At 62.3% G+C, this 54,364-nt stretch carries 59 protein-coding genes, 1 tRNA gene and 2 pseudogenes (1 of these 62 cut by a window edge); 29 read left to right on the top strand and 33 right to left on the bottom strand.

Features of this window, described 5'->3' with window-relative positions:
- The 4 genes in view from CO671_RS29740 to ugpC are tightly spaced (at most 19 nt apart) and all read left to right on the top strand, a layout consistent with a single transcriptional unit that may run on beyond the window.
- Positions 1-159 carry the 3' portion of a sugar ABC transporter permease gene (locus CO671_RS29740; RefSeq protein ID WP_097608911.1) on the top strand. It extends 756 nt beyond the left edge of the window, so only the last 159 of its 915 coding nucleotides appear in the window; its start codon lies beyond the left edge, outside the window; it ends in the stop codon at positions 157-159.
- Entirely contained in the window at positions 159-1,022 is an 864-nt protein-coding gene (locus CO671_RS29735) for a carbohydrate ABC transporter permease (RefSeq protein WP_097608910.1), read from the top strand. The genes CO671_RS29740 and CO671_RS29735 overlap by 1 nt, the downstream gene beginning before the upstream one ends.
- 19 nt (positions 1,023-1,041) lie before the next feature.
- The gene (locus CO671_RS29730; RefSeq protein ID WP_097608909.1) at positions 1,042-2,964 is read left to right on the top strand and encodes a glycoside hydrolase family 127 protein; all 1,923 of its coding nucleotides are present in this window, start codon (positions 1,042-1,044) and stop codon (positions 2,962-2,964) included.
- Positions 2,965-2,975: 11 nt separating this feature from the next.
- Complete coding sequence (ugpC, locus tag CO671_RS29725; protein WP_097608908.1) at positions 2,976-4,061, top strand: sn-glycerol-3-phosphate ABC transporter ATP-binding protein UgpC; 1,086 nt, start codon at positions 2,976-2,978, stop codon at positions 4,059-4,061.
- 40 nt (positions 4,062-4,101) lie between these two features.
- On the opposite strand, the gene dxr is transcribed toward ugpC, so the two are convergent.
- Positions 4,102-5,292 (bottom strand): 1-deoxy-D-xylulose-5-phosphate reductoisomerase, encoded by a 1,191-nt coding sequence (dxr, locus tag CO671_RS29720; protein WP_097608907.1) that lies wholly within the window; start codon positions 5,290-5,292, stop codon positions 4,102-4,104.
- 372 nt (positions 5,293-5,664) lie between these two features.
- Here dxr and CO671_RS29715 point away from each other — a divergent pair, with 372 nt between their 5' ends.
- Both CO671_RS29715 and CO671_RS29710 read left to right on the top strand, forming a co-directional pair.
- The gene (locus CO671_RS29715) at positions 5,665-6,318 is read left to right on the top strand and encodes a hypothetical protein (RefSeq protein ID WP_097608915.1); all 654 of its coding nucleotides are present in this window, start codon (positions 5,665-5,667) and stop codon (positions 6,316-6,318) included.
- 62 nt (positions 6,319-6,380) lie between these two features.
- On the top strand, positions 6,381-6,671 hold the full coding sequence (locus CO671_RS29710) for a BON domain-containing protein (protein ID WP_010034950.1): 291 nt from the start codon (positions 6,381-6,383) through the stop codon (positions 6,669-6,671).
- 119 nt (positions 6,672-6,790) lie between these two features.
- On the opposite strand, the gene CO671_RS33910 is transcribed toward CO671_RS29710, so the two are convergent.
- Together CO671_RS33910 and CO671_RS29705 are read right to left on the bottom strand one after the other, a co-directional pair.
- Positions 6,791-6,943 (bottom strand): hypothetical protein, encoded by a 153-nt coding sequence (locus CO671_RS33910; RefSeq protein WP_010034942.1) that lies wholly within the window; start codon positions 6,941-6,943, stop codon positions 6,791-6,793.
- Positions 6,944-7,047: 104 nt separating this feature from the next.
- The gene (locus CO671_RS29705) at positions 7,048-7,314 is read right to left on the bottom strand and encodes a hypothetical protein (RefSeq protein ID WP_010034937.1); all 267 of its coding nucleotides are present in this window, start codon (positions 7,312-7,314) and stop codon (positions 7,048-7,050) included.
- Positions 7,315-7,480: 166 nt separating this feature from the next.
- On the opposite strand from CO671_RS29705, the gene CO671_RS29700 reads away from it, so the two are divergent.
- The gene (locus tag CO671_RS29700; RefSeq protein WP_097608906.1) at positions 7,481-7,999 is read left to right on the top strand and encodes a DUF2937 family protein; all 519 of its coding nucleotides are present in this window, start codon (positions 7,481-7,483) and stop codon (positions 7,997-7,999) included.
- Positions 8,000-8,092: 93 nt separating this feature from the next.
- Positions 8,093-8,338, top strand: a complete 246-nt coding sequence (locus CO671_RS29695) for a DUF982 domain-containing protein (protein ID WP_097608905.1) — start codon at positions 8,093-8,095, stop codon at positions 8,336-8,338.
- A gap of 122 nt (positions 8,339-8,460) precedes the next feature.
- Here the strand turns inward: CO671_RS29695 and CO671_RS29690 are convergent, their stop codons facing one another.
- The 4 genes from CO671_RS29690 to CO671_RS29675 all read right to left on the bottom strand — a co-directional run bounded on the left by CO671_RS29690 (position 8,461) and on the right by CO671_RS29675 (position 10,683).
- Entirely contained in the window at positions 8,461-8,703 is a 243-nt protein-coding gene (locus CO671_RS29690; RefSeq protein ID WP_097608904.1) for a hypothetical protein, read from the bottom strand.
- A gap of 46 nt (positions 8,704-8,749) precedes the next feature.
- The gene (locus CO671_RS29685) at positions 8,750-9,214 is read right to left on the bottom strand and encodes a hypothetical protein (RefSeq protein ID WP_097608903.1); all 465 of its coding nucleotides are present in this window, start codon (positions 9,212-9,214) and stop codon (positions 8,750-8,752) included.
- Positions 9,215-9,387: 173 nt separating this feature from the next.
- Positions 9,388-9,464 (bottom strand) — tRNA-Arg (locus tag CO671_RS29680).
- Between the two features lie 55 nt (positions 9,465-9,519).
- A complete protein-coding gene (locus CO671_RS29675; protein ID WP_097608902.1) occupies positions 9,520-10,683 on the bottom strand; it encodes a M20 aminoacylase family protein in 1,164 nt (387 codons plus the stop codon).
- A gap of 158 nt (positions 10,684-10,841) precedes the next feature.
- On the opposite strand from CO671_RS29675, the gene CO671_RS29670 reads away from it, so the two are divergent.
- Complete coding sequence (locus tag CO671_RS29670) at positions 10,842-11,975, top strand: D-alanyl-D-alanine carboxypeptidase family protein (protein WP_097608901.1); 1,134 nt, start codon at positions 10,842-10,844, stop codon at positions 11,973-11,975.
- Between the two features lie 24 nt (positions 11,976-11,999).
- Complete coding sequence (locus CO671_RS29665; RefSeq protein ID WP_097608900.1) at positions 12,000-13,214, top strand: GTP-binding protein; 1,215 nt, start codon at positions 12,000-12,002, stop codon at positions 13,212-13,214.
- A 34-nt stretch (positions 13,215-13,248) separates the two neighbouring features.
- Here CO671_RS29665 and CO671_RS29660 read toward each other — a convergent pair whose 3' ends face one another.
- From CO671_RS29660 to CO671_RS33905, 9 genes are all read right to left on the bottom strand, one after another.
- A complete protein-coding gene (locus tag CO671_RS29660; protein ID WP_097608899.1) occupies positions 13,249-14,022 on the bottom strand; it encodes a FadR/GntR family transcriptional regulator in 774 nt (257 codons plus the stop codon).
- 9 nt (positions 14,023-14,031) lie between these two features.
- Positions 14,032-15,312 carry a TRAP transporter large permease gene (locus CO671_RS29655; RefSeq protein ID WP_097608898.1) on the bottom strand — a complete coding sequence of 427 codons (1,281 nt, stop codon included), beginning with the start codon at positions 15,310-15,312 and terminating at the stop codon, positions 14,032-14,034.
- A gap of 4 nt (positions 15,313-15,316) precedes the next feature.
- Positions 15,317-15,895: a TRAP transporter small permease gene (locus CO671_RS29650; RefSeq protein WP_097608897.1), complete on the bottom strand. Its 579-nt coding sequence runs from the start codon at positions 15,893-15,895 to the stop codon at positions 15,317-15,319.
- A gap of 141 nt (positions 15,896-16,036) precedes the next feature.
- Entirely contained in the window at positions 16,037-17,014 is a 978-nt protein-coding gene (locus CO671_RS29645) for a TRAP transporter substrate-binding protein (RefSeq protein ID WP_097608896.1), read from the bottom strand.
- Between the two features lie 464 nt (positions 17,015-17,478).
- Positions 17,479-17,703: a sulfurtransferase TusA family protein gene (locus CO671_RS29640; RefSeq protein WP_097608895.1), complete on the bottom strand. Its 225-nt coding sequence runs from the start codon at positions 17,701-17,703 to the stop codon at positions 17,479-17,481.
- Between the two features lie 5 nt (positions 17,704-17,708).
- A complete protein-coding gene (locus CO671_RS29635; RefSeq protein WP_097608894.1) occupies positions 17,709-18,941 on the bottom strand; it encodes a murein L,D-transpeptidase family protein in 1,233 nt (410 codons plus the stop codon).
- A gap of 195 nt (positions 18,942-19,136) precedes the next feature.
- Positions 19,137-20,090: an acetyl-CoA carboxylase carboxyltransferase subunit alpha gene (locus CO671_RS29630; RefSeq protein ID WP_097608893.1), complete on the bottom strand. Its 954-nt coding sequence runs from the start codon at positions 20,088-20,090 to the stop codon at positions 19,137-19,139.
- 62 nt (positions 20,091-20,152) lie between these two features.
- Positions 20,153-21,106: a site-specific tyrosine recombinase XerD gene (gene xerD, locus CO671_RS29625; protein ID WP_097608892.1), complete on the bottom strand. Its 954-nt coding sequence runs from the start codon at positions 21,104-21,106 to the stop codon at positions 20,153-20,155.
- 5 nt (positions 21,107-21,111) lie between these two features.
- Positions 21,112-21,288, bottom strand: coding sequence for a hypothetical protein (locus CO671_RS33905; RefSeq protein ID WP_097608891.1), 177 nt, complete (start codon positions 21,286-21,288; stop codon positions 21,112-21,114).
- Between the two features lie 148 nt (positions 21,289-21,436).
- Between CO671_RS33905 and CO671_RS29615 the strand changes: the two genes are divergently transcribed.
- Genes CO671_RS29615 through CO671_RS29605 form a run of 3 tightly spaced genes read left to right on the top strand, consistent with a single transcriptional unit; the run spans position 21,437 to position 24,464 of the window.
- Positions 21,437-22,027 carry a shikimate kinase gene (locus tag CO671_RS29615; RefSeq protein ID WP_097608890.1) on the top strand — a complete coding sequence of 197 codons (591 nt, stop codon included), beginning with the start codon at positions 21,437-21,439 and terminating at the stop codon, positions 22,025-22,027.
- Positions 22,024-23,154 carry a 3-dehydroquinate synthase gene (aroB, locus tag CO671_RS29610; protein ID WP_097608889.1) on the top strand — a complete coding sequence of 377 codons (1,131 nt, stop codon included), beginning with the start codon at positions 22,024-22,026 and terminating at the stop codon, positions 23,152-23,154. Before CO671_RS29615 ends, aroB begins: the two co-directional genes overlap by 4 nt.
- Positions 23,154-24,464: an HlyC/CorC family transporter gene (locus CO671_RS29605; RefSeq protein WP_097608888.1), complete on the top strand. Its 1,311-nt coding sequence runs from the start codon at positions 23,154-23,156 to the stop codon at positions 24,462-24,464. The genes aroB and CO671_RS29605 overlap by 1 nt, the downstream gene beginning before the upstream one ends.
- Positions 24,465-24,508: 44 nt before the next feature.
- Here the strand turns inward: CO671_RS29605 and CO671_RS29600 are convergent, their stop codons facing one another.
- A complete protein-coding gene (locus CO671_RS29600) occupies positions 24,509-24,793 on the bottom strand; it encodes a BolA family transcriptional regulator (protein ID WP_020922420.1) in 285 nt (94 codons plus the stop codon).
- Between the two features lie 102 nt (positions 24,794-24,895).
- Here CO671_RS29600 and CO671_RS29595 point away from each other — a divergent pair, with 102 nt between their 5' ends.
- The 5 genes from CO671_RS29595 to CO671_RS29575 all read left to right on the top strand — a co-directional run bounded on the left by CO671_RS29595 (position 24,896) and on the right by CO671_RS29575 (position 30,405).
- Positions 24,896-25,513 carry a J domain-containing protein gene (locus CO671_RS29595; RefSeq protein WP_064686344.1) on the top strand — a complete coding sequence of 206 codons (618 nt, stop codon included), beginning with the start codon at positions 24,896-24,898 and terminating at the stop codon, positions 25,511-25,513.
- Positions 25,514-25,818: 305 nt separating this feature from the next.
- Positions 25,819-26,811, top strand: coding sequence for a cobaltochelatase subunit CobS (gene cobS / locus CO671_RS29590; RefSeq protein ID WP_097608887.1), 993 nt, complete (start codon positions 25,819-25,821; stop codon positions 26,809-26,811).
- Positions 26,812-26,823: 12 nt separating this feature from the next.
- A complete protein-coding gene (gene cobT / locus CO671_RS29585) occupies positions 26,824-28,725 on the top strand; it encodes a cobaltochelatase subunit CobT (protein WP_097608886.1) in 1,902 nt (633 codons plus the stop codon).
- Positions 28,726-28,749: 24 nt separating this feature from the next.
- Positions 28,750-29,775: an esterase-like activity of phytase family protein gene (locus CO671_RS29580; protein WP_097608885.1), complete on the top strand. Its 1,026-nt coding sequence runs from the start codon at positions 28,750-28,752 to the stop codon at positions 29,773-29,775.
- A 63-nt stretch (positions 29,776-29,838) separates the two neighbouring features.
- Positions 29,839-30,405 (top strand): AAA family ATPase, encoded by a 567-nt coding sequence (locus CO671_RS29575; RefSeq protein WP_097608884.1) that lies wholly within the window; start codon positions 29,839-29,841, stop codon positions 30,403-30,405.
- Between the two features lie 14 nt (positions 30,406-30,419).
- Here CO671_RS29575 and CO671_RS29570 read toward each other — a convergent pair whose 3' ends face one another.
- Together CO671_RS29570 and rpmB are read right to left on the bottom strand one after the other, a co-directional pair.
- A complete protein-coding gene (locus tag CO671_RS29570; RefSeq protein ID WP_097608883.1) occupies positions 30,420-31,055 on the bottom strand; it encodes a VUT family protein in 636 nt (211 codons plus the stop codon).
- A gap of 111 nt (positions 31,056-31,166) precedes the next feature.
- On the bottom strand, positions 31,167-31,466 hold the full coding sequence (gene rpmB / locus CO671_RS29565; RefSeq protein ID WP_004679586.1) for a 50S ribosomal protein L28: 300 nt from the start codon (positions 31,464-31,466) through the stop codon (positions 31,167-31,169).
- Between the two features lie 241 nt (positions 31,467-31,707).
- On the opposite strand from rpmB, the gene CO671_RS29560 reads away from it, so the two are divergent.
- Together CO671_RS29560 and CO671_RS29555 are read left to right on the top strand one after the other, a co-directional pair.
- On the top strand, positions 31,708-32,487 hold the full coding sequence (locus CO671_RS29560; protein WP_097608882.1) for a DUF3108 domain-containing protein: 780 nt from the start codon (positions 31,708-31,710) through the stop codon (positions 32,485-32,487).
- A 30-nt stretch (positions 32,488-32,517) separates the two neighbouring features.
- Entirely contained in the window at positions 32,518-33,408 is an 891-nt protein-coding gene (locus tag CO671_RS29555; RefSeq protein ID WP_097608881.1) for an EamA family transporter, read from the top strand.
- A gap of 19 nt (positions 33,409-33,427) precedes the next feature.
- Here the strand turns inward: CO671_RS29555 and CO671_RS29550 are convergent, their stop codons facing one another.
- Complete coding sequence (locus tag CO671_RS29550; protein WP_097608880.1) at positions 33,428-33,850, bottom strand: cupin domain-containing protein; 423 nt, start codon at positions 33,848-33,850, stop codon at positions 33,428-33,430.
- Positions 33,850-34,620, bottom strand: a complete 771-nt coding sequence (gene gloB / locus CO671_RS29545) for a hydroxyacylglutathione hydrolase (RefSeq protein ID WP_097608879.1) — start codon at positions 34,618-34,620, stop codon at positions 33,850-33,852. Before gloB ends, CO671_RS29550 begins: the two co-directional genes overlap by 1 nt.
- Positions 34,621-34,673: 53 nt before the next feature.
- On the opposite strand from gloB, the gene CO671_RS29540 reads away from it, so the two are divergent.
- From CO671_RS29540 to CO671_RS29525, 4 genes and pseudogenes are all read left to right on the top strand, one after another.
- Positions 34,674-35,450, top strand: coding sequence for a class I SAM-dependent methyltransferase (locus CO671_RS29540; protein ID WP_097608878.1), 777 nt, complete (start codon positions 34,674-34,676; stop codon positions 35,448-35,450).
- An 80-nt stretch (positions 35,451-35,530) separates the two neighbouring features.
- Positions 35,531-36,640 (top strand): histidinol-phosphate transaminase, encoded by a 1,110-nt coding sequence (hisC, locus tag CO671_RS29535; RefSeq protein ID WP_097608877.1) that lies wholly within the window; start codon positions 35,531-35,533, stop codon positions 36,638-36,640.
- Complete coding sequence (locus CO671_RS29530) at positions 36,637-37,563, top strand: prephenate/arogenate dehydrogenase family protein (RefSeq protein WP_097608876.1); 927 nt, start codon at positions 36,637-36,639, stop codon at positions 37,561-37,563. Before hisC ends, CO671_RS29530 begins: the two co-directional genes overlap by 4 nt.
- 8 nt (positions 37,564-37,571) lie before the next feature.
- Positions 37,572-37,969, top strand: a pseudogene (locus CO671_RS29525) (GNAT family N-acetyltransferase).
- Between the two features lie 15 nt (positions 37,970-37,984).
- Here CO671_RS29525 and CO671_RS29520 read toward each other — a convergent pair.
- Positions 37,985-39,001 (bottom strand): DUF2125 domain-containing protein, encoded by a 1,017-nt coding sequence (locus CO671_RS29520; protein WP_097608875.1) that lies wholly within the window; start codon positions 38,999-39,001, stop codon positions 37,985-37,987.
- 49 nt (positions 39,002-39,050) lie between these two features.
- Here CO671_RS29520 and CO671_RS29515 point away from each other — a divergent pair, with 49 nt between their 5' ends.
- Positions 39,051-39,593, top strand: a complete 543-nt coding sequence (locus CO671_RS29515) for a gamma-glutamylcyclotransferase (protein ID WP_097608874.1) — start codon at positions 39,051-39,053, stop codon at positions 39,591-39,593.
- 74 nt (positions 39,594-39,667) lie between these two features.
- Here CO671_RS29515 and CO671_RS29510 read toward each other — a convergent pair whose 3' ends face one another.
- The 4 genes from CO671_RS29510 to ftsE form a co-directional block, all read right to left on the bottom strand.
- Complete coding sequence (locus CO671_RS29510) at positions 39,668-40,465, bottom strand: 1-acyl-sn-glycerol-3-phosphate acyltransferase (protein WP_097608873.1); 798 nt, start codon at positions 40,463-40,465, stop codon at positions 39,668-39,670.
- A 198-nt stretch (positions 40,466-40,663) separates the two neighbouring features.
- A complete protein-coding gene (locus CO671_RS29505) occupies positions 40,664-41,380 on the bottom strand; it encodes a YdcF family protein (protein WP_170965074.1) in 717 nt (238 codons plus the stop codon).
- Positions 41,381-41,447: 67 nt separating this feature from the next.
- Positions 41,448-42,461 carry an ABC transporter permease gene (locus CO671_RS29500; protein WP_097608871.1) on the bottom strand — a complete coding sequence of 338 codons (1,014 nt, stop codon included), beginning with the start codon at positions 42,459-42,461 and terminating at the stop codon, positions 41,448-41,450.
- Positions 42,454-43,113 carry a cell division ATP-binding protein FtsE gene (ftsE, locus tag CO671_RS29495; protein WP_004671394.1) on the bottom strand — a complete coding sequence of 220 codons (660 nt, stop codon included), beginning with the start codon at positions 43,111-43,113 and terminating at the stop codon, positions 42,454-42,456. Before ftsE ends, CO671_RS29500 begins: the two co-directional genes overlap by 8 nt.
- A gap of 206 nt (positions 43,114-43,319) precedes the next feature.
- On the opposite strand from ftsE, the gene CO671_RS29490 reads away from it, so the two are divergent.
- From CO671_RS29490 to CO671_RS29480, 3 genes are all read left to right on the top strand, one after another.
- Positions 43,320-43,964, top strand: coding sequence for a hypothetical protein (locus CO671_RS29490; protein ID WP_097608914.1), 645 nt, complete (start codon positions 43,320-43,322; stop codon positions 43,962-43,964).
- Positions 43,965-44,095: 131 nt separating this feature from the next.
- Entirely contained in the window at positions 44,096-44,638 is a 543-nt protein-coding gene (gene hpt, locus CO671_RS29485; protein WP_004671390.1) for a hypoxanthine phosphoribosyltransferase, read from the top strand.
- 176 nt (positions 44,639-44,814) lie between these two features.
- Entirely contained in the window at positions 44,815-45,174 is a 360-nt protein-coding gene (locus CO671_RS29480) for a response regulator (RefSeq protein ID WP_010028815.1), read from the top strand.
- Between the two features lie 69 nt (positions 45,175-45,243).
- Here CO671_RS29480 and CO671_RS29475 read toward each other — a convergent pair whose 3' ends face one another.
- The 4 genes from CO671_RS29475 to argH all read right to left on the bottom strand — a co-directional run bounded on the left by CO671_RS29475 (position 45,244) and on the right by argH (position 51,081).
- On the bottom strand, positions 45,244-47,886 hold the full coding sequence (locus CO671_RS29475) for a TIGR02302 family protein (RefSeq protein ID WP_097608870.1): 2,643 nt from the start codon (positions 47,884-47,886) through the stop codon (positions 45,244-45,246).
- A gap of 163 nt (positions 47,887-48,049) precedes the next feature.
- Positions 48,050-49,318: a diaminopimelate decarboxylase gene (gene lysA / locus CO671_RS29470; protein WP_097580686.1), complete on the bottom strand. Its 1,269-nt coding sequence runs from the start codon at positions 49,316-49,318 to the stop codon at positions 48,050-48,052.
- Positions 49,319-49,329: 11 nt separating this feature from the next.
- Positions 49,330-49,524 carry a lipoprotein gene (locus tag CO671_RS29465; RefSeq protein ID WP_004671378.1) on the bottom strand — a complete coding sequence of 65 codons (195 nt, stop codon included), beginning with the start codon at positions 49,522-49,524 and terminating at the stop codon, positions 49,330-49,332.
- A gap of 153 nt (positions 49,525-49,677) precedes the next feature.
- Positions 49,678-51,081, bottom strand: a complete 1,404-nt coding sequence (gene argH / locus CO671_RS29460; protein WP_097608869.1) for an argininosuccinate lyase — start codon at positions 51,079-51,081, stop codon at positions 49,678-49,680.
- 23 nt (positions 51,082-51,104) lie between these two features.
- Here argH and CO671_RS29455 point away from each other — a divergent pair, with 23 nt between their 5' ends.
- Positions 51,105-51,767, top strand: coding sequence for a TlpA disulfide reductase family protein (locus CO671_RS29455; protein ID WP_097608913.1), 663 nt, complete (start codon positions 51,105-51,107; stop codon positions 51,765-51,767).
- A gap of 179 nt (positions 51,768-51,946) precedes the next feature.
- Here the strand turns inward: CO671_RS29455 and CO671_RS29450 are convergent, their stop codons facing one another.
- The 3 genes and pseudogenes from CO671_RS29450 to CO671_RS29440 form a co-directional block, all read right to left on the bottom strand.
- A complete protein-coding gene (locus CO671_RS29450) occupies positions 51,947-52,828 on the bottom strand; it encodes a 3-hydroxybutyryl-CoA dehydrogenase (protein ID WP_010031432.1) in 882 nt (293 codons plus the stop codon).
- 241 nt (positions 52,829-53,069) lie between these two features.
- A complete protein-coding gene (locus CO671_RS29445) occupies positions 53,070-53,999 on the bottom strand; it encodes an electron transfer flavoprotein subunit alpha/FixB family protein (protein WP_097608868.1) in 930 nt (309 codons plus the stop codon).
- 25 nt (positions 54,000-54,024) lie between these two features.
- Positions 54,025-54,364 (bottom strand): annotated as a pseudogene (locus tag CO671_RS29440) (electron transfer flavoprotein subunit beta/FixA family protein); the annotation flags it as partial.

Below are 54,364 nucleotides of genomic sequence, written 5' to 3'. Positions count from 1 at the left end.
CAGAACAAGATGATCTCGGTGGTCTATTACATCTTCAACCAGTCCTTCGTGTCGTTCAATCTCGGTTATGGCGCTGCGCTGTCGATCGTGCTTCTCGCCATCCTGGTGGCGATCAGCATCGTGCAGCTCTGGCTGCTGCGTGTCGGGGAGGAGCGCTGATGACCACGTCAAGGGAACGCCGGACGCGCAAGGCGATCCGCGTGAAGTCCGTCTATCATCTCACCGGCATCGCCATTTCGATCTTCTTCCTGGCGCCCTTCGCGATCACGCTGCTCGCCTCCTTCCGGCAGGGCACGGAGGCCAGTCTGCCGCCCCTGCCGCCATGGCCGACATCCGGCGTCAGCTTCGATGCCTATGCGCTGCTCGATACGTTCGGCGCCGGCATCTGGCGGCACATGATCAATTCGCTGTTCGTCTCGGTCGCCACCGTCGTGCTCACTGTTCTCGTCAGCCTGCTCGCCGGCTACGGCTTCTCGCGTTATCGCTTCCCGATGAAGAACGCGCTCTTCGTGCTGATCATCGCCACGCTGATGATCCCGTTCCAGTCGATCCTGACGCCGCTCTTCATTATCCTGGCAAAGCTCGGCCTCAACAATTCGCTCATCGGGCTGACCCTCGTCTATGTGACGCTGCAGCTGCCCTTCTCGGTCTTCATGATGCGCAACGCCTTTGACGCCGTGCCGAAGGAGATCGAGGAGGCCGCCCGCATCGACGGGGCGCGCGACCTCCGGCTTCTTGCCCGCGTTCTCTTGCCGTTGGTGCTGCCCGGTGTCGCGACGGTGGCGATCTTTGCCTTCCTCAATGCCTGGAACGAGTTTCTTGCCGCTCTCGTGCTGCTCTCCAGCAACGAGAAATACACCCTGCCGGTGCTGATGACGGCGGTCCGCGCCGGTCGCCTCGGCGCCATCAACTGGGGAGCGGTCCAGGCCGGCGTCATCGTCATGACGATCCCCTGCCTGATCGTCTTCCTGCTCCTGCAACGCTACTACATGCGCGGGCTGATGGCCGGCGCGGTGAAATGAACGAGAGAAAGTCGAGCCCATGACCAAATCAAGCAATGACCGCCAGTTTCGTCCCGTCGCCGTTCCCGATGTCGATCTCGGCGGCTTCTGGGGCAAATGGCAGGATGCCGTCTGCAATTCCACCGCCGAGACGCTGCTCGACCGCTGCGTCGAGGCCGGCATGCTCAAGGCGATCGACGTCGATCAGCCCAGCCCCGGCGTCGTCATTCCCATTCAGCCCTGGGGCGGGACGACGCAGATGTTCTGGGATTCCGATCTCGGCAAGTCGATCGAGACCATCGCCTATTCGCTCTACCGCCGGCCGAACCCGAAGCTCGAGGCGCGCGCCGACGAGATCATCGACATGTATGAGCGGATGCAGGACAAGGACGGCTACCTGAACGCCTGGTTCCAGCGCGTCGAACCATCGCGCCGGTGGACCAACCTGCGCGATCATCATGAACTCTATTGCGCCGGACACCTGATGGAGGCGGCGGTCGCGTATTATCAGGCGACCGGCAAGCGCAAGCTGCTCGACATCATGTGCCGTTATGCCGATTACATGATCAAGGTTTTCGGCCATGGCGAAGGCCAGATCCCAGGCTATTGCGGCCATGAGGAGATCGAGCTCGCGCTGGTCAAGCTCGCCCGCGTCACGGGCGAGAAGAAATATCTCGACCTGTCGAAATTCTTCATCGACGAACGCGGCACCGAGCCGCATTTCTTCACGGCGGAGGCCGTTCGCGACGGCCGCAGCCTGTCCGATTACCATCAGAAGACCTATGAATATGGGCAGGCGCACCAGCCGGTGCGCGAGCAGAAGAAGGTCGTCGGCCATGCCGTGCGCGCCATGTATCTCTATTCCGGGATGGCCGACATCGCCACCGAATACAGGGACGACAGCCTGACGGCGGCGCTGGAAACGCTGTGGGACGATCTGACGACCAAGCAGATGTACATCACCGGCGGCATCGGGCCGGCCGCGTCGAATGAAGGTTTTACCGATTACTACGATCTGCCCAATGCCACGGCCTATGCGGAGACCTGCGCCTCCGTCGGCCTGGTGTTCTGGGCGAGCCGCATGCTCGGACGCGGTCCGGACCGCCGCTATGCCGACATCATGGAACAGGCGCTCTACAATGGCGCGCTGCCCGGGCTTTCGACCGACGGCAAGACCTTCTTCTATGACAACCCGCTCGAAAGTGCGGGCAAGCACCACCGGTGGAAGTGGCACCATTGCCCCTGCTGCCCACCCAACATCGCCCGGCTGGTGACCTCGATCGGCTCCTATATGTATGCTGTCGCCGACGACGAGATCGCCGTGCATCTCTATGGCGAGAGCACCGCGCGGCTGAAGCTTGCCAACGGCACGCAAGTGGAACTGGAGCAGAGCACCAACTATCCGTGGGACGGTGCGGTGGCCTTTTCCACCAAGATGAAAAAGCCGGCGGCATTCGCGCTGTCGCTGCGCATTCCCGATTGGGCGGAGGGCGCAACCCTCAGCGTCAACGGGACGATGCTCGACCTCAGCACCCATATCCGTGACGGATATGCCAGGATCGATCGGCAATGGGCCGACGGCGATCGCGTCGCCCTTCACCTGCCGCTTTCGCTGCGCCCGCAATATGCCAATCCGAAGGTGCGCCAGGATGCCGGCCGCGTCGCGTTGATGCGCGGCCCGCTCGTCTACTGCGTGGAAACGACGGATAATGGCGAGGATCTCAATGCCATCGTCCTGCCACGCGCGCTGCCGACCGCCGAAACCGTCGTGCTGAAGGACCTCAACGATGCCGTCGCCCTCGATCTCAAGGTCGAACGCGAGGAGACATCGAACTGGGGAGCGCCGCTCTACCGCAAGGCGCCGGCCGAACGGCGGGTCGCCACGGCGCGTTTCGTGCCCTATCATCTCTGGGACAACCGCGCGCCCGGAGAGATGCTCGTCTGGGTCCAGGCGGACAAGTAGGTCGTTTGGGGATGACGAACGGTATGGGCAATAACAGCGTCGTGCTCCAGGACGTGCGAAAAAGCTATGGCAGTCTGCAGGTGGTCCATGGGATCGATCTGACGATCGATGAGGGCGAATTCGTCGTTTTCGTCGGACCGTCCGGCTGCGGAAAATCGACGCTGCTTCGCATGATCGCCGGCCTCGAGGACGTCACCGACGGCGAGATCGAGATCAAGGGACGGCTCGTCACCGATCTCGATCCATCCGAACGCGGCATTGCGATGGTCTTTCAGTCCTACGCGCTCTACCCGCATATGAGCGTGCGGGACAATCTCGCTTTCGGCTTGAAGATGGCGCGCACTGAAGCCGCCGAGATCGAGACGCGCGTCAAGGCCGCCTCCGCGATCCTGAAGATCGACCACCTTCTCGACCGGCGGCCCGGACAGCTTTCCGGCGGCCAGCGCCAGCGCGTGGCGATCGGCAGGGCGATCGTGCGCAAGCCCGATGTCTTCCTGTTCGACGAGCCGCTGTCCAATCTCGATGCGGAGCTGCGCGTTTCCATGCGCATCGAAATCGCCCGCCTGCACCGCGAACTCGGCAATACGATGATTTATGTCACCCACGATCAGACCGAGGCGATGACGCTTGCCGACAAGATCGTCGTGCTGCGCGACGGCCGGGTCGAGCAGGCCGGAACGCCGCGGCAGATCTACGAAGATCCCGCCAATACCTTCGTGGCGGGCTTCATCGGTTCGCCACGGATGAACCTGCTGAATGCCCGCTTTGCCGAGCAAGGCCTGGTCGAAGTCGCCGGCGTCCGCATCGAAACCGCCTTGTCCTGCACCGGCCGGCCGGCCGGAGGCGCCGTGACGCTCGGTCTGCGGCCGGAACATCTGAAGGTGGCGCCCGATCGGTCAGGCAGGCTGGTCGCCACGGTCGATTTCTCGGAATATCTCGGGGGAACGCAATATCTCTACTGTCAGCTCGGCGACCGCCAATCGCTGACCGTCGAGCATCGTTCGCCGGTCAGCATCGCGGCCGGCGATGAGGTCAGCCTGCTGTTTGAGCCGGCCGATTGCCGGTTGTTCGACGAAGGCGGCAACCGGCTGCGGTAATTGCAGCCGTTACAGCGCTCAAGGAATTATGTCGTAGGCCTCAGCCGACGAGATCCAGCTTCATCAATTGCGAAGCCCGCTGCCGGGCCTGGCTGTCGGCGCTGAAAACATCGTCCATTTCGGCAGCCGGCGGCAGGTGGGCCAGATCGTCCATGACCCTCTCGGTGATGTCGGCCATGGCGAGGAAGGACAGGCGTCCTTCGATGAAGGCTTCCAGCGCCACTTCCTTGGCGCCGTTCAGCACAGCGCCCTGGACACCGCCGCGGGTCATCGCAAGACGCGCCAGCCGCAGCGCCGGGAACCGCACCTCATCAGGCGCTTCGAAATCCAGCCTCGCGAGCCTGGCGAAATCCAGCCGCTCGATCGGCAGGTTCGGCCGGCGCGGAAAGGACAGCGCATAACCGATGGCGGTGCGCATATCGGGCGCGCCGAGCTGGGCGAGGACCGAGCCATCGGTATAGCCGACCATCGAATGAATGATCGATTGCGGGTGGAGAATGACCTCGATCTGTTCGGGCGTCAGGCCGAACAGATGCCGGGCTTCGATCATTTCCAGCGCCTTGTTGAACATCGAGGCACTGTCGATCGAAATCTTCAAGCCCATCGACCAGTTCGGATGGGCGCGCGCGGTTTCCACCGTCACATCGGCCATTTCCTTGAGCGAGGCGGTGCGGAAGGGGCCGCCCGATGCCGTCAGGATGACGCGTTCGACGGCGTGGCGCTGGTTTTCTTCCAGCACCTGGAAAATCGCATTGTGCTCGCTGTCGACGGGAAGCAGCCTGCCGCCGCCTTCCCGAATCGACTTGAGGAAGAGGTCGCCGGCCGAGACCAGGCATTCCTTGTTGGCAAGGGCGATATCGGCGCCGCGGCGTGCGGCGGCGAGGGTCGGCGCGAGGCCCGCCGTGCCGACGATTGCCGCCATCACCCAGTCGGCTTCGCGATCGGCGGCTTCCATGAGGCCTGATTTTCCCGAGGCGACCGCGATGCCGCTGCCGGAAAGCGCGCTCTTTAGCGATTCGTAATGCCGGTCGCTGGCTGTCACCGCCAATCGCGCGCCCCATGATTTTGCCTGCCGGGCCAGCAATTCGACATTACCGTTGCCGGTCAGCACGGAAATTTCGAAGTTGTCCCGTCCGCCCAGGTGTTCGACGACATTGAGCGTGTTGCGGCCGATCGAGCCGGTCGAACCGAAGATGCTGAGGCGCCGCGGCGCCGTTTTGCCGGTCGTCATGTGGAATTTCGCGAAAATTTGTCTCGTAGGCTCAGGCTCTACTAGGGTTTGGAAGGTGCGGCAAGTGTGCAGTGCAGCAGATTTCCGCCCTCAAGGGGTTTACAGAGCGGCGGCGAGATGTGATCCTGGCAACATTCCTGAGGGAATCGTCAATCTCAGGCGGCCGCTGATGGTCGCATGGGTATCCAGGGCGCCGCGGCGTCCATTGAACAGGCACCTGGCTGCCGCCGGCCGTTTCGGCCACACATTAAATCGAGGAATGACATTGGGATGGACGGCTTGGCCGCGCTGCTCCCTTGCGGGTTTTCTGTGCGCACTTTTGCTGCGGCATCGCGCCGTTCGGCGAGCAAGCTTGTCAAACGATCGGGTCACATGACGATATTCAAGATAGCTTGCATTCTTTTCACCGTGCTGCCTTTTTCGCTCTCCGCGGCGGCAAAGGCAGATGACCTGCTGATCTGGTCACCCGCCAAGCTTGCGGACCGGTCGTACAAGGCGACGATGGGTTTTCGCCTGCCGGCGGAATGGGAAACAAGCGCCGGCGCCGACATTGCGCTGGCAGCGACGAAAGGCGGCGCGCCGCTGCCCGATTCCGAACAGGCGATGCTCTGGGGCAGAATCGTGAGAACGAACGTCACACCGGCCGGCCAATCCCAGCAGGGTGTGAAGGTCAGCGTCGATACGCTGCGCGGCAGCGGCGCGCTGACGCTCAGCCGTTCGCGCAGCTGGATCCTGTCGGATTCGCTCGACATGCAATCGAGCCGCTCCGTCAGCGTCGGTTACGACCCGGTCGATGCCCGACAGACCTCGGTGACGGCGTCGCAGGCGCTGAAACTCATCCATCCCTGGACAGGAACCTCGCTTTCGGCCGGCGCCGGCCTCAGCAATGTCAGCGGCGACTTCTCCAGTTCGGTGGCCGTCAGCCAGACGATCTTGCCGAACCTCAATCTCGATGCGTCGATGAGCAACCCGTTTTCGGAGGACGAGGCCGGCAGCGTCAATCTGCGCTACCGCCTCAACTGGTAACACGCTGAAACCAAAACCAACCGGCGGGCGTTTCCTTTCAAGGTTTCACAGAGGAACGGGTCATGGTTTTCAAGGAGCAGACATTTCACGGGCTGGAGCCTGAAATGGAAGCGGAAATCGCCAATCGTGCGTCGGTCGAGGCGGCCGTCGCCAATGCGCTGGCGATTGCCGGCGGCATCGATGCGTCCGATGTCGAGGTGACGATGGAAAAAGACCAGATCGTGCTCAGCGGCACGGTCGGCACAGTCGGGGAGATCGAACGGGCGACCGCGGTCGCCATGGCCGTCGAAGGAGTGCATAATGTTCAGAACCGGATCCTCCTTGGCGGGTTCTCCCTGGACGGCACGCATTGATGGTGAGGGGCGCTCCACCGCATTGAAAGGAGCGCAGGTCGATAGGCCATGCTGCCGTGGCTCGATGGCGAGCCGCGCTGGCTTCTCGGTCGGCCATTCTCGGGCCGGCGTTCAGCTGATCAACCGGCGAAGCGCTCGATCAGAAAAGACGAGCCGGCCGGCCGATCGGTCTTCGCCGTGGCCACCGGTCCCTGCAACTGATAGGCGATGGTGAGAAGCAGAGCGCAGACCGCAACATAGGCGATTGCCAGAACAGTCATCTTGATAAGCATGGCGAATACTCCCATTCCGCCCTAAACGCGGCGGAGTTTGCGAAGTTCCTTGCCGGAGGATACCAGATGAAAAGCCCGGCCGAAAGGATCGGCCGGGGTTTGCCTTAGCGGCAGATTCGGGTTTCCTTGATGACCGTATGGCCGTGGCGGCGGATCTTTTCCGTCTTGGTGAAGCAATCGCGGGAAACGTAGCGCCGCCGCATGTCGTGGCGATAATAGGGGCTGTGGTGGCGGTAATAGGGGCGTTCCGAATCACGGTAATAATAGGGGCGGGCGTCATCCGTGGTGATGGTCACACTTGCCGCCTGGGACGGCACGACGGATAAAACGGACGCTGCGGCGAGCGTGCAGGCGAGGATGAGCTGTTTCATGACGAGCCTCTCTTTCTCAGTTGCTCACGGGAGCAACTCGTTTGTCATGGTGTCAACTCACCGGAAGTGTCGCCGGTTCAATCACATAGCGTTACCGATTGTGTCGAAGGCAGAAACCTTTACGACCGCCGATCGTTAGCGCAGGGAACAGCCGGAGGCATCGATCATGGGACCGATTGGAAGGATCATCGCCATCGTCGCCGGGCTTGCCGGCGGCACGGTGTTTTCGCAGGCGCCTGAATTTGCCCAGCAATATCGCCAGCGAATCGGCGGAGCGATCGACGAATTGCGCGTCATCGTCGAGGATTTCAACAGGCAGGCGGCCGAGCACCACCTCGATCGCCAGCAGGCGCTGAACACCTACGCGCAATCTTCCGACGATTTCCTGCGCGACCGCGGCGCCTCCATGCAAAGCACGATTGTCCGCTATGAAACGCTGCAGTCGCAGCAGCTGAAACTCGGCGCCGCCGCCCCCGTCGCCAAGCCGTTCGTGCTCATGGGGGAACCGGATGATGTCGTTTTCGCCAATACCTTGCGGGATTTCGTGCCCGGCGTGCCTATCAGCTTCGCAGGCCTCGTCTGGGGTGCGATTGGTTTTATCAGCGCTTGGGTCGTTGCGGCGCTGCTGGGATTTGGCGCGCGGCGGGTTGTGCGCGGGCGGCGAGCCTCTCCCCAGGCGCGTTGAATCGATGTGGGAAGCAATGCGGTCGGCGCCGATTTGCAAGACGAGATCGATCAGTCTAACTACTCCCACAGCACCCAAGGAAGGCCAAAGAGAATGCAGACCATTTGGACGAAGCCTGTGACGATCGCCCTTGAAGGACCGGATCAATGGGTAGTGATCCAGACCACGCAGGCTGCGACATGGGCGTTGATTGAAGACTGGCCGACAGACGAGGGCCCCGCCCTGGATCGGGCGTGCGCCGTGTGCGCCGATGTCATCTCCGGAAAGCGAAGCCGGGAGGAGGCGCGACAGGCTTTCATCGAGGCTGCGATTGAGGCCGGAATTCCCATCAAGGAATGAAGCCGGCATGCTCTGACTGACTTCTGACGCCCGAGAGGGTGCTGCCGCGCCTGGCGCGCGGCTCTGCTCAAGAACGGGGCGAGATTAGGTTCGGGGATTCTCGCCGGGCGGCGTTCGACTATTTAGTCAGTCTGCTTTTGTGCGCTGATAAACGACGGCGAGGCCACATTGATGATCTTACCCGGAATTGCCATTGAGGTGCCTATGATTTGGCTCTCTCCGCCGTAATTGATCTGCATAGTCCTTGGCTCCGCATCGGCAAGTTTTAACAGCGGATGTTCATAAGATTCGACAACGCCAGAGAACGTCGTTTCATCTCCGCCTTCGAGCATCTTGAATTCATACATTGCCCCGATTTCGAACATTTTCCTGTCCTCTGTTGCAATCCAGTTGTTTTACTCACATCCCGAACTAGCTGGGCTTGCCTGACGCTTTGCCGAAATAGAACCCGAGGATCAAAAGCCACCCGCTGGTGATCCAGTCCGGCACCGCAATCGTTGTGCCAGTGAGGTAAGAAGCAATGAAGCTGGGAACGATCAACACCGTCACGACAAGAGCGATCACGCCCGAGATCACATCACCGTTGGCGAAAATGTCATAGAAGCTGCGAGAATGGCGGGCGCCAACGATCTGAAACAGGAATTCATCGTGGCCGTAGACCTCGATGCTGTTCTTCGTCACGTAAACGCGGTTGCTATAATTTGTAGGTGTGCCGCCCAAAGGGTCTGGAACCTCAAAATTCACTGTGTAAAGCATCCCGTCGAGAAATTTTTCCTGAACATTCTCGATCTTGTGATTTTGCCCAACCGGTGTCCGCCGGCCCACCGCCTGTAGCACCTGGTCATCAAGATTCGACGCCTTGCGATAATCTGCCATCCATAAAACCCCTAGCCTCGAAGCGAAGCTGCCAGAGGGGCGACTGAGTCGCAACATATCGCGCTGCATGTTGCACGGATTCGCCGGCAGGCCCGAGAAACCCTTGGAAATGCAGAGAAACACGCCTGCGACATGGATCGCAAGCTTTCAAAGATCTAAGATGTTGAAAAGAATGGTGATCCCGGCGCGATTCGAACGCGCGACCCCCAGATTAGGAATCTGGTGCTCTATCCTGCTGAGCTACGGGACCACTTGCACGCCATGCATACAAAAGGCTTGGCGTGAAGCCAAGCCCTTAATTGTTGTCAGAGGCCCAAGCGCTGTTCGGCAAGGCGGACCCAATAGGAGATGCCGTGGGCGATGGCTTCGTCGTTGAAGTCGTAGGCCGGGTTGTGCAGACCGGCGCTGTCGCCGTTGCCGATGAAGATGAAGGCGCCGGGGCGGGCGTTCAGCATGTAGGAGAAGTCCTCTCCGCCCATCATCGGATCGATTTCGGCATTGACGTTTGCCTCGCCGGCAATGGCGCCGGCGATGGCGACCGCGTGCGCGGTCTCATCAGGATGGTTGACGGTGACGGGGTAGTTGCGGTGGAAGCTGATCTCGGCTTCGGCGCCGTGGGCAGCAACCACGCCCTCGACGATCTGCCGGAAGCGCGCTTCGGCGAGCGTGCGCATCTCGTCGTCCAGCGTGCGGACCGTGCCCGCGAAGGTCGCATCGTTCGGAATGACGTTATGGGCGAAGCCGGCGTTGAACTTGGTCACCGAGACGACGACCGAGCTGATCGGATCGGCGGTGCGCGAGGCGATCATCTGCAGGTTGGCGACGATCTGGGCGCCGATGGCGATCGGGTCGATCGTGCGGTGCGGCTGGGCGGCGTGGCCGCCGCGGCCCTTGATGGTGACGGTGAATTCGTCGGTCGCCGCCATGATCGCGCCCTTGCGGATGGCGAACTGGCCGACGGGCAGGCCCGGCAGATTGTGCATGCCATAGACCTCTTCGATCCCGAAACGCTCCATCATGCCGTCCTTGACCATCAGGTTGCCGCCGCCGCCGCCTTCTTCGGCGGGTTGGAAGATGACGGCGACATTGCCGTTGAAATTGCGGGTCTCGGCCAGATATTTCGCAGCGCCGAGCAGCATGGCGGTATGGCCGTCATGGCCGCAGGCATGCATCTTGCCCGGCGTCTTCGAGGCCCAGGGCTTGCCCGATATCTCGGTCAGCGGCAGGGCGTCCATGTCGGCGCGCAGGCCGATGGTGCGGCGACCTTCGCCCTTGCCTTTGATCAGCCCGACGACCCCGGTGCGGCCGATGCCGGTGACGATCTCGTCGACACCGAATTCCTTCAGCTTTTCGGCGACGAAAGCGGCCGTGTTTTCCACCGCGAAGAGAAGCTCGGGGCGGGCATGAATGTGGCGGCGCCATTCGGCGACTTCATCCTGCAATTCGGCGGCTCTGTTCAAAATCGGCATGTTGGCGTTCCTGTTATGAAATCCCGACAATCTTTGATCGCATCAAAAGGGTGTGAGGCTTTTGGAAATTACTTCGTCAATGACCTTTGCCATGTCATAGCCATATAGGCTAGATAGAGGAAGGTTGCGAGATTTTCCGGACATCTGAAGGACGAACCGTGTCGACGAGCCACTTCCGTTTGTTTGCCGCCAAGCGGCCGTTGCGTTTCACCGCCGCTGCGACTGCCGCTTTTCTCGCCTCCGTTTCGCTCTCTCAGGCCAATCCGCATATTCTCGTCGACGTCCAGACCGGCCGCGTGCTCGAACACGAGGAAGCCTTCCGCAAGTGGTATCCGGCCTCGCTCACCAAGCTGATGACGGTCTATACCGTGTTCGATGCGATCCGCGCCGGCCAGATCAGCCTTGATACGCCCATTGTCATGAGCAAGCGCGCCGCCGCGCAGCCGGCCGCCAAGATGTATTTCAAGCCCGGCCAGAAGCTGACGCTCGACAGCGCGTTGAAGATCCTGCTGGTGAAATCGGCGAACGACGTCTCGGTTGCGGTTGCCGAAGCCGTCGGCGGTACGCAGGAAGGCTTCGTCACGCGGATGAACGGCGAGGCGTTGAAGCTCGGCATGACGGATTCGCATTTCGTCAACCCGAACGGCCTGCCGGGCAAGGGACAATATACGACGGCGCGTGATCTCGCAGTGCTGACGGTGGCGCTGCGCCGCGATTTTCCGCAATATGCCAGCTATTTCGCGCTGGAGGGTTTTACCACCGGCCAGCAGAACGTGCCGAACCTCAACATGCTGATCGGCCGCTTCGCCGGCGCCGACGGCATGAAGACCGGCTTCATCTGTGCCTCGGGCTTCAACCAGATCGGTTCGGCGACGCGCAACGGCCGCACTCTCGTCTCCGTCGTGCTCGGCACCGACAGCCTGGCGGCGCGCGCCGATGCGACGGCGAACCTTTTGCAGAAGGGTTTCACCACCCAGTTTCCCGGCAATGACACGCTCGGTTCGCTGAAGCCTTACGGGCAGGGACAGGACCAGGTGACCGACATTACCGCCGATATCTGCAGCGCCAAGGGCGCCAAGATACGCAGCGAAACGCGCGACGAGGTCGGCCGCATGAAGGTGAGCTCGCCCTATATTCTGGAAATGGACCACGATCCGCAATTCGTCTTCGCCGGCCTCATTCCCGGGCAGGATCCGCAGCCGGCGGCACAGCCGGAAAAAGTGGCGACCGGCGATACGGCCGGAGGCATCGCCAACGTGCCGGTGCCGATGCCGCGCCCGACGTCTTTCTAACATAAGTTTTCAAGGTCAAACGAGATGAGCGCGCTCAACGACAGGATTCCGGTCACCATCCTGACCGGCTTTCTCGGCGCCGGCAAATCGACGCTGCTCAACCGCATCCTCAAAGACCCCGAGATGAAGGACGCGGCCGTCATCATCAACGAGTTCGGCGATGTCGGCATCGATCATCTGCTGGTCGAAAGCTCCGGCGATTCGATCATCGAGCTCTCCGACGGCTGCCTGTGCTGCACCGTGCGCGGCGAGCTGGTCGATACGCTGGCGAACCTGATGGATGCCGTGCAGACCGGCCGCGTCAAGCCGGTGAAGCGCGTCGTCATCGAAACGACCGGCCTTGCCGATCCGGCGCCGGTCATGCAGGCGATCATGGGCAATCCTGTCATCGCCACGAATTTCGAGCTCGACGGCGTCGTGACCGTCGTCGATGCGGTCAATGGGCTACAGACGCTCGACAATCACGAGGAAGCGCGCAAACAGGCGGCCGTCGCCGACCGGCTGATCATCTCGAAGACATCGCTGGCCGGCGCAACGGCCGGGCTGGAACAGCGCCTGCGGGCGCTCAATCCGCGCGCGGCGATGATGGATGCCGACAGCGCCGAGGCCGGCAGCGCCGCGGTGCTGGTGAACGGGCTCTACGATCCGGCGACGAAGATCGCCGATGTCGGCCGCTGGCTGCGGGATGAGGATACGCACGAGGCGCATCACCATCACGACCACGCCCATGATGACGATCACCATCATGATCACGGTCATGATGATCATGATCACGCTGGCGGTCACCACGGCCACCACCATGATCATCACAATCATGATGGCGCTCACGCGCACCAGCACGCCCACGACGTCAATCGGCACGACGCCTCGATACGGTCTTTCTCGATCATCGAGGAAAAACCGATCGATCCGATGGCGCTCGAGATGTTCATTGATCTCCTGCGCTCGGCCCATGGCGAGAAGCTGCTGCGGATGAAGGCGATCGTTTCCGTCTCCGACCGGCCGGAACGGCCGCTGGTGCTGCATGGCGTCCAGAGCATCTTCCATCCGCCGGTGCGCCTTGCCGCCTGGCCGGACCCGCAGGACAAGCGTACGCGCATGGTGCTGATCACCAAGGATCTGCCCGAGGCCTTCGTGAAGGATCTCTTCGACGCCTTCCTCGGCAAGCCTCGCATCGACAGGCCTGATCGCGCGGCGCTGTCCGACAATCCGCTCGCAATCCCAGGCGTGCGGATGTAACCGCTCCAACGTATCGTTGTGATGCTGATCGTCTTCAGCCGTTGTGTTTACGGGTGCCTGAAAGCCACCTTGCCTGCTGGCCGCTCAGCAGCGTGCGATAGCGCTCCTGGCTTGCGGTCAGGTGAGCCCGCATGGCGGCGCGCGCGGCTTCCGGGTCACCGGCCGAAATCGCTTTCAGGATTGCCAGATGCTCGCGCTGCAGGCCTTCCTGATAATCGCGCGACAGCGTGCTGTCCGTGCCCCAGGGTGAGGCGATATCGCAGGGGATCGCCCGCATGCCGAGCGCATCGAGAACTTCCACATAATAGGAATTGTTCGTGGCAGCCGCGATTTCTCGGTGAAAGGCGAAGTCGCTCTTGCCGGTCGCCTCGCCGCGCTCGAGCAGCCGGTCGAACTCGAAGAAGGCTTCATGGATCTGCGCTTCCTGAGCTGCATTGCGTCGCAGCGCTGCAAGTCCAGCGCTTTCGATCTCCAGTCCCATGCGCACTTCGATGACGTTGAGTGCATGGGAAATCTTGTTGCCGACATCGAGGCTGATCGAGCCGAAGGCAATCGTTGGATGGTTCATGACGAAGACACCAGCCCCTTGCCGTGCCTCGACGAGGCCGTCGGCGGCAAGGGTTGCAATCGCTTCGCGGACGACAGTGCGGCTGACGCCGAAAAGCTCGCCCATCCGGGTCTCCGTCGGCAGCTTTTGCCCGGGCGCGTAGGCACCGGACACGACCTGAGCGCGGATGGCCGAAACCACGCCTTCGGAGAGTTTCGGCCTTCGCTCGATCCTTGATTCAACGGCTGTATCGGCCGCCATGTCGCTCTCCTATTTGAACACAGCCGGCAGCCACAGCGAAATTGCCGGGATGTAGGTGACCAGACCGAGCACCACGAGGCCGGCGCCGTAGAACGGCCAGATCGAGCGCATAGCCTCCCAGACCGAAATCTTGCCGACCGCACAGGCCACGAATTGCACGGCCCCGACGGGAGGTGTGTTCAGCCCGATGCCGAAATTCAGGATCATGATCACGCCGAAGTGCACCGGATCGACACCGTAAGCCTGTGCCACCGGCAGGAAGATCGGCGTGCAGATGATGATGGTCGGTCCCATGTCCATGAAGGTGCCGAGCACCAGCATCAGCACATTGAGCAGGAGCAGCACCGTCAGCGGATCGTCGGCCACGCTCTTCATCCAGGTAACCAGCGAAGCGGGCACCTTGAGGAAGGCCATCAGCCAGGAAAATGCGGCGGCGGTGCCGATGATCAGGAGCACCATTGCCGTCGTGCGCACGGCGCCCTGCGTGGCGTGGACGAAGTCTTTCCAGCTCATCTGCCGGTAGACGAAGAGGGTTACCAGCAGCGCGTAGAGCACAGCGATGCAGGAGCTTTCCGTCGCTGTGAAAATGCCGGACCTCACCCCGCCGAAGATGATGGCGATCAGCAGAAGCCCGGGCACCGCGACGGCGAGCAGGTGAGCCACCATGACAAAGCCGGGAAACGGCTCCGTCGGATAACCGCGCGAGCGTGCGACGATGTAGGCGGTCACCATGAGCGCGGCTGCGAGCAACAGGCCAGGCAGGACGCCGGCGGTGAACAGATCGGCGATCGATATCTTGCCGCCGGCGGAGATCGAATAGATGATCATATTGTGGGACGGCGGCAGGAGCAGCGCGATCAGCGCCGCCATCGAGGTGACGTTGACCGCGTAGTCGGCACCATAGCCGCGCTGCTTCATCTGCGGGATCATCAGGCCCCCGACGGCAGCGGCCTCTGCCACCGCCGAACCCGAAATGCCGCCGAACAGTGTGGCGGTGACGATATTGACCTGGCCGAGGCCGCCGCGCACATGGCCGACCAGGGAGGCGGCGAAGGCGACGATGCGGCTCGCGATGCCGCCGCGCACCATCAGGTCGCCGGCATAGATGAAGAAGGGAATGGCGAGCAGCGAAAACACGCTCATGCCGGAATTGAGCCGCTGAAAGATGACCAGCGGCGGCAGGCCCATATAGGCCACGGTGGCGAAGCTGGCGACGCCGAGACAGAAGGCGATCGGCGTGCCGATCAGCATCAGGGTGGTGAAAACACCGAACAGAATCCAGAGTTCCATCGCGCTATACCTTCAAATTGGCGTTCGGGTCGGCATTGATGTTTTCGATCTCGACGGCGATCTCCGCCGGCAGAATCTCATCCAGCACGTCGTCGATCGGTTCGCCGGCGAGGCGGAGAACAATGCGCTCCAGCGAGAAGATCACCGCGAGGACACCGCCGCCGGCGAGCGGCAGATAATCGAACGCGCCTGAGATGCCCAGCGACGGCAGGGTGGTGTTCCAGGTCAGGCTCATGAGCGCGCCGCCGTACCAGATCATGCCGGCGCCGAAGGCGAGGATGACCACATCCGAAATCATGCGCAGGACACGCTTGCCGGATTTCGGCAGCACGTAGAGCAGCACGTCGAAACCGAGATGATTGTTCTCCCGGATGCCGACGGCGGCGCCGAGGAAGATGAACCAGCTCATCAGCATGACCGAGCCCGGCTCCGTCCAACTCGGCGAGTCGTTCAATACGTAGCGGCAGAATACCTGCCAGGCGACAAAGACCGTCATCAGGATCAGGCCGGAGCCGGCGAGCCACAGGGCGGCGTTGCTCAGGCGGGCCAGGACGTTGGTGACGGGTGTCAGGTTATTCGACATGAGGGCCTCGTCGAAATCGGGCGGGCAGTCTCCCTGTCGGGAGATGGATGAAGATGCGTGCGAAGCGTGAGCGTGAAACGGGGTGGAGAAACCGTCCACCCCGCTAAGTCACGCCGCCCTGCGCAAGGAGGCAGGCGAAGGCTACTGCACAGCCTTTACGTCCTCGACCATCTTCTTCAGCACGTCGTCTTTGACGTGCTTTTCGTAAACCGGAGCCATGGCGTCGATGAAGCCCTGCTTGTCCGGAGTGGTGATCTGCGCGCCGAGCTTTTCGACATTGGCGCGTGATTCAGCGACCTTGGCTGCCCAGAGTTCGCGCTGCTTGCCGACGCTGTCCTTGGCTGCCTGCTTGAAGATCTCCTGATCCTCGGGCTTCAGCTTGTCGAACGCGGCCTTGTTCATGACGAACACCTCCGGCAGGATCGTGTGCTCGTCGAGCGAGTAGTTCTTCGCCACTTCCGCATGCTTGGCGGTGTCGTAGCTCGGGAAGTTGTTTTCCGCGCCGTCGATAACGCCGGTTTCGATCCCCGAATAGACTTCGCCATAGGGCATCGGCGTGGCATTGGCGCCGAGGGCCGCCACCATGTCGACGAAGATGTCGGACTGGATGACGCGGAACTTCAGGCCTTTCATATCGGCAACCGCGTTGATCGGCTTCGTCTTGTTGTAGAACGAACGCGCGCCGGCATCGTAGAAGGCGAGCACGACGAGGCCGGCCGGTTCGAACGCCTTCTTGATCTGATCGCCGACGGCGCCGTCCATGACCTTGTGCATGTGCTCTTCGGAACGGAAGATATAGGGCAGGGCCGGAACGATCGATTCCTTCACCGTGCCGTTGAAGGGCGCCATCGACACGCGATTGAGCTCGATCACGCCGGAGCGCACCTGTTCGATCGTGTCCTTCTCTTCGCCGAGCTGGGCGGAATGGTACACTTCGACCGAATAGCGGCCCTGCGTGCGCTCCTTCACCAGTTCACCGAAATATTTGACGCCCTCAACAGTCGGATAGCCGTCCGGATGCGTATCGGACGATTTCAGCACCGTTTGGGCGCTGGCGGCGCTGCTCATGAATGAAGCGGCAACCATAAGACCGGCCGCCAGTGTAACAAGGTTTTTCATGCTCTCCTCCCAATTTGCATGACGATTATTCTCAGAAGTCCGTATCCCGGCTTTGCTGAAGATCCCTGCACGCTTCGCCTGCTTCCTGCGATTTCCAAGGCCGGCCACGGACGGGCACGATGGAAACGTCACGCGAAAGAGGCTCATGGCGACACAGCAAAGTGTCGCGGCGTGCTCATCGGATCTGATGGCGCACGCTTACCTTTTCTCGTGGAAACAGAAGATGTGGATCAGTCAGCCTCCGCTATTCTCGCCGTTCCTCCGACCGGCTCACTATGGCTAGAACCAGCCAAGTATAATGTCAACATACAAAAGCTGTGTAGTTGTATGATGAATTTTGGGCGCGGGAGTGGCTTCGAGCGCCAGCCGCGAGAACATGGGCAGGGTAAATTGGAGATGCGCCGGCAGCTGTGATGATGCCGCTTAGGACGGCATCTGCTCTGACTATTTAATGCAGAACAGTTCTAGCGCTTGCGGATCAGGAAGCGGTGGCCGTTTTCGGTCTTTTCGGTTTCGACCAGCTCGTGACCGTCCTCATTGCAGAAATGCGGCATGTCGATCACGGCCAGCGGATCGGTGGTGTCGACGCGGATGAGCGCGCCGCTTGCCATGGCGGCGAGCTTCCTGCGTGTCTTCATCACGGGGAGTGGGCATTTCAGGCCGCGAAGATCGTAGAGAACGGGCTTCAAGCCGTTCAGTTCCGCGCCCAGAATTTCCAGAACGGCTTCTTTGCCACGGCTTCCGCCGTTTCCTGCGGTTCGGGCGCGGCAAAGGCCAGCGGGTTCTGCGTCGGCACCGGCACGACCGCCGGGGTGGCGGCAGCGACTGCCATTGGCTGCGCCTGCGGCTGGGCAGGGGCAGCAGGCGTGGCGCCCGGCGCTGATTTGGCGGCGAGGCCCTGGGCGGTGCGCTTGGCCATCAGGTCTTCGAGTTCGGCGACCTTGACCATGCGGCCGGCTTCCAGCGAGGTGCCGGTCGGGGCGAAGGCCAGCTCGCGGCCCTTGCGCAGCTTGGCGACCACCGCCTTGCGCTCGGCTTCGGACGGGTCGTACCAGGCCATGCCGTCATATTTGCTCATCGCCTTGGCATAGTCGGCATCATAGGTCTTGCCGTAGGACGCAAGCGCGGCCGTCAGCGCCGGTGGCGTCGACATGGCAGGGCATTTGCCGGCGGCATTGAAAGCGCCGCCATCGGTTACCTGCTGGTTGAAGACGTATTTCTTCTCGCAGACGGCTACCTCGGGCGGGCGCTTCGTCACTTCGAAATTGTCGTAGCCGACCTTCAGCATCTTCCAGAAGTCGTAATTGCTGTCGAGGCGATGCTTGACCATGTTTTCCGCCGTCATGCGGAAGGGGAAGGCCTGCAGCTGCACGGTCGCCTGGCCGCCCTTGAAGGCGTCGCGGGCGAAGGCATAGATCTCCAGCACCTGCTGGTCGGTCATCGAATAGCAGCCGGAGGACGAGCAGGCGCCATGGATCATCAGGTCGGAGCCGGTGCGGCCGTTCGCCGCGTCGTAGCGGTTCGGGAAGCCGGTGTTGATCGCCAGATAATATTTCGAATTGGGGTTCAGGTTGGCGCGCGTCAGGTCGTAGAAACCTTCCGGCGCCTGCCGGTCGCCGGTCTTTACCTTCGGACCGAGACGGCCGGACCAGGCGCAGATCTTGTAGTCTGCGATCTTGTCGAAACGGTTATCGGTCTTCGCCTTCCAGATCTCCATGGCACCTTCTTCCTTGAAGATGCGGATCATGATCGGCGAATTGCGGTCCATGCCCTTGGCGGACATGGCGGTGAGGATATGCGGGGGGAGCGGCTGCTCGACCTTGTTCTTGACCTTGGAAAGGTCGACCTGCGCGGTCTCCAACGCGTCATTGCAGCTGGAAAGAGCCAGCGCCATGAGGGAAACATAGGCAAAATGATGTATGCGCATCCAAACTAGCCCATAAAGAAGTGCGACCCGGTCGCCTAAGGAGTCCTGGCACGAGGCAGAATCATAAGCGGCTTATACTTCACAAATCCTTACCAGCCTATGACGTGTGAGGAACGCCCCCGCAAGCGCAAATGTTAGAGATAACATCAATGTGGCCAAGGTTTGGCCTCAATCGGCAAAGAGCTGCAACTGGCCTTACAGATTCCGGCCCATGTTGAGGAATTTCTGGCGCCGTTCGTTGCGCAACTGTTCGCCGGAGCGGGATGCCATTTCGGCCAGCGCATTGGCGATGACGTCGCCGGTTGTGGCAATGACGCTGTCGGGATCCCGATGGGCGCCGCCGAGCGGCTCGGAAATGATGCCATCGATGACGCCAAGCGACTTCAGGTCTTCGGCGGTGATCTTCATGTTGGTCGCGGCTTCCCGGGCGCGGGTCGAATCGCGCCAGAGAATGGAAGCGGCGCCCTCCGGCGAGATGACGCTGTAGATCGAATGCTCGAGCATATAGACCCTGTTGCCGGTGGCGATCGCGATCGCGCCGCCCGAGCCGCCTTCGCCGATGACGACGGAAACGAGCGGAACCTTGACGCCGAGGCACATTTCCGTCGAGCGGGCGATCGCCTCGGCCTGGCCGCGCTCTTCGGCGCCGACGCCGGGATAGGCGCCGGCCGTATCCACCAGCGAAATCACCGGCAGGCCGAAACGATCGGCCATTTCGAGGATGCGAATCGCCTTGCGGTAGCCTTCCGGGCGGGGGCTGCCGAAATTGTGCCTGAGGCGGGACTTGGTGTCGTTGCCCTTTTCCTGACCGATGACGGCGACAGGCTGGCCGCGGAAGCGGGCAAGACCCGCCTGGATCGCGGCATCCTCGGAAAATTTGCGGTCGCCGGCGAGCGGCGTGAATTCCTGGAACAGCGTCTTGGCGTAATCGACGAAGTGCGGCCGCTGCGGATGGCGGGCGACCTGCGTCTTCTGCCAGGGATTGAGCTTGGAATAGATTTCGACGATCGCCTCACGGACGCGAACCTCCAGCCGGCTGATCTCATCGGTGGTGTCGATGCTCTCGTCTTCCGTTGCGAGCTTCTTCAGCTCGATGATCTTGCCTTCGAGGTCGGAGATCGGCTTTTCGAAGTCGAGATAATTGTGCATGAGGTGCGTTTCCGTTCCTTGTGCCCGGGGCGTTTTCCTGGCTCCGCCCCTTGTCGCCGGTCCTATTCGTGCTTTTTCGCCTGTTTGGCAAGGGGGTGATGCGTCTGGACGAGCTGCTGCAGCCTCTCTTCGAGCACATGTGTGTAGATCTGTGTGGTCGAAATGTCCGAATGGCCGAGGAGTTCCTGCACGACGCGCAGATCGGCGCCGTTGGCGAGCAGGTGGCTGGCAAAGGCGTGGCGCATGACATGCGGCGAGATCAGCGACGGCGTCAGGCCGGCGCGGATCGCCAGGTTCTTCAGGTCTCGCGCAAAAACCTGGCGCGGCAGGTAGCCCTCCTTCGAGGCGGCCGGAAACAGCCAGGGGCTTTCCTGCGGCTCCTTCGCCACGGCATTTTCGGCCGTCAGCAGCCGCCCGTAGGATTTCAGGGCCTTGATCGCCGATTGCGACAACGGCACTAGCCGCTCCTTGTTGCCCTTGCCGCGGATCATCAGGAAGCGGCCCTCCTGGTCGAGGACGCGGGCGGGAAGCGAGACGAGCTCGCTGACGCGCATGCCGGTGGCATAAAGCAGCTCCAAGAGCGCCAGCATGCGCAGGCGCTGCAACTGACCCGGGGCCGGATCGTCGGCCTCGGTCTGCGCCTGGAATAGCAGCCTGCCGACCTCCTCGACCCCCATCGTCTTCGGCAGCGGCCGGCCTTTCTTCGGCGCGTCGAGCACGCCGGTGGGGTCGTCGGTGCGAATGCCCTCGGCGTAGAGGAACTTGTAGAACTGCCGCATGGCCGCAAGCCGGCGCGCCTGCGAGGAGGGCTTGAAACCCCGGCTGGCGAGCGAGGCGAGATAGGCGGAAAGGTCGGCGGAGGCGGCTTCGGTCAACCTGATGCTGCGGCCGTTCAGGAAGGACCTGATGTCATCGAGATCGCGCTCATAGGATTGCAGCGTGTTGGCGGCGGCGCCGCGTTCGGCGCTCATCATTTCCAGGAAGGATTCCACATGGACGCGGCCGAGATCCCTCATGTCGCTCACTTCCCGGTGGTGTCGATCGTGCCCGTCGCCGGCGGATTGACCCGTTCGGACGGAATGCGGATCGTCACGTCGCGCGGCTCGGGCTCCACGAAGGTCGCAAGCGCCCACATCGCTCCGTAAACCGTCCCGGCGAGGATCGCGCAGACGAACAGAAAACGGAACAGGCTCGGCATCCGGCAACTCCTTCATGCTCTGCTTCTGTTATAAGAAGCGTATATGCAAGTGCAAGAAGCGGTATTCAAGCGATGATTCCCTTGTCCGCGACTTGACGCTCCAGCTGCATTTGTCGATACGGTTTGCAAACAAAGTGTGAATGGACCGATGAGTGAACCACTGCTGACCGTTGCTGACAGCCTGAAAGACAGAGCTCGCGCCGCGCTCGGTTCACGCAATCTGATCCTTGTCGGCCTGATGGGGGCGGGAAAATCCTCGGTCGGGCGCATTGTCGCCAGCCAGCTCGGCATTCCCTTCATCGACAGCGACCACGAAATCGAGCGGGTGTCGCGCATGACGATCGCCGAACTTTTCGCCGCCTATGGCGAGGACGAATTCCGGGCGCTGGAAACGCGGGTCATGAAGCGTCTGCTGAAGAGCGGTCCGCGCGTTGTCTCCACCGGCGGCGGCGCCTTCGTCAACGAGCGGACGCGCAGGCATATCAAGAGGGGCGGCCTTTCGGTCTGGCTGAAGGCGGATCTCGACGTGCTCTGGGAACGGGTCAACAAACGCGACACCCGGCCGCTGCTCAAGACCGAAAATCCGAAGCAGACGCTCGAAAACCTGATGAACGCACGATATCCGATCTACGCCCAGGCCGATCTCACCGTGCTCTCGCGCGATGTGCGCAAGGAAATCATGGCCGACGAGGTGCTGATGGCGGTGATCGAAGCTCAGAAGGAAAATACAGCGTCATGAATGCGATAAGCTCCGCCCCGGCCGTCCAGACCGTGCATGTGCCGCTCGGCGAGCGCGCCTACGATATCTTGATCGGGCCGGGGCTGATTGCGCGGGCCGGAGCCGAGATCGCCTCGCGCCTCAAGGGCCGCAAGGCGGCTGTGATCACCGACGAAAATGTCGCGCCGCTTTATCTCGACGCGCTCGTTGCCAGCCTTGCTGATGCGGGTGTCGCCTCGGCTGCGGTCGTGCTGCCGGCCGGCGAGAAGACCAAGAGTTTCGAACATCTGATGACGGCCTGCGACAAGGTGCTGGAAGCCCGCGTCGAGCGCAACGACTGCGTCATCGCGCTCGGCGGCGGCGTCATCGGCGACCTCTCTGGATTTGCGGCCGGCATCGTTCGCCGCGGCGTGCGCTTCGTGCAGGTGCCGACCTCGTTGCTGGCGCAGGTTGATTCTTCCGTCGGCGGCAAGACCGGCATCAATTCCCGCCAGGGCAAAAACCTGATCGGCGTTTTTCACCAGCCGGACCTGGTCCTGGCCGACACCGATGTGCTGAATACGCTGAGCGAACGGGAATTCCGCGCCGGTTACGCCGAGGTCGCGAAATACGGATTGATCGACAAGCCGGATTTCTTCGCCTGGCTGGAAACGAACTGGAAGGCCGTGTTTGCCGGGGGCGCCGCCCGCATCGCGGCGATCGCCGCCAGCTGCCAGGCGAAGGCCGATGTCGTCGTCGCCGACGAGCGGGAGACCGGCCAGCGGGCGTTGCTCAATCTCGGCCATACCTTCGGTCATGCGCTGGAAGCGGCGACCGCCTATGACAGCCGCCGCCTTGTGCACGGCGAAGGCGTTTCGATCGGCATGGTGCTGGCGCATGAATTCTCCGCACGGATGAACCTTGCCAGCCCCGACGATGCGCGCCGCGTCGAGCGGCATCTGCAGGCGGTCGGCCTGCCGACCCGGATGTCCGACATTCCGGCCGAGCTGCCGCCGGCCGAGGTGCTGATGGATGCGATCGCGCAGGACAAGAAGGTCAAGGGCGGCAAGCTCACCTTCATCCTGACGCGCGGCATCGGCCAGTCCTTCGTCGCCGACGACGTTCCCGCCTCCGAGGTGATCAGCTTTCTCAGGGAAAAACACCCCTGATGACGGTCGAAGGTGCTCTGGCATTTCTCGCGACATATTGGCCGGAGATCCTTTCGATCACGGCGCTCGTGCTGATGTCCGCCTTCTTTTCCGGCTCGGAAACCGCGCTGACCGCCGTTTCGCGCAGCCGCATCCATACGCTTGAGGTCAACGGCGACGAGCGCGCCGGCCTCGTGCGCCAGCTGATCGAGCGGCGCGACCGGCTGATCGGCGCGCTGCTGATCGGCAACAATCTCGCCAATATCCTGTCGTCGTCGATCGCCACCAGCCTGTTTCTCGGGCTGTTCGGCAGTTCCGGCGTGGCGCTGGCGACGCTGGCGATGACCGTCATCCTCGTCATCTTCGCGGAAGTGCTGCCGAAGAGCTGGGCGATCTCGACGCCGGAGCGCTTCGCGCTTGCGGTGGCGCTTCCAGCCAGGCTTTTCGTCGCCGTCGTCGGGCCGGCGTCCTCCTTCGTCAATGCGATCGTACGGCGGATTCTGGCACTGTTCGGCATCAATCTCTCACGGGAGGTATCGATGCTGACGGCGCATGAGGAACTGCGCGGCGCTGTCGATCTGCTCCACCGCGAGGGCTCGGTGGTAAAGGCCGATCGCGACCGGCTCGGCGGCGTGCTCGACCTCGGTGAGCTGGAATTGTCAGACATCATGGTCCACCGCACCGCGATGCGGGCGATCAATGCCGACGATCCGCCGGAAACGGTGGTGCGCGCCATCCTCGAGAGCCCTTATACGCGCATGCCGCTGTGGCGCGGCACGATCGACAACATCATCGGCGTCGTCCATGCCAAGGATCTCCTGCGGGCACTGGCCGAACCGAACATGGAGCCGCAGAACCTCGACATCGTCAAGATCGCGCAAAAGCCGTGGTTCGTGCCCGACAGCACCAACCTCGAAGACCAGCTGAATGCCTTCCTGCGCCGCAAACAGCATTTCGCCGTCGTCGTCGACGAATATGGCGAGGTGCAGGGCATCGTCACGCTCGAGGATATTCTCGAGGAAATCGTCGGCGACATTTCCGACGAGCACGACATCGAGATTCAGGGCGTGCGCCAGGAGGCGGATGGTTCGATCGTCGTCGACGGCGGCGTGCCGATCCGCGACCTCAACCGTGCGCTCGACTGGAACCTGCCCGACGAGGAGGCGACGACGATCGCCGGCCTCGTCATCCATGAATCGATGACCATTCCGGAAGAGCGCCAGGCCTTCACCTTTTATGGCAAACGTTTCGTCGTCATGAAGCGGGAGAAGAACCGCATCACCAAGCTGCGCATCCGGCCGGCCGGGGAAGACGGCGCAAAGCCGGCCTGATCGGCTTGGCGCGAAGGCAGCCGGTTCCTATATAGGCTGCGGTTCTACCATCGCGTCGCCTCGCCGGGTGCTGCCGGTTCGACGGCCAGCGCATGCAGGCCGGCATCGAGCTCCGGCTTCAGCAGTTCGGTGATCGCCCGGTGGCGCGCCAGCCGCGACAGGCCGGCAAATTTTGCCGAAACGATCCTCACCCGCATGTGGGTTTCGCCGGTGCCTGTGATATCGGGCTGGTGGCCGGCATGCAGGTGGCTTTCGTCGATGACGCTCAGGCGTTCGGGGGCGAAGGCTTCGACAAGTTTCTCTTCGATGCGGGTCCTGAGAGTCATCATCCGGTCTTGCTGTTGCGCGAAAGGGGTTCCCACCAAGCCAGCAACATTCCCATTTGTCAATTCTTGTTGTCGCCTTCCGACAGCCCCATAATTAGCGCCGCCATGAGACTTGATTCCAAATATTTCGATCGCATCCGAACACGCCGCAAACGCGAGCAGGAGACAGAGCAGGCGCCGCCTACCTGTCAATGGGACGGCTGCGACAAGAAAGGTTCGCATCGCGCTCCCGTCGGACGCAATGCGGAAGGCCAGTTCTTTTTGTTCTGCTTCGAGCACGTCAAGGAATACAACAAGGGCTACAACTATTTCTCCGGTCTGTCGGACGGCGAGATCGCGCGATACCAGAAAGAGGCGATCACCGGCCACCGGCCGACATGGACGGTCGGCGTCAACAAATCGGCGAAGGACAGTCCGCTGCATTCGGAAGTCCGCTCCGGCGCCTATACGCGCGTTCGCGATCCCTTCGGCTTCGTCAAGGAAGGCGGCAAGGGCAGCGGCCCGCGGTTTCCCCAGGCGCGCAAGCTGAAATCGCTGGAAAGCAAAGCCTTCGATACGATGGGGCTGCATGCCAATGCGACGTCGGCGGAGATCAAGAGCCGCTACAAGGAACTGGTCAAGAAGCACCATCCGGATGCCAATGGCGGCGACCGCGGCTCGGAGGAGCGTTTCCGCGCCGTCATCCAGGCCTATCAATTGTTGAAGCAGAACGGTTTTTGTTAATTCCCGTCCTTGCTCTTAGGCTTCAATCGGGTATGGTCCAAATCGGCTGAGGCCGCAGGCAAACGCGGCTCCTATTTGCGTGTTTACCCATCGCCTCCGCCGACCTTCCGGACGCGGCGTTTCTTGTCCGGGACTCTTTCAAGAATGCTCGCAAGCGGTCATCATCCCGCCGAGGTTTCGTTTCAGTCCCGGAGAAGTATCGCCGACGTTCCGACCTGGACGGGCGCGGATGAAATCGCGGCGTCACGGTTGCGACATGGCCTGAGACAGTATGGCCGGGTGGCATCACCCGCCTTGGAGACATGATGAGCAAGATCGACCTGGATATATCTGAACTGCCCGATACCACCGTTTCGGTCCGCGAGACCTTTGGCATCGATTCGGACATCCGCGTTCCCGCCTACAGCAAGGGCGACGCCTATGTGCCGGACCTCGATCCCGACTATCTGTTCGACCGCGACACGACGCTCGCCATTCTCGCAGGCTTTGCCCATAACCGACGCGTGATGATCTCCGGCTATCACGGCACCGGCAAGTCCTCGCATATCGAACAGGTGGCGGCACGGCTCAACTGGCCCTGCGTGCGCATCAACCTCGACAGCCATGTCAGCCGTATCGATCTCGTCGGCAAGGACGCGATCGTCGTCAAGGACGGGCTGCAGGTCACCGAATTCAAGGACGGCATCCTGCCCTGGGCCTATCAGCACAATGTCGCCCTCGTCTTCGACGAATATGATGCCGGTCGTCCCGATGTGATGTTCGTCATCCAGCGCGTGCTCGAATCCTCCGGCCGCCTGACGCTGCTCGACCAGAGCCGCGTCATCCGGCCGCACCCGGCTTTCCGCCTGTTTGCGACCGCCAATACGATCGGCCTCGGTGACACCACCGGCCTTTATCACGGCACGCAGCAGATCAACCAGGCGCAGATGGACCGCTGGTCGATCGTCACGACGCTGAACTACCTGCCGCATGATCACGAAGTGAATATCGTCGCCGCCAAGGTGAAGAGCTTCGGCAAGGACAGGGAAGGCCGCGAGATCGTGTCGAAGATGGTGCGTGTCGCGGATCTGACCCGCGCCGCCTTCATGAACGGCGACCTGTCGACCGTCATGAGCCCGCGCACGGTCATTGCCTGGGCCGAGAACGCCGAGATCTTCGGCGATCTCGCCTTCGCCTTCCGCACCACCTTCCTCAACAAGTGCGACGAGCTGGAGCGGCCGCTGGTTGCCGAGCACTATCAGCGCGCCTTCGGCGTCGAGCTGAAGGAAAGTGCCGCCAACATCGTTCTCGGAGCCTGAGACCGACCGATCATGGCAGCTCGCGGTGACAATTCGAAAGCAAAGCCCGGCGCGCCCGTCGATGTCGAGCCGTTGCGCCGGGCGATATCCGGCTGCGTGCGCTCGGTCGCCGGCGACGGCGATGTCGAGGTAACCTTCGCCAACGAACGGCCGGGCATGACCGGCGAGCGCATCCGCCTGCCGGAGCTTTCCAAGCGGCCGACGGCGCATGAGCTGGCGGTCACCCGCGGGCTCGGCGATTCCATGGCGCTGCGGCTTGCCTGCCATGACGAGAAGGTGCATGCGACGATGGCGCCGCAGGGCTCGGACGCCCGGGTGATCTTCGACGCGGTCGAGCAGGCGCGCGTCGAATCGATCGGCGCGCTGCGGATGGAGGGCATGGCCTCGAACCTGCGCTCCATGACAGAGGAGAAATACTCCAAGGCGAACTTCACCGGCATCGAGCGCCAGGAAGACGCACCGATCGGCGAAGCCGTCGCGATGATGGTGCGCGAGAAGCTGACCGGCCAGCGCCCGCCGACCTCCGCCGGCAAGGTGCTCGACCTCTGGCGCGGCTTCATCGAGGACAAGGCGGGCTCCGAGCTCGACAACCTGTCGGGCGCGATCAACGACCAGCAGGCCTTCGCCAAGGTAATCCGCAACATGCTGTCGGCCATGGAAATGGCCGAAGAATACGGCGACGACGACAGCCAAGCCGACAATGACGATCAGTCGGAGCAGGAAGACCAGCCGAGCGGCGACGAGCAGGATCAGGACGAGGTCGACGAGGATGCCGGCACCGATGCCGCCCCGGTCGAGGACAGTGAAGTCGCCGACGAACAGATGGAGGACGGCGAGACCGAAGGCGCCGAAATCTCCGACGACGACATGATGGAAGAGGGCGAGGACGATTCGGAAACGCCGGGCGAGACCCGCCGTCCGAACACGCCATTCGCCGATTTCAACGAGAAGGTCGATTATCACGTCTATACCGAAGAGTTCGACGAGATCATCACCGCCGAGGAGCTCTGCGACACCGCTGAGCTGGAGCGCCTGCGCGCCTTCCTCGACAAGCAGCTGGCGCATCTGCAGGGCGCCGTCGGCCGCCTCGCCAACCGGCTGCAGCGCCGCCTGATGGCGCAGCAGAACCGCTCCTGGGATTTCGACCTGGAGGAAGGTTATCTCGATCCGGCCCGGCTGCAGCGCATCATCATCGATCCGATGCAGGCGCTCTCCTTCAAGATGGAGCGCGACACGCAGTTCCGCGATACGGTCGTCACCCTGCTCATCGACAATTCCGGCTCGATGCGCGGCCGGCCGATCACGGTCGCCGCCACCTGCGCCGACATTCTTGCCCGCACGCTGGAGCGCTGCGGCGTCAAGGTCGAGATCCTCGGCTTCACAACAAAGGCCTGGAAGGGCGGGCAGGCGCGTGAAAGCTGGCTTGCCGGCGGCAAGCCGCAGACGCCGGGCCGCCTCAACGACCTGCGCCACATCGTCTACAAATCGGCAGATGCGCCGTGGCGGCGGGCGCGCGCCAATCTCGGGCTGATGATGCGCGAGGGCCTGCTGAAGGAAAATATCGACGGCGAGGCGCTGATCTGGGCGCATAACCGTCTGCTTGCGCGCCGCGAACAGCGCCGCATCCTGATGATGATCTCGGACGGGGCGCCGGTGGACGATTCGACGCTGTCGGTCAATCCCGGCAATTATCTGGAGCGGCATTTGCGTGCCGTCATCGAACGGATCGAGACCCGTTCACCGGTGGAACTGCTGGCGATCGGTATCGGTCACGACGTGACGCGCTACTACCGCCGGGCCGTGACGATCGTCGATGCCGACGAGCTCGCCGGCGCGATGACCGAGCAGCTTGCCTCGCTTTTCGAAGATCAATCCGCCCAGCCGCGCGGCGGCCGGCTGCGCCGTGCCGGCTGACGCCGCTTCAGGGAAATGTCCGGAATGACAGGCAAGCGCCTCTGCCTTGCGGCGTCGATCGCTCTTTGCATCGCAACAGGCGCTAGCCCCTCATGGGCGGGTGGCGAGGTGCCGGTCATTAGCCGGCAAATATCAGATTTCAGGATCGGCTTTTCGGAGACGAAATTCGGATCGCTGGAATTTCTCGGCGGGCTGGAGATGGTTTCCGGCAAGGCGCTGTTCGGCTCGCTTTCCTCCATCCGTTTTCGGCCGGACCAGAAGCATTTCGTGGTCGTGCTCGATACCGGCCAGTGGCTGACCGGCAGCATCGAGCGCGATGCCAAGGGCAAGCTCTCGGGCCTTTCGGATATCGAGATCACCCCGATGAAGAACCGTGCAGGCCTGAGTTTGGAAGGCAAGGGATATATGGATGCCGAGGGCCTGGCGCTCGACGGCGACCGGATCCTGGTCTCCTTCGAGCAGGATCATCGGGTCGATATCTATCCCGGCCCGGGCTTTGCCGAATCGCGGGCAATCGGCACCCTTCCGCTCCTTATTCCGCGCAAGATGCTGAAGGACAATCGCGGCATCGAGACGATTGCTGTTGCGCCGGCATCGAGCCCGCTCAAGGGCGGTGTGGTTGTGGTCTCGGAGCGCGGCCTCGACAGCGAGGGCAACCGGGTGGCGGCGATTCTCAGCGGGCCGCTGAAAGGGCGTTTTGCGGTGGCGCGGGACGGGAGTTTCGACGTCACCGACGGGACCTTCCTGCCGAACGGCGACCTGCTGCTGCTGGAACGCCGCTTCAACATGGCCGAGGGCATCGGCATGCGCCTTCGCCGCATCAAGGGCGCCGATATCAGGCCGGGGGCGGTGGTCGAGGGCGAATTGCTGCTCGAAGGCAATTTCAATTCGCAGATCGACAATATGGAAGGTCTCGATGCTTTTCAGGCGGCCGACGGCACCACCCATATCGTTCTGGTGTCGGACGACAACCATTCCATTCTGCAGCGCAATCTGATGCTGGAATTCCGGCTCGCCGAAGAGCCGCAATTGCTCGGATCGTCAGATTGACGTCACATGCCTCGGTTATCCCGCTGGCGGTATCGCAGAAGCGGCGGTTTTCGGAGGAAAATCATGGTGCATATTCATGTGATGGGTGCGTCCGGTTCCGGCACGACGTCGCTCGGCCGTGCGCTTTGCGAAAAGCTGGATATCGCCCATCTCGACACCGACGATTTCTTCTGGCTGCCGACCGATCCGCCATTCACGACACCGCGGGATGCCGGCGAGCGCATAAGGCTGCTGCTCGAGGAGACGCGGCGGCCCGGCGGCTGGGTTCTTTCCGGATCGGCGCTGAAATGGGGAAGGCCGCTCGAGCCGCTCTACGATCTGATCGTGTTCCTGAGGATCGAACCGGAGCTTCGAATGGCGCGAATCCGTGCGCGCGAGGCGGCGCGATACGGAAACAGGATCGGGCCTGGCGGCGACATGGAAGCCAAAAGCGGAGAATTCCTGGAATGGGCGGCAAGTTATGATACGGCCGGTCCGGAACGCCGCAGTCTTGCAGCGCATGAGCAATGGCTGGAGACGCAGACAGCGTCCGTCCTCAGGCTCGATTCATCGCGGGAACTAGATGATCTGGCTGCGGAGGTACTGCTGCACCCCGCCATCGCCGCCGGTGCGGTCCGGCGGCGTCGGTGACTTCTCCGCCGAGTTCAGTTGGCGCGGGCGGGCTGCATCGGCCGCAACACGTTCATCAGCGCGCCATAGGGCAGCAGCATGACCAGGCCGACGATCATCTTGACGGCGAAATCGCCGATCGCCCAGGAAATCCAGCGCGGCGCCTCGGCAGCGAAAGCGCCAAGGATGGGAGCCGCCTCCAGCGCAAAAGGCTCGTTCGGGCCGAGGAAGACGAAAAACGCGGCAAAGGAAAGCGAAAAGAACATCACCGTATCGAGCGCTGAGCCGATCAGCGAGCCGATGAGCGGCGCGCGCCACCAGGCCTGGCGGCGAAGGCGGTTGAAGACGGCGATATCGAGCAGCTGGCCGGCGAGATAGGCCGAGCCGGAGGCAATGGCGATACGCGGCGCTGAGGTGAAAAAGGAGAGGCTGACGCCGACGACGAAACCGGCAAGGACCACTTTGCGGGCGGCCTGCGGGCCGAACTGGCGATTGGTCAGATCGGTGATCAGGAAGGCGACCGGATAGGAGAAGGCGCCCCAGGTCAGGATGTCAGCGAGGTTGATGCCGGCGACTTCGGCGTTCAGCGGAAACTGAACGAGGAAGTTGGAGGCGACGACGACGAGCGTCATCAGCGCGACATAGGCGATGGTATAGCGGGTCTTCAGCATTTTTTTATCCTGGGTGATGCCACCAGTTGGAGAGACGATCCGGCAAAGCAAAAGGCTTGTCCGGTTTCACCCGTTCAAGCCTTTGAAGCCTTATGCAAGAAGGGCGGAAGCTTAGGCAGCAACAGCCGCTTCGGCGGTCTTCTTGACGATCTGGCGGCGCAGCAGACGTGCGCGCATCGACAGTTCGTTTTCGCTGGCCTTCAGCAGGAAGGCATCGAGGCCGCCACGATGCTCGACGGAACGAAGAGCAGCAGCCGAAACGCGAAGACGATAACGCTGGTTGAGAGCGTCGGAAATCAGCGTTACCTGGCACAGGTTCGGCAGGAACCGGCGCTTGGTCTTGTTGTTGGCATGGCTGACATTGTTACCAGTCAGGACGGCCTTGCCGGTCAATTCGCACACGCGGGACATGGAACACCTATTCTTGTTTTTCTCGGGCCATCGAATTGCCATCCCCGGCAAAACCGGGCTCGCAATCCAACAGGCATGATTGGAAAGTTGCGGTTCTATAGTCAGAGAGCCTGCTCGCGTCAAGCCAAACCTTGGCCTTTCCCGCAATTCTGTCAAAAAGCTGCTGTTTTCTTCCCGGCATGGCGGGCGTATAGAGCGTTTCGGCAAGGACTGCCGCGCGCGGCAAGACAAGGCTTCACACATGGCTCATTCGGGCAGACGCATTTTCATTTCGGCCATCGCCGCGCTTCTTGCCATACCGGCATCGGCGGCCGAGATCCAGCACCGAACGGTATACCGGGTGACGCTTGCCGGCCTGCCGATCGCGCGCGCCGCGTTCCTGACGCAGATCGAGGACGATCACAGCTACACGATCGCCGGCGATATCAAATCCGCCGGCCTTGCCGATCTGGTCACGACCATCTCGGCAAAGACCAGCGTCAGCGGCGTCGTCCGTAACGACCGGCTGCAGGCGCTGAAATATTCGCTCTACTACAAGAAAGGCAAGAAAGCCCGCGTCTACGAGGTCAGCTATCGCAACGGCGATATCATCTCGGCGACGACGACCCCGCAGCCGAAGCGGCCGAAGAACTGGATCGACGTTACACCGCGCGACATGCGCTCGGTGCTCGACCCGATCTCCGGCCTGGTCTTCACCGGCGACACCAAGGTCTGCTCGCAGACGCTGCCGATCTTCGATGGCGAGACGCGCATGGATCTGGTGCTCTCGCCGAAGGGCGACAAGGATTTTTCGACCGACGGCTTCAAGGGCAAGGCGGTTGTCTGCGGCGTGCGCTTCGTGCCGCGCTCGGGCTACAAGAAGGGCCGCAAGGATATCGACTATCTGAGCAAGAGCGACCGCATGGAAATCTGGTTTGCCAAGTCGGACGCGGCAAATGTATATGCTCCGGTCTATGTGCGCATTCCAACCGAATATGGAATGGTGACGATCACTGCCGTCAAATACGGCAGCGTCAGCTGACGGAGCTTTCGCCTCCGTGAAGGGGGACAGGTGAAGCTTCGCGCGACGTTGATCGGTTTTGCGGCCATTCTGATGTGGTCGTTCCTGGCGCTGTTTACGGCTGCTTCGGGCAAGATGCCGCCGTTCCAGCTTTCGGCCATCTGCTTTGCGATCGGCAGCGTCCCCGGCCTCGTCGTGCTTATTCTCAACCCGTCGCGGCTGACGCTGCTGAAGCAGCCGGCAAAGGTCTGGCTGACCGGCATTGCCGGGCTCTTCGGCTACCATTTCCTCTATTTCACCGCGCTCAGGAACGCGCCGGCGGTGGAAGCGGGGCTGATCGCCTATCTCTGGCCGCTGCTGATCGTCGTCGGCTCGGCGCTGCTGCCGGGCGAACGGCTGCGCTGGTATCACGTGGCGGGCGCGCTGGCCGGGCTTTGCGGCACGTTCCTGATCGTCGGCCGCAACGGCATCGATTTCGACGGCGCCTATGCCGTCGGTTACGGCGCCGCCTTCCTCTGCGTCTTCACCTGGTCGGGCTATTCGCTGTTGACGCGCCGCTTCGAGGCGGTCTCCACCGACGTCGTCACCGGTTTCTGCCTTGCGACCTCAATCCTGTCGTTCTTCTGCCATCTCGGCCTCGAGGCGACCGTCTGGCCGGCAACGGGCTTCGAATGGATCGCCGTCATCGGGCTCGGGCTTTTGCCGGTCGGCGCTGCCTTCTACGCCTGGGATTACGGCGTCAAGAACGGCGATATCCAGATCCTCGGCGCGGCAAGTTATGCAGCACCGCTGCTTTCGACGCTGATCCTGACGCTGTTCGGATTTGCCGAGCCGAGCTGGCGGATCGCGCTCGCCTGCCTGCTCGTCACCGGCGGGGCGGTGCTGGCCGCCCAGGAGATGTTCCGTCGCAAGTCCCGGCCGCGGCCGGCCGCGGCGGAATAGGTTCTAACCAGGAAAGGCTCTAGCCGCCGGGCGTCCAGCCGGGCGGGCCCATTTCGAAGCTTGAAAATACGAAACCGGGCGAAACGGTGCAGCCGACCAGGGTGAAATCGCCAAGGGTCTCGGCCGATTGCCACCAATTGGCGGGAATGATTGCCTGCGGCCGCTCGCCTGCGATCAGATTCGGTCCGAGCGTCAGGGTCTCGCTTGCCGCCCCGTCCTGCGAACGGTGCAGCGCCAGCGGCGCGCCGGCGTAGTAATGCCAGATTTCGGCGGCGTCGTGGACGCGATGCCAGTGCGAGCGCTGCCCGCTGGTCAGGAGGTAATAGATCGCGGTGGAATGTCCGCGCTCTCCGCCCGCCGTATCGCGGAATGTCTCGACGTACCAGCCGCCTTCCGGATGCGGCTGCATGCCAAGTTGCCGGACGATGTCCTCGGGCGACATCAGAAATTGTCCTTGCGCTTGCGGATCTCGGCGAAGACTTCCTCGTTCGTCTTGCCTTCCATGATCAGGTTGCGGCGGATCGCCGGATCGCCGGCGCGCAGGAAAGGATTGGTTTCCTTTTCCAGTCCCAGCGTCGTCGGGATGGTGAACTTGCCCTCGGCGCGCAAGGCTTCGATCTCGGCGGCGCGGCTCTTCAGGCGTTCATTGTCGGGATCGACCGTCAGTGCGAAGCGGGCGTTGGAGAGTGTATATTCGTGGCCGAAATAGATGGCCGTCTCATCGGGCAGCACGGCAAGTTTCTGCAGCGAATGCCACATGTCGGCCGCGGGGCGCTCGAACAGGCGGCCGCAGCCGAGAGCAAACAGCGTGTCGGCGGCAAAAAGCAGCTTGTCGTCGACGAAGTGGTAGCAGATGTGGCCGGCGGTGTGTCCCGGCGTCTCGATCACGTTGACCGTGTGGTTGCCGAAGAGGAACCTGTCGCCATCCGCCATCGTCCGGTCGAGGCCGGGAATGGCGACGGCCTCGTTGATCGGGCCGATGATTTCACAGCCGAACTGCTCCTTCAGCGCCAGATTGGCGGCAACGTGATCGGTGTGATGATGGGTGGTGAAGATATGCGTGATCTTCCAGCCGCGCCGTGTCGCCGCTTCCAGGATCGGCGCCTCCTCCGGCGCGTCGATCGCCGCGGTAAATCCCGTCTCCGGATCGTGCACGAGAACGCCGAAATTATCGGTGCGGCAGAGAAAAACGGCTAATTCCAAAGGTTTCATCGTTCAATAATCCTTTGTCCTGCGAGTCTCGCGGGAATGTAGAGGTTCCGGCCTTGAAGTCCAACCGCCCGCTGATAACATTTGTCGCAATGCACGCCGATATCGTCGACCTACGTCAGTTCTATCATTCCGACCTCGGGCGTTTTGCCGAGCAGTCGATCGCCATGGCGCTGGCCTCGCTCTGGGTGCGCCTGCCGCAGGAGCGTCTGGTCGGTCTCGGTTATGCCGTGCCCTTCCTCGATCGGTTCCAGGCCGATACCGAGCGCACCTTTGCCTTCATGCCGGCCGGGCAGGGCGCGGTGAACTGGCCGATGGGCTCGCTGTCGTCGACGACGCTGATTTTCGATGAGGAACTGCCGCTGCCGGATTCCTCGATCGACCGGGTGTTGATGGTGCATTCGCTGGAATTTGCGGAAAGCCCGCGCGAGACGCTGAAGGAACTCTGGCGGGTGCTGGCACCGGGCGGACGGCTTGTCATCGTCGTGCCGAACCGGCGCGGCGTCTGGGCCCGCATGGAGCATACGCCCTTCGGTTCGGGCCGGCCCTATTCGCGCGGTCAGCTGACGCATCTGCTGCGCGAGACGAATTTCACGCCCGGCGCGACGGCCGAAGCGCTGTTCTTTCCGCCCTCGAAACTCAGGACCATCCTGCGGCTTCGCCGCGCCTTCGAGCGGATCGGCCGGACGCTGTGGCCGGCCTTTTCGGGCGTCATCATCGTCGAGGCGCAGAAGCGGCTCTATCAGGGACTGCCGGTGGCGGCACGCGCCTCCCGCCGCGTCTTCGTGCCGGTGCTCGCACCGCACGGCGTGCCGACGACGCGCAACCGGTGAGCCCGTTCCCGGCTCTCGACAAGAACCGCATTCCGCTTTAATGCCACTGGGTCATTTTCCGGAAAATCCAAGGTCGACCCATGAGCGTTGAGATCAGCAAGCCCGTTCCGCGTCCCGGTATTCTCGATATCGCATCCTATGTGCCGGGCAAGGAACATGCGCCGGGTGTTGCCCGCGTCTACAAGCTCTCTTCCAACGAAACGCCGCTCGGCGCCAGCCCGAAAGCGATCGAGGCGGTCAAGGCGGCTGCCGATAATCTGGGACGTTATCCCGACGGGCAGGCGATCGAACTGCGCGAGGCGATCGCCGCCGTGCACGGCCTCAATCCGGCAAACATCCTCTGCGGCAACGGTTCGGACGAACTGCTCGGCCTGCTCTGCCATGTCTATCTTGGCGCCGGCGACGAGGGCATCATCACCGAGCACGGCTTCCTGGTCTACAAGATCCAGATCATGGGCACGGGTGCAACACCCGTCGTCGTGAAGGAAAAGGACTATACCGTCGATGTCGACGCGATCCTTGCCGCGGTGACGGAAAGGACGAAGATCGTCTTTATCGCCAATCCCGGCAATCCCACCGGCACCTATGTTCCGGTCAGCGAAATCCGCCGCCTGCAGGCGGGCCTGCCGAAACACGTCGTCCTCGTGCTCGATGCGGCTTACGCCGAATATGTGCGCCGCAACGACTACGAAGCCGGCATCGAGGTCGTGTCTTCCAGCTCCAACGTGGTGATGACCCGCACCTTTTCGAAGGCTTACGGTCTGGCGGCGCTGCGCGTCGGCTGGATGTATGCGCCGGCCGAGATCGTCGACGCGGTGAACCGCGTCCGTGCGCCGTTCAACCTGAATGCGGCGGCGATCGCTGCCGGTGCCGCGGCCATCCGCGACCAGGCTTTCGTCCAGCAGGCCGTCTCCTACAACCAGATGTGGGTGGAAACGCTGACGGAGGCGCTGGAAGCGATCGGACTGAAAGTCACGCCTTCGGTCGCCAATTTCGTCCTCATCCATTTCCCCGAGATCGACGGCAAGCGTGCCGCGGATGCGGACGAACTTCTGACGAGCCGCGGTTACATCCTGCGCGCCGTGCGCAGCTACGGCTTTTCCAATGCGCTGCGCATGAGCATCGGTCCTGAAGAGGCCAATCGCGGCGTCATTGCAGCACTCCGCGAATTCATGGGACGTCAGGCATGAGCGTGCTGTTTGACCGAATCGCGCTGATCGGCATCGGCCTGATCGGATCTTCGCTCGCCCACGACATTCGCCGGCTCGGGCTGACGAAAGAGATCGTCGTCGCCACACGCAGCGCCGATACGCTGAAGCGTGCGGAGGAGCTTGGCCTCGGCGATCGCTATACGACCTCTTCGGCAGAGGCCGTCAAGCATGCCGACCTCATCATCGTTTCGGTGCCGGTCGGCGCTTCGGAAAGCGTGGCCAAGGAAATCGCCGGCAACCTCCAGCCCGGCGCAATCGTCACCGATGTCGGCTCGACCAAGGCGTCCGTCATCGCGCAGATGCAGCCGCATATGCCTGAGAATGTGCATTTCATCCCCGGCCACCCGCTGGCCGGCACGGAAAAATCCGGTCCCGATGCCGGCTTCCCCGGCCTTTTTGAAGGCCGCTGGTGCATCTTCACGCCGGTCGCGAGTACCGACGAGACGGCGCTGAAGCGGCTGCGCGGCTTTTGGGAGGCGCTCGGCTCGAAGGTCGACGAGATGGATGCGGAACACCATGACAAGGTGCTCGCGATCGTTTCGCACCTGCCGCATATCATCGCCTACAACATCGTCGGCACCGCCGACGATCTGGAGACGGTGACGGAATCGGAAGTCATCAAATATTCCGCTTCCGGCTTTCGCGATTTCACCCGTCTCGCCGCCTCCGACCCGACCATGTGGCGCGACGTCTGCCTGCATAATCGCGATGCGATCCTCGAAATGCTGGCGCGCTTCTCGGAGGATCTCGCCTATCTGCAGCGGGCGATCCGCTGGGGTGAGGGCGATAAGATTTTCGAACTTTTCACCCGCACGCGCGCCATCCGCCGCTCGATCGTCCAGGCCGGTCAGGACGTCGATGCACCCGATTTCGGCCGCCCTCACGCGCTGGACAAGAAGTAATCGCCGCCATGGTGGAGGTGGCGAGCGCCAGCCAGGCGGATATCGATTGGCTGGTGCACGAGGATGCCAGCGCCGGCAGGGCATGGGTATCGCGATGTGTGGCGCTCGGCGAATATCTCGTCGCCCGGGAGGACGGCGAGATCGTCGGCTTCCTGCGCTTCTCCCGCTTCTGGGGCAGGGTTCCCTATACCTTCCCGGCCACCGCCGGTCGGGCGTCGGCACCGCGCTGTTTCTCGCCTGGGAAGCGGCGATGCGCGGCGAAGGCGCCCGCCTACTGATGACCTCGAGCGAATGCGACGAGAGCCGGCCGCAGGACTGGCATCGCCGCAACGGATTTATCGAAACCGGCGCAATCGAGCTGCCCGGTCTGCAATCGGTGCCTGAGGTTTTTTCATCAAGCACATAGCCTAAAACGGGCTGATCAGATCGGCGGTATCCGGCCGAGCGGGATGAAGCCGCTGACGGTGGCGTTGCCATGATCGACAACGAGATCGACCGACACCTTATCCTTGCCGCCGGCAAGCGATTTCAAGAGCTTGGTCGCCGTGTTGACGGTCGAGGCGATGTCCGGGAAGGTCTGCTTCAGGCTGTCGCCCCATGGTCCGAGCCGTTCGATCTCCAGCTTGAATTTTCCCGACAGGAAACCCTGTTCGTCGAAGGAGAAGGGACCGGTCAGCGTCATGACCTTGCCGTCGCCGATGTCGGCAACGATGCGGCGCAGCTCGCCGGTTGCGCCATTGAGGCCATTGGGGTCGCTGCCGTCGATCAGGCCGGCCTTGCCGGCAACGGTCAGATCGATGCTGGCGGAGAGTTTCGGGAAGACCTGGGGCCAGTCGGTGATAGCAGTATTCGCATCCTGCACGGAGATCGCGCCGTCGAGATCGGCGCCGTTCTGGCGCAGATGAATTTCCGTGCGGGCGGCATCGAAGCTCACCGTTTGGCCGGTGAAGGAAGAGACCGCCGTCGCCTTCAGCCCCTCGATGAGGGTCGAGCTGTGGTCGATGCCCTTCAGTCTGGTCACCAAGCTCGACTGCAGGTTCGCCCATTGGGCCGAGATCGAAAGGCCATTGCTGGTGCGGATCTCGGCCGGCGAATCGAGTTCCCAGACGATGTGGCCGGGCGCATAGACCTGGGCTGCCGAGCGCAGGGCGCCGAAGGTGGCGGAGACGCCGTTGACACTGTCGTCGACATCGACCTTGGAGCAGAACAGGCCGATGCGGAAGGGATAGCCGCGGAATTCGATATCGGAGCATTCGCCGCTGACGCCCGCTTGATCGCGCGGCGCGATCGCTTTCAGCACGGTGGTCTTCAACGCCGATGCCGCATAGAACCAGCCGCCGGTATAAAGCGCGATCACCAGGAGAATGCCTCCGCCCAGCAACCAGAATTTCTTGCCGCTGCTGGATTGACCGCTGCCGGATCGGCTTGACGCTGCCATGATGTTCTCCAATGGTGAATCGCAAAGTGATTCCGGTCTGGCGTGCGATATGGACGAATTTTGGGTGTTTGGCTACGGCTCGCTGATGTGGAATCCGGGCTTCGAGTTCCTGGAACGGGCAGAAGCCCTGGTGCATGGTTACAGGCGTTCGCTCTGTGTCCGTTCCTTCGTTCATCGCGGCACACGCGACAATCCGGGCCTCGTCCTCGGCCTCGACAGGGGCGGCGCCTGCCGCGGCATGGCCTTCCGTATTTCGCCGGACAGCTGGGATGAGGTGATCGAGTATCTCCGCGCCCGCGAACTTGTCACCAATGTCTATCTGGAACGCCGGGTCCGGCTGCAGTTTGCCGGCGGTCGCCGGATGGAGGCGGTGACTTACGTCGCCGATCGCGACCACGAGCAATATGCCGGTACGCTCGACGCGCTCGCGGCGGCACGGGTCGTGAACGAGGCCAGCGGCCAGTCTGGCCCGAACGATGCCTATGTCTTCAACACGCTTGCGCATCTGAGGCAGATGGGCATTCGCGATCAGTGGCTGGAGCAGGTCGTCAACGAGGTGGAACGGCTGCGGGCTGCCTGCATGATTCGTTAGATCGGTATCGATTTAAGGATAAAACTATGCAGCAACTCGAAGTGTTGTAGCGTCCTTTGCGCGTCTGAAAGACTTCAGGCCGTCGCCGCCTTCACTTTGCGCAGCGCGGTCAGCCTGGCGATCGCTGTCGGCGGCAGCGGCAGATGCGGATTGCGTTCGATGGTGTCGAGCAAGAGCTCGTCGCTTGCCCGTTCGGTCACCTCGATCAGGTGGGCGAAGAAGGCGTCCGGATCCATTCCCGGCATGATCGGCGGCAGGATCCTCACCTTGAAATGGCCGGGATAACGGCGGATGCTCCGCCTCGGCCAGAAGAGGCCGGGATGCATCGCCACCGGCACGACGGGAATGCCGAGATCGCGGTACATGCGGGCGATACCGTATTTATAGACCGGCTCTGCGCCCGGCGGACGGCGGGTGCCCTCGGGATAGATGATGAGCTGGCGGCCGGTCGAAAGCTCTTCCCTCGTGCGTTTCAGCACGTCCACCATCACCTTGCCGCGGGCACCGCGATCGACCGGGATCATGCGCTGCTTCTTGGCATACCAGCCGAAGAGCGGAATCCACATCAACTCCCGCTTCAGGATGTAGACCGGGTCCTTGAGCCTGGGCAGAAGCGCGTAGGTATCCCAGAAGGACTGATGCTTCGGCGCCAGGATGTAGCTGCCGTCAGGCAGGTTCTCCAGGCCTTCGATCTCAAAGGTCGTGCCGACGATCATACGCATCAGCCAGTGATTGGAGCGTGCCCAGTTCTTCGGGATTTCATAGGCGGTAAGCCGCGGCACCACGAAATAATAGGGCGAGAGCACGATCATCCGGATGATGAGGTTGGCATAGAAGATCGTGTTGAAGAGGACGGAACGCAGGGCGATCATGAAATTTTCCCGAGGCATGCTCACGCGACCGGCCTACACGATATTGCCCGTCATAAAAAGCATTTGATGATGCCCCAGAACAGGATTCAGATTTCAGGCCGGGCCTGAAATCTGAATCCTGTTCTAAATTAAAAGAGTTTGAGCATGATGTCGTCCGAAAACCGCTCACACTTTTCGGCATCATGCTCTGGTAAAACCTCAGTCTGCCGCGGACACGCTGGCCGAGCGTAGCCCGGTGTGGCGGCCGAAACCGGTGATGTTGCGGGCGCCGGCCAAGAGCACCTTCAGATATTCGGCCAGCATGACGCGCATCGCGTTCGGATCGGTGAACCAGTTGCGGGTCTTCAGATCCGAGTTGACGACGGGATAGGGGATGAACTCGATGTCGGGATCGACATAGGAGAGCTCGGCGAGGGTGCGCGGCATATGGTAATTGTTGGTGACGACGAGCACGCTTCTGTATCCCTTGGCGTGGATCCAGTTGGAGGTTTCCTCGGCATTGCCGATCGTGTCTATCGCGTCATGACCGATATCGACGCAGCAGGAGAAGAGATCGGCCGAGCCCTGCGTCATCTTGCGGATCTGAGCCGGCGTCGTCGTTGGGTGGACGCCGGAGATCAGAAGCCGCTTGCCGGCACCCTTCTGCAGCAGTTCCACGGCCTGGTCGATGCGCTGGTAGCCTCCTGTCAGCACGACGATCGCGTCCGCCTTCGGCTCGACCGGGGGCTTAAGCGTCGTCACGGAATCGGCAAAGCGCAGGAAGCCGCCGAACACCAGGGCGATCGCCAGAACGCAACCAAAGCCGGCCCAGCGCAACAGGCGGCGGATCGGCCCGCGTCGCGGCGGCAGGCCCGCCGGGCGATCAAGCTCCGGATCCTGCCGAATCGGGTTGCGTGTCGTATGGCCCATGGTCATGAATCGTGATTATACGCTGATTACGGCGTGGAACAGACGCTACAATGACAAAACGACATGGTCACGATCAACTTGCGATACCGTCGGTGCGCGTCGGGTCCGAGCGCAATGTATCGATTTCATAGATCGTCCGCATGACGGTCAGCCGCGCCGTGACGGTCGTCAGCAGCGCGATAACGATCATGGTCGCGAAGATGCCGGCATACCCGAGTACGCCGACCGAAAAAGTGCCGAACAGCGCGGTTGCCTGATCCGTTTCCGGCGTCGCCAGGGTGCGGCTTTGCCAGAAGCCGGCGGTGGCGAAGAAAAGAGCGGCAAGCGCGCTGCCGATCGCCGAGCCCTTGAGGCTGATCTTGAGGAAATGCTTCTGGAATTCGGTGGCGACGAAAGAGCTTTCGGCGCCGACGAAATGCAGCACTTCGACGATGTGGCGATTGCCCGACAGCGCGCCGCGCGTGGCAAAGACGACGGTGAGCACCATGGCCGAAAAGACCAGGAGCAGGACGCCGGTGCCGATCAGCACCGTCGTGTGCGCCATGGACACCAGCCGATCGACCCAGGTGCGGTGATCGTCGAGGCTCGCCTGCGGGATGCTGTCCTTCAGGAGCCCGCGCATCGCCTCGAAATCCGGCGGGTTGCTCTCGTCGATGGTGATGACGACGAGGCGGGGGACGGGCAGATCCTTGAGGTCGAGGCCGGGGCCGAGCCAGGGTTCGAGCAGACGGGCGGTGGCCGCCTCGTCGACGATCTGGCCGCTTTTGGTGCCGACAAATGTCAGCGCCAGGTCGCGCGCCTGCGTCAGCGCCTTTTCCATGTCGAGATTGTCGTCCGGCTTGATCTGGATGGTGATCTCGCGGGAGATCTGACTCTCCCAGCTCGCCGCCGTCGAACGCACCATGCTGACGCCGCCGAGCGTCAGGCAGGCGAGAAAGGCCATGATCGATATCACCACCATCAGGGCGTTGCCCTGGATGTTGGAAGGCGGCAGGATCGGCGCAGTCGGGCGCACGCGCATTTCCGGCCGCTTCTGCTGGGCCTGGGCCGGCGCCTTGTCTCGGTTTTTGGACGGGAGCTCAGTCATAGATATCGAGATGCCCCTCCGAGAGGATCATGCGGCGGGCTTCCACCTGTTCCATCAATGCCAGGTCATGGGTGGCGATCACGACCGCCGTGCCGAGCCGGTTGAGCTCGAGGAAAAGATTGAGCAGGCGCCTGGCCATCGGCGGGTCGACATTGCCCGTGGGTTCGTCGGCCAGCAGGACTTCCGGCCGATCCATCAGCGCCCGGGCGATGGCGGCGCGCTGTTTCTCGCCGCCGGAGAGCACCGGCGGCAGCACGTTGATGCGTTCGCCGAGGCCGACCCATTTCAACAGTTCCAGCACGTCGGTCTTGTAGGAGCTCTCCTCCTTGCCCCGCACCCGTAAGGGCAAAGCGACATTCTCATAGGTGGTGAGATGATCGAGCAGGCGAAAATCCTGGAAGACGATGCCGACGCGCCGGCGCAGCAGCGGCAGCTCGGGGCGGGGAATTTCGGAAATATCGCGCCCGAACATGCGGATCAGGCCACGCGTCGGCTGCAGCGACATGAAGAGCAGCCGCAGCAGCGATGTCTTGCCCGCGCCCGACGGGCCGGTCAGGAACTGAAAGGATTTCTTCGGAATGTCGAAGGTCAGGTCCCGGAGGATTTCCGGGCCCATGCCATAGCGCAAACCGACATTCTCGAAGTGAATCAACGGGCAGCTCAGTCTGTTGTGGGTTTCACCGTGCGACTTGTTAACCAACACCGTTAACAGCCGGTAAATTTTGCCGGAAAGACGCCCGTTTGATGGCAATCTTTGCGAAGCATTAACCATTAAAATTTACGACTGAGCAGGATTCGTTTCAATGCCAAGATTAGCGCTGGCAGCGAAACCATGTGGACATCTGCGAGGCAGCCACCATGGAAGCATCCTTTTTCAGCCGCCGGACACCGGTCCAGGCCTATGATTTCCTGCCGCCCGAACCCGCAAGCTGCCAGTACCGCAATCCGCGCCCTGCCGATATTGCCGACGCCGAATTCGTCACGCTCGGCAAGGTGCGGCCGCGGGAATTCACTGCAAGGACCCATAACGACAACCGCAAGCGGGCAGGCGCCGCACAGCCGCCGCTTCGGCCGGCGATGGCTGCTTCTCTTCTGCGGGAGGCGGAGACCTGGCTGCAACGCGCGTCGATGCGCAGTTTCGCCGTACTGGTGCTGGCGCTTGCCGTGCTCGTCTTCGGGCTTGCGGGTGGCTTTTCCGGCCTGTCGGGCGGCCGAGCCTATTCCGGAGCGCCGCTGCATTTCACCCATGTGACGGCGACGCCGCGTGATGCGAACGGCATGCGCCTGCTCGTCATCAACGGCATCATCGAAAACGACAGCGGCACGACGCAGACGCTGCAGCCGATCCGCGCCGATCTCGTGACCGACGAGCGGCTGACCGCGAGCATCGTCATCAACCCGCCTGTTGACGTCATCTATAGCGGCCAGAGCCGGGGCTTTTCGGCGCGCGTTCAGCATGCCGGCGGAAAGATGCCGGAGGTTCGGCTTTCCTTCCTGCCATAGAAGCACCACCGGCGCGCCACGGCCAATTCCTGCAGCAGGTCGCGCCAATCCGGTTAATTTCTAGCCGGCGAGGCTGTTTCAGGCGCGCATATGTGCTAACGGCTTACCCTTCTTTTCATGGAGAAGCCCCTATGCCTGTCGTGCGCGGAAAAAATATCGAGCCGCTCTTCACCGCCGAACAGATTGCCGAACGCAATCATGCGATGGCGCGGGAGATCGCCAACGGTCCGACCAAGGACCTGCTCGTCATCGCCGTGCTCAAGGGCTCCTTCATTTTCGCCGCCGACCTGATCCGCGCCCTGCATGACACCGGGCTTGCCCCGGAGGTCGAGTTCATCACGCTGTCGAGCTATGGCAGCGGTACGGTCTCGCAGGGCGTGCGCATCGTCAAGGATATCGACAGCGATGTGCATGGCCGCGACGTCCTGTTGATCGACGATATCCTCGAATCCGGCCGGACGCTGCTGTTTGCCAAGGAGCTGCTGTTCGAGCGCGGCGCACGCAACGTCACGATCGCCGTGCTGCTCGACAAGCGCGTCAAGCGCAAGGAAAAGCTGGAGGCCGATTATGTCGGCTTCGAATGCCCCGACTATTTCGTCGTCGGCTACGGCATGGATGTCGCCTATGCTTTTCGTGAACTGCCCTTCGTCGGCGTGGTGACCGGCGACGCCTGATCGGGAGTATTGCAGCGCCTTAGAAACGGCTCTAGCACGTCTGAAAGAGGCGCCGCGCCGCGCTGACACTCGAGACGGGTTGTTAACCATCCCGTCCATCGCTTCGCCATCTTTACCGATCGAAAAGGAAAGTCTGGTGATTTCCGTCGCGGGGCTGAAGACGGAGCAATGCACATATGGCAAGAATTCTGATTACGGAAGACGAGGACTCCCTGCGGTCTTTCGTAGCCCGGGCGCTCAGGCTCGACGGTCACGAGACGGATGAAGCGGCCGATGGCGCCGAGGGGCTGGAGAAGCTCAAGGATGGGGTCTACGACCTGCTGCTTTCCGATATCCGCATGCCTGTGATGGACGGCATCGAGCTCGCCCACCAGGCCAAGGATGCCTTTCCTGCTTTGAAGATCCTGCTGATGACCGGCTATGCCGAGCAGCGCGAACGCGCCGACGATCTGGCCGAAAAGATCATCGACGTCGTCGCCAAGCCATTCGCGCTTCCCGATATCCGCAAGGCGGTTGCCCGGGCGCTGGTCGCCTAACGCCTGTTCAAAATTTCACGCGTAACCCCGAAAATCGATTGCGATTTTCGGGGTTACGCGCTTGAGCGCCTATTGGATATCCAGCAGCCGTTCGAGATATCGCCGTTCCATTTCCTGCGGCGGATTGTTGCCGAGCTTTTCGCGGATCGCATCGAGGATTTCCCGCGCCCGCTGAACGTCGATTTCGTCAGGCACCTTCACGCCGTCGTCCTCGATATATCTCTCGCTCATGCGCGGCCGGCCGAGCGGATCGCGGCCGTTCTGCTCGCCCTGGCCGACCTGGCCGTTCGGGCCTTGTCCCTGCTGGCCCTGCTGCGCCTGCATCATCTGGTTCATCATGTCGCGGGCGCCCTGGCGAAGCGCTTCCAGCGCGCGGCCCTGGTTTTCGATGGCCGGTTGGCCGCGGCCCTGGCCGAGTTCGCGGCCGGCGCCTTCCATCTCGCGTTGCGCCTGGCCGAAGCCGGGGCCGGGCTTCATGCCCATCTCGCCCAACTTTTTCTGCAATTCGCCCAGCTGCTTGCCGAGCCCATCCTGCTGGGCGCGCAGCTGTTTCAGCGCCTCGCGCAGCTGTTCGGCCGTCATCTGGTCGGAGGGCTGCTGGCCTTCCTGGCCCTGTTGCTGCTCCTGCGGCTCGCCGTTTTCGCCAGGGGCCATCTCGTCGAGCAGCGGATCGTTTTCGCCCATTTCGGGTTCGCCGCGCTGCATGCGGTCCTTGAGCTGCTGATCGAGGCGGAAGGTCTGTTCCATCAGCTTCTGCTGGTCGCGCAGGATTTGGCCGAGCTTGTCGATCTGCTTGCGGGCCTCACTGTTCTCCTGGCTCTGCTGGCCGCGCTGCGGCCGGCCGGCCTGCAGATTGTTCATCATGCGCTGCAACTCCGACAGCATCTGCTGGGCCGCGTCGCGGTTGCCGGAGCGGGCGAGATTCTCGATCTGGTCCATCATCCGTTCTAGATCCTGCTGGCGCAGGAAGTTCTGGGCGTTCTGGTTCGGCTGCATCGGCGCATTCTGCATGCGCTCGGCAAGCTCGCTCAGATAGTCCTGCATCGCCTTGCGCAGTTCGTCCATCAGCTTCTTGATCTCTTCGTCCGGCGCGTTGCGGTTCAACGCATCGGCAAGGTTCTGCTGGGCCTGGCGCAGCTTGCGCTCGGCAAGGGAAAGATCGCCGTCCTCCATGCCGAGAGCTATTTCCCAGAGATATTGGGCCGTATCCTTCAGCGCCTCCTCGCTCTTTGCGAGCTTCATGCGCGCCAAGGCGGATTCCAGCAACAGGTAGTTGGTGAGCTTGGGGATGGTCTCTTCGGGACGGATGGTCAGCGCTTCGTTCAGCGCGATCGCCTGCGGCATCTTGCGGGTGTCGAGGGCGAAAACCTGCCGTTCCTCGGCGACGGCCGCGGCAAGCGGCTCGTTGAAGGGCCGCGACGGCAGCGTCATCTCGTACGGCGGGCTGCGGCCGGTCTGGCCGGCTCCGTCCTTGGCAACAAGCGTCACGCGCACGCGTTTGCCGGCGAGCGGATGTTCGGTCAGGTTCCGGCTGGTCACACCCTTGGCGTCACGGGCGTTACGGCGGGGGATATCCAGCCTGTACTCCGGCAATGGGTAAAGAGGCGTTGCTTTCGGATCGGTTTCGAGCGGTAGGATCTCCGCATGAGCCTCCTGGGCGCCGTAGTCGTCCTTGACGGTGAAACCAATTTCAAGCGCGCCGTTGACGCTGGGCTTCGGCAAGCCGTCAAAGGCAATTTCCGGCGCCTTGTCGGGAAGGATGTCGAAGCTCCAGCGGCGGCCGCTGACTTCGAGCGTGCCGTTCTCCTCGAGCTTCATCGCATGCGTCTGCGCGATGGCGGCCTGGCCGGCCGGTGCGGCATCCGGCTGGTTGCCGGCCGCCGCAGCTGTCTGGCGCGGGCTTGCGTCCGCCTGCACGGCGATCTCCTGCGTCTGACCGTTCGCTTTGCGGAACACGACCTTTTCGGCCGTCTTTCCGCCGCTGACGCGCACGGTGAGAGCGGAAAACTGCGGAATGCCGATCGGCGCCTGTTCACTGCCGTCGGCGGTCAGGTAGACCGGCGCGCGGCCGGTATAAGAAGGCGGCGTCACCCAGGCGTCGATGCGCACCGCCGGATCGACCGTCACCTGTTCGGGCGCTGCCTGCAATGCGTCACTGACCGAACCGCCATTGATCGACAGCGAATAAGCAAAGGCCGTGACGACAAGCAGCGCCGGAATGGCGCGCAAGGCGAAACGGTCATGCCTGGCAATGTCAGGCCTCGGCATGCCGGCGTCGAGCGCTGCGATCTTTTCGGCCATGCGCAGCTGGTGCTCGCGCCAAAGCGCCCGGGCGAAGGGCGCATCGAAGGCCGGTTCGTCTTCCTGGACGGTGACCGGCTGGTGCGGCAAGCCGTTGCGTTCTTCCAGCATGCGGTCGGCTTCGGCGATCCTCGGCCAGCGCAGATTGCGGAAGGGAAGGAGCGCGACAAGGAAAGCGAGAGCGAAAGCGATCAGCAGAAGGACGCGCAACCAGTCCGGCACGCTGCGGAAGACGCCGAACCAGGAGGCGGAGAGATAAAGGGCGGCGACCGACAGGACCGGCAACAGAGGTGGCAGCAGCTGCTCGCAAAAAAGCACGATGCGCGCCAGCAGACGTTTCGTCGTCACCAGCCGGGCAAGGGCAGGGCGGAGCGCAAAAGCACCTTTCTTCTGCCTGAAGGGGCTTGTCATCGGTCCGGTCTCCGCGATCTGACGTGGAACAGAGGGCGCTTCCGGCGATTGCGGGGCAATACGCTCATGGCTGACAAGGATAACACTCTTTGTGGCGAAGGCGAGGGCGAGCGGCCGGCAATACCGGCTTTTCACGTTTATTCGCCAAAAAGTGATGGCCTTGTCAGTCGAGCCAAGCCGGAACCGAATCGAGGCTGATCAGCTCGGCATAGGTTCTACGCGGTCGTATCGCATGGAAATCGCTGCCCTTGACCAGAACTTCGGGGACCAGCAGGCGGCTGTTATAGGTGCCGGCCTGGACGGCGCCATAGGCGCCGGCAGTGCTGACGGCCAGCAGATCACCGGGCTTCGGCATCGCCATTTCGCGGTCGAGCGCCAGATAGTCGCCGGTCTCGCAGACGGGGCCGACGACGTCGGCGCGGATGCGCGGCGCATTCGCCGCCGAAATCGTCACCGGGCGGATTTCGTGATAGGCCTCGTAGAGCGTCGGGCGAATGAGATCATTCATCGCGCCGTCGACGATGACGAAGGTCTTCTCGCCGCCGTCCTTCACATAAAGCACCTCGGTCACCAGAATACCGGCATTGCCGACGATCAGGCGGCCGGGCTCGGTGATGACCTTGCAGTCCAGATCGCGCAGCTGGTTTTTGACGATCGCTGCATAGGCATCCGGCAGCGGCGGCGGATTGTTGTCGTCCTTATAGGGGACGCCGAGGCCGCCGCCGATATCGACATGATCGATCGTGTGGCCGTCGGCGCGGAGCGTCGCGACAAGGTCGCGCAGCAGCTTGAAAGCGTCGTCGAAGGGCTGCAGCTCGGTGATCTGGCTGCCGATATGCATGTCGATGCCGGTGACCTCGATGCCGGGCAGCTTGGCGGCATGGGCGTAGATCGCGCGGGCGCGCTCCCAGGAGATGCCGAATTTGTTTTCCTTCTTGCCGGTCGAGATCTTCGAATGCGTCTTTGCGTCGACATCCGGGTTGATACGGAAGGAGACGGGAGCCTTCTTTCCGGCGCTGACGGCGCGTTGGTTGAGGATTTCGAGCTCGGGTTCGGATTCGACGTTGAAGCAGTAGATGCCGGCCTCGAGCGCGAAATCCATCTCGGATGGGGTCTTGCCGACGCCTGAAAACATGATGCGGCTTGCCGGAATGTCGGCTGCGAGCGCGCGGCGCAGTTCCCCTTCCGAGACGACGTCGATGCCGGCGCCGAGGCGACCCAGCGTCTTCAGCACCGCCTGGTTCGAATTCGCCTTCATCGCGTAGCAGACCATCGAGTCCATATCGGCGAAGGCTTCGGAGAAGACCCGGTAATGGCGTTCCAGGGTGGCGGTGGAATAGACGTAAAACGGCGTGCCGACCGCCTTGGCGATCTCGGGAACGGGAACGTTCTCGGCGTGAAGGATGCCGTCGCGGTGCTCGAAGTGGTTCACGGGCTTATGCCTTAAAGAAGAGGATCGAGAAGGAAGGGCTTGTCAACGGTTCCCGGCTGTTTCGTCGGCTTGGAAACGTCGCCTTCTTTCGTTGCCGCAGCACTCGGCGGGTCGAGATCGCCCTTACGCCCGCATCCGGCAACGGCAAGGCCGATGACGGCGATGACTGCCGTCAAGCGAATGAGGTGCGGCAAGCTCTTCTGCATGGATATCCTCTTGTACGAGATATGACGGACATCGTTCATTCCGAACGATGGACATCTTCATAGCGAAGTTTCTCCGCCTTGTGCACCCTGATTGTTGGACGGTCTCTCCCCGTGCGGGGGAAGGGCGAAGCGGCGTTTCGCTTCGCCTTTCTTTCAGTTGCGGGCGCGCCAGAAGGCGATCTGCTTGCGCACCTCGGAGGGGGCCGTGCCGCCGAAGCTCTTGCGGCTGGCGACCGAGGCTTCGACCGTCAGCACGTCATAGACCTTGTCGGTGATATCAGGATGGATCGCCTGCAGGTCGGCGAGCGGCAGCTCGGCCAGGTCGCAGCTCTTGCTTTCGGCCAGCGCGACGGCGCGGCCGGTCACGTGATGGGCATCGCGGAACGGCAGGCCGGCTTCGCGCACCAGCCAGTCGGCAAGGTCGGTCGCCGTCGAGAAGCCGGAGCCGGCCGCCGCCTTCATGCGCGCGGTGTTGACGGTCATGTCGCGCACCATGCCGGTCATGGCGGCGATCGCCAGCTCCAGGCTCTCGGCTGCGTCGAAGACCTGTTCCTTGTCTTCCTGCATGTCCTTGGAATAGGCGAGCGGCAGGCCCTTCATGATCGTCAGCAGTGCGATCAGCGAGCCGTTGATGCGGCCGGTCTTGGCGCGCACCAGTTCGGCCGCATCCGGGTTCTTCTTCTGCGGCATGATCGAGGAGCCGGTCGAGAAGGCGTCGGAGAGGCGCACGAAACCGAACTGCGGCGTCGACCAGATGACGATCTCTTCGGCCAAGCGCGACAGATGCATGCCCGTGATCGCGGCGATCGCCAGGAATTCGATGGCGAAATCGCGGTCGGAAACCGTGTCGATGGAATTGCGGGTCGGCTCGCGGAAACCGAGCGCCTTGGCCGTCATGTGGCGGTCGATCGGATAACCGGTGCCGGCAAGGGCGGCCGCACCGATCGGGCTTTCGTCCAGATGTTCGATGGCATGACGCACGCGCGAGCGGTCACGGCCGAACATTTCGACATAGGCCATGCAGTGATGGCCGAAGGTGACGGGCTGGGCGGTCTGCAGATGGGTGAAGCCCGGCATGACGCTTTCGGCATGTTCCTCGGCGCGATCGAGGAAGGCGGCAATCAGGCCGGTCAGCATCTTCTCGGTCTTCTCGAGCTCTTCCTTCACCCAGAGGCGGAAGTCGAGCGCGACTTGGTCGTTGCGCGAGCGGGCGGTGTGCAGCCGGCCGGCAGCCGGTCCGATCAGCGTCGCCAGGCGCGCCTCGATATTCATGTGGATGTCTTCGAGCCGGCGCGAGAATTCGAAATTGCCGCTTTCGATTTCTGACAGGATCGTGTTTAGCCCGTGAACGATCTTGTCCTTATCCTCGGCCGAAATGATCCCCTGATGGGCGAGCATCGTCGCATGGGCGATGGAACCGCGGATATCTTGCGCGAATAGCTTCTTGTCGAAACCGATCGAGGCATTTATCTCCTCCATGATCGCGTCCGGGCCGGAGGCGAAGCGCCCACCCCACATCTGGTTGGAGGATTTGGTGTCCGTGTTGCTCTCGGCCATGGATGCCCGTCCTGGAGAATGAAATGACGACAAAAAAACCCTTCGGTCTGCCGTCGGTAAAACTGATCGCAATCGCCGCCGTTGCAGGCGTTGTTGCCGGTGCGGCAGCGGTATACGTGAAGGAGACGGGGATTGGCAATGGCATCGGCGATACCGCTTCGGCCGAATGCCCGCTGGCGCGGGAACGCGCCGCCACTCTGGCGCCGCTGATGAAGGGGCAGGTTGCCGCGATGGTCGCCGCCAGCGAGCCGCGCAAACTGACCGCGGTGTCCTTCAACGGCCCTGACGGCAAGCCGCTGACGCTCGACCATTTCGCCGGCAAGACCGTGCTGCTCAATCTCTGGGCCACGTGGTGCGTGCCCTGCCGCGAAGAGATGCCGGCGCTGAACGCACTGGAAAAGCAGATGGGCGGCGACAAGTTCCAGGTCGTGCCGGTCAATATCGATACCGGTGATGACGAAAAGCCGAAGACTTTTCTGGCCGAGACGGGCGTCGATGCGCTGCAGCTCTACCGCGACAATACGATCGGCGTCTTCAATAGCCTGAAGAAGGAAGGTCTCGCCTTCGGCCTGCCGGTGACGCTGCTGCTCGACGACAAGGGTTGCCTGATCTCCGCCATGAACGGACCCGCCGCCTGGGACAGCGAGGACGCCAAGACTTTGATCAAGGGTGCGATCGGATCGTAAGGATATCGGTCAGGAGTCGCCATTTCCTCTGATCAGGAAAACGCCGGCAATTCCGATCAGGACGCAGCACTGCAGCAGGAACATCGGTGTTTCAGTCGACATGGCGTTTCCTCCCATTCACGGCAAGGAAAGCATTTCGCGGGCGTCCGGTCCATTCGCCCTTTTTGGTGATGTCCCGCTTAGCGTGTCGGGACGGGCACTTCGCCGCGATAGTCGTAGAAGCCGCGGCCGGATTTGCGTCCGAGCCAGCCGGCTTCGACATATTTCACCAGCAACGGGCAGGGGCGATATTTCGAGTCCGCCAGGCCGTCATGCAGCACCTGCATGATCGACAGGCAGGTGTCGAGGCCGATGAAATCGGCAAGTTGCAGCGGCCCCATCGGATGGTTGGCGCCGAGCTTCATCGCCGTATCGATGGCGTCGACCGTGCCGACACCTTCATAGAGCGTGTAGATCGCTTCGTTGATCATCGGCAGCAGGATGCGGTTGACGATGAAGGCCGGGAAGTCCTCGGCGACGGTAATGGTCTTTTCCAGCGTGCCGACGAATTCCTTGGCGGCGGAGAAGGTCTTCTCATCGGTGGCGATGCCGCGCACCAGTTCGACCAGCTTCATGACCGGCACCGGGTTCATGAAATGAATGCCCATGAAGCGTTCGGGGCGGTCGGTGGCGGCGGCAAGCCGGGTAATCGAAAGCGAGGAGGTGTTGGTGGCCAGCAGCGCTTCCGGCTTCATCACCGGGCAAACCTGACTATAAATCTTGCGTTTGACGCTTTCGTCCTCGGTGGCCGCTTCGATGACCAGATCGGACGGAGCGAGGTCGTTGACATCGGCGGAGCCGGTGATGTGCGACAAGGTCGATTTACGTTCCTCATCGGTCATCTTGCCGTTCGTCACCAGGCGGGCAAGATTGCCGTTGATGGTGGCGAGGCCGGATTCGATGCGGTCCTGCGAGAGATCGTAGATGTGGACCCTGTACCCTGCGGCGGCCGAAACATGCGCGATGCCGCAGCCCATCTGGCCGGCACCGATGATCCCAATATTCTTCAACACCGCACTCATCTCCAAACCCCCGCTCGGCAGTCGCCCCCGCGTTGCCGCACTATTTTAGCATTACTGCCGGACGAAAGATCGCCCGGCAGCAGATAAAAGACAATTTTCCAGTCATTCGCAAGTGCGAAAGAAAAGCATTTGGGGGCTTTGAAGCGCGTTGCGATCTTTCCGATTCGCCTGGCGCGCTTCAGGTCTTTGCTTTTATGCCTATGTCGTCGCAAAACCGCCGTGCAGTTTTGCGCGGTATGCCCTACAGCGCCTTCTGCAATTCCGGCAGGGCGTCGAACAGATCGGCGACGAGGCCGTAGTCGGCGACCTGGAAGATCGGCGCCTCCTCGTCCTTGTTGATGGCGACGATCACCTTACTGTCCTTCATGCCGGCCAAGTGCTGGATGGCCCCGGAGATGCCGGCGGCGATATAGAGATCGGGCGCCACCACCTTGCCGGTCTGGCCGACCTGCCAGTCGTTCGGGGCATAACCGGCATCGACGGCCGCACGACTGGCGCCGACGGCAGCCCCGAGCTTGTCGGCAACCGGCAGGATGACCTCCTTGAACTTCTCAGCCGAACCCAATGCCCGGCCGCCGGAGATGATGATCTTCGCCGAGGTCAGCTCCGGACGGTCGGAGGCCGACAGCGCATCGGCGACGAAGCGCGACAGACCCGGATCGGAGATCGCTGCGATCGCCTCCACCGTTGCCGAGCCGCCTTCCGCGGCGGAGGCAAACGAGGCGGTGCGCACGGTGATGACCTTCTTGGCATCGCTTGCCTGCACCGTCTGGATGGCATTGCCGGCATAGATCGGCCGCTTGAAGGTATCGGGGCTGACGACCTCGATGATCTCCGAGACCTGGGCGAAGTCGATGAGGGCAGCGACGCGCGGCAGCACGGTCTTGCCGACCGAGGTGGCGGCCGAGACGATCGCGTCATAGCTGCCGGCGAGCGAGACGATCAGATCGGCCAGCGGTTCGGCGAGATTGTTGGCAAGCGCGTCGCTTTCGGCGAGCAGCACCTTGGTCACGCCGGAAAGCTTGGCGGCCTGATCGGCCGCCGCCTTGGCGGCCTTGCCGGCGACCAGCACATGAATATCGCCGCCGATCTGGGAGGCCGCCGTCAGCGCCTTGGCGGTCTGGTCGGAGAGGTGATTGCCGTCATGGTCGGCCAGAAGAAGAATGGTCATGATAGTTGCTCCTGTTCCAACCCGATTACAGCACGCCGGCTTCGTTCTTCAGCTTGTCGACCAGTTCGGCGACCGACTTGACCTTGACGCCGGCCTTGCGGCCGGACGGCTCCTCGGTCTTCAAGACCTTCAGCCGTGGCGTCGTATCGACGCCGAAGTCGGCCGGGCTCTTCTTGTCGAGCGGCTTCTTCTTCGCCTTCATGATGTTCGGCAGCGAGGCATAACGCGGTTCGTTCAGGCGCAAGTCGGTGGTAATCACCGCCGGCAGCTTGATCTCGATCGTCTGCAGGCCGCCATCGACCTCGCGGGTGACCTCAGCCTTGCCGTCGCCGATCTCGATCTTCGAGGCGAAGGTCGCCTGGGCC

The organism is Rhizobium sp. M10, assembly GCF_002531955.1.
Taxonomy (GTDB): Bacteria; Pseudomonadota; Alphaproteobacteria; order Rhizobiales; family Rhizobiaceae; genus Rhizobium; species Rhizobium etli_C.
This window is presented reverse-complemented; position numbering and strand designations above follow the sequence as displayed.

Excerpts from the sequence above, each read along its gene's own strand:
- CO671_RS29735 (WP_097608910.1), top strand. The coding sequence starts at position 159 with ATGACCACGTCAAGGGAACGCCGGACGCGCAAGGCGATCCGCGTGAAG.
- CO671_RS29730 (WP_097608909.1), top strand. The coding sequence starts at position 1,042 with ATGACCAAATCAAGCAATGACCGCCAGTTTCGTCCCGTCGCCGTTCCC.
- ugpC (WP_097608908.1), top strand. The coding sequence starts at position 2,976 with ATGACGAACGGTATGGGCAATAACAGCGTCGTGCTCCAGGACGTGCGA.
- dxr (WP_097608907.1), bottom strand. The coding sequence starts at position 5,292 with ATGACGACCGGCAAAACGGCGCCGCGGCGCCTCAGCATCTTCGGTTCG.
- CO671_RS29715 (WP_097608915.1), top strand. The coding sequence starts at position 5,665 with ATGACGATATTCAAGATAGCTTGCATTCTTTTCACCGTGCTGCCTTTT.
- CO671_RS29710 (WP_010034950.1), top strand. The coding sequence starts at position 6,381 with ATGGTTTTCAAGGAGCAGACATTTCACGGGCTGGAGCCTGAAATGGAA.
- CO671_RS33910 (WP_010034942.1), bottom strand. The coding sequence starts at position 6,943 with ATGCTTATCAAGATGACTGTTCTGGCAATCGCCTATGTTGCGGTCTGC.
- CO671_RS29705 (WP_010034937.1), bottom strand. The coding sequence starts at position 7,314 with ATGAAACAGCTCATCCTCGCCTGCACGCTCGCCGCAGCGTCCGTTTTA.
- CO671_RS29700 (WP_097608906.1), top strand. The coding sequence starts at position 7,481 with ATGGGACCGATTGGAAGGATCATCGCCATCGTCGCCGGGCTTGCCGGC.
- CO671_RS29695 (WP_097608905.1), top strand. The coding sequence starts at position 8,093 with ATGCAGACCATTTGGACGAAGCCTGTGACGATCGCCCTTGAAGGACCG.
- CO671_RS29690 (WP_097608904.1), bottom strand. The coding sequence starts at position 8,703 with ATGTTCGAAATCGGGGCAATGTATGAATTCAAGATGCTCGAAGGCGGA.
- CO671_RS29685 (WP_097608903.1), bottom strand. The coding sequence starts at position 9,214 with ATGGCAGATTATCGCAAGGCGTCGAATCTTGATGACCAGGTGCTACAG.
- CO671_RS29675 (WP_097608902.1), bottom strand. The coding sequence starts at position 10,683 with ATGCCGATTTTGAACAGAGCCGCCGAATTGCAGGATGAAGTCGCCGAA.
- CO671_RS29665 (WP_097608900.1), top strand. The coding sequence starts at position 12,000 with ATGAGCGCGCTCAACGACAGGATTCCGGTCACCATCCTGACCGGCTTT.
- CO671_RS29660 (WP_097608899.1), bottom strand. The coding sequence starts at position 14,022 with ATGGCGGCCGATACAGCCGTTGAATCAAGGATCGAGCGAAGGCCGAAA.
- CO671_RS29655 (WP_097608898.1), bottom strand. The coding sequence starts at position 15,312 with ATGGAACTCTGGATTCTGTTCGGTGTTTTCACCACCCTGATGCTGATC.
- CO671_RS29650 (WP_097608897.1), bottom strand. The coding sequence starts at position 15,895 with ATGTCGAATAACCTGACACCCGTCACCAACGTCCTGGCCCGCCTGAGC.
- CO671_RS29645 (WP_097608896.1), bottom strand. The coding sequence starts at position 17,014 with ATGAAAAACCTTGTTACACTGGCGGCCGGTCTTATGGTTGCCGCTTCA.
- CO671_RS29635 (WP_097608894.1), bottom strand. The coding sequence starts at position 18,941 with ATGCGCATACATCATTTTGCCTATGTTTCCCTCATGGCGCTGGCTCTT.
- CO671_RS29630 (WP_097608893.1), bottom strand. The coding sequence starts at position 20,090 with ATGCACAATTATCTCGACTTCGAAAAGCCGATCTCCGACCTCGAAGGC.
- xerD (WP_097608892.1), bottom strand. The coding sequence starts at position 21,106 with ATGAGGGATCTCGGCCGCGTCCATGTGGAATCCTTCCTGGAAATGATG.
- CO671_RS33905 (WP_097608891.1), bottom strand. The coding sequence starts at position 21,288 with ATGCCGAGCCTGTTCCGTTTTCTGTTCGTCTGCGCGATCCTCGCCGGG.
- CO671_RS29615 (WP_097608890.1), top strand. The coding sequence starts at position 21,437 with ATGAGTGAACCACTGCTGACCGTTGCTGACAGCCTGAAAGACAGAGCT.
- aroB (WP_097608889.1), top strand. The coding sequence starts at position 22,024 with ATGAATGCGATAAGCTCCGCCCCGGCCGTCCAGACCGTGCATGTGCCG.
- CO671_RS29605 (WP_097608888.1), top strand. The coding sequence starts at position 23,154 with ATGACGGTCGAAGGTGCTCTGGCATTTCTCGCGACATATTGGCCGGAG.
- CO671_RS29600 (WP_020922420.1), bottom strand. The coding sequence starts at position 24,793 with ATGATGACTCTCAGGACCCGCATCGAAGAGAAACTTGTCGAAGCCTTC.
- CO671_RS29595 (WP_064686344.1), top strand. The coding sequence starts at position 24,896 with ATGAGACTTGATTCCAAATATTTCGATCGCATCCGAACACGCCGCAAA.
- cobS (WP_097608887.1), top strand. The coding sequence starts at position 25,819 with ATGAGCAAGATCGACCTGGATATATCTGAACTGCCCGATACCACCGTT.
- cobT (WP_097608886.1), top strand. The coding sequence starts at position 26,824 with ATGGCAGCTCGCGGTGACAATTCGAAAGCAAAGCCCGGCGCGCCCGTC.
- CO671_RS29580 (WP_097608885.1), top strand. The coding sequence starts at position 28,750 with ATGACAGGCAAGCGCCTCTGCCTTGCGGCGTCGATCGCTCTTTGCATC.
- CO671_RS29575 (WP_097608884.1), top strand. The coding sequence starts at position 29,839 with ATGGTGCATATTCATGTGATGGGTGCGTCCGGTTCCGGCACGACGTCG.
- CO671_RS29570 (WP_097608883.1), bottom strand. The coding sequence starts at position 31,055 with ATGCTGAAGACCCGCTATACCATCGCCTATGTCGCGCTGATGACGCTC.
- rpmB (WP_004679586.1), bottom strand. The coding sequence starts at position 31,466 with ATGTCCCGCGTGTGCGAATTGACCGGCAAGGCCGTCCTGACTGGTAAC.
- CO671_RS29560 (WP_097608882.1), top strand. The coding sequence starts at position 31,708 with ATGGCTCATTCGGGCAGACGCATTTTCATTTCGGCCATCGCCGCGCTT.
- CO671_RS29550 (WP_097608880.1), bottom strand. The coding sequence starts at position 33,850 with ATGTCGCCCGAGGACATCGTCCGGCAACTTGGCATGCAGCCGCATCCG.
- gloB (WP_097608879.1), bottom strand. The coding sequence starts at position 34,620 with ATGAAACCTTTGGAATTAGCCGTTTTTCTCTGCCGCACCGATAATTTC.
- hisC (WP_097608877.1), top strand. The coding sequence starts at position 35,531 with ATGAGCGTTGAGATCAGCAAGCCCGTTCCGCGTCCCGGTATTCTCGAT.
- CO671_RS29530 (WP_097608876.1), top strand. The coding sequence starts at position 36,637 with ATGAGCGTGCTGTTTGACCGAATCGCGCTGATCGGCATCGGCCTGATC.
- CO671_RS29520 (WP_097608875.1), bottom strand. The coding sequence starts at position 39,001 with ATGGCAGCGTCAAGCCGATCCGGCAGCGGTCAATCCAGCAGCGGCAAG.
- CO671_RS29515 (WP_097608874.1), top strand. The coding sequence starts at position 39,051 with ATGGACGAATTTTGGGTGTTTGGCTACGGCTCGCTGATGTGGAATCCG.
- CO671_RS29510 (WP_097608873.1), bottom strand. The coding sequence starts at position 40,465 with ATGATCGCCCTGCGTTCCGTCCTCTTCAACACGATCTTCTATGCCAAC.
- CO671_RS29505 (WP_170965074.1), bottom strand. The coding sequence starts at position 41,380 with ATGACCATGGGCCATACGACACGCAACCCGATTCGGCAGGATCCGGAG.
- CO671_RS29500 (WP_097608871.1), bottom strand. The coding sequence starts at position 42,461 with ATGACTGAGCTCCCGTCCAAAAACCGAGACAAGGCGCCGGCCCAGGCC.
- CO671_RS29490 (WP_097608914.1), top strand. The coding sequence starts at position 43,320 with ATGGAAGCATCCTTTTTCAGCCGCCGGACACCGGTCCAGGCCTATGAT.
- hpt (WP_004671390.1), top strand. The coding sequence starts at position 44,096 with ATGCCTGTCGTGCGCGGAAAAAATATCGAGCCGCTCTTCACCGCCGAA.
- CO671_RS29480 (WP_010028815.1), top strand. The coding sequence starts at position 44,815 with ATGGCAAGAATTCTGATTACGGAAGACGAGGACTCCCTGCGGTCTTTC.
- CO671_RS29475 (WP_097608870.1), bottom strand. The coding sequence starts at position 47,886 with ATGACAAGCCCCTTCAGGCAGAAGAAAGGTGCTTTTGCGCTCCGCCCT.
- CO671_RS29465 (WP_004671378.1), bottom strand. The coding sequence starts at position 49,524 with ATGCAGAAGAGCTTGCCGCACCTCATTCGCTTGACGGCAGTCATCGCC.
- argH (WP_097608869.1), bottom strand. The coding sequence starts at position 51,081 with ATGGCCGAGAGCAACACGGACACCAAATCCTCCAACCAGATGTGGGGT.
- CO671_RS29455 (WP_097608913.1), top strand. The coding sequence starts at position 51,105 with ATGACGACAAAAAAACCCTTCGGTCTGCCGTCGGTAAAACTGATCGCA.
- CO671_RS29450 (WP_010031432.1), bottom strand. The coding sequence starts at position 52,828 with ATGAGTGCGGTGTTGAAGAATATTGGGATCATCGGTGCCGGCCAGATG.
- CO671_RS29445 (WP_097608868.1), bottom strand. The coding sequence starts at position 53,999 with ATGACCATTCTTCTTCTGGCCGACCATGACGGCAATCACCTCTCCGAC.